The 56,890-nt window shown below is 74.2% G+C and carries 49 protein-coding genes and 2 tRNA genes (1 of these 51 only partly in view); 19 read left to right on the plus strand and 32 right to left on the minus strand.

Annotated elements, in window-relative coordinates:
• Positions 1-21: 21 nt before the first annotated feature.
• On the minus strand, positions 22-855 hold the full coding sequence (locus V6U89_RS03515) for a phosphoribosylaminoimidazolesuccinocarboxamide synthase (protein ID WP_334569133.1): 834 nt from the start codon (positions 853-855) through the stop codon (positions 22-24).
• Between the two features lie 208 nt (positions 856-1,063).
• Between V6U89_RS03515 and V6U89_RS03520 the strand changes: the two genes are divergently transcribed.
• Entirely contained in the window at positions 1,064-2,395 is a 1,332-nt protein-coding gene (locus V6U89_RS03520) for an ABC transporter substrate-binding protein (protein WP_334569134.1), read from the plus strand.
• Positions 2,396-2,430: 35 nt separating this feature from the next.
• Here the strand turns inward: V6U89_RS03520 and V6U89_RS03525 are convergent, their stop codons facing one another.
• The 7 genes from V6U89_RS03525 to V6U89_RS03555 form a co-directional block, all read right to left on the minus strand.
• Complete coding sequence (locus V6U89_RS03525) at positions 2,431-2,679, minus strand: hypothetical protein (protein ID WP_334449136.1); 249 nt, start codon at positions 2,677-2,679, stop codon at positions 2,431-2,433.
• 111 nt (positions 2,680-2,790) lie between these two features.
• Positions 2,791-2,864, minus strand: a tRNA-Met gene (locus tag V6U89_RS03530).
• A 115-nt stretch (positions 2,865-2,979) separates the two neighbouring features.
• Positions 2,980-3,056: transfer RNA gene (locus V6U89_RS03535), tRNA-Met, on the minus strand.
• A gap of 59 nt (positions 3,057-3,115) precedes the next feature.
• Positions 3,116-4,033 carry a hypothetical protein gene (locus V6U89_RS03540; protein WP_334569136.1) on the minus strand — a complete coding sequence of 306 codons (918 nt, stop codon included), beginning with the start codon at positions 4,031-4,033 and terminating at the stop codon, positions 3,116-3,118.
• Positions 4,023-4,532 (minus strand): SigE family RNA polymerase sigma factor, encoded by a 510-nt coding sequence (locus tag V6U89_RS03545; RefSeq protein WP_334569137.1) that lies wholly within the window; start codon positions 4,530-4,532, stop codon positions 4,023-4,025. The genes V6U89_RS03540 and V6U89_RS03545 overlap by 11 nt, the downstream gene beginning before the upstream one ends.
• A gap of 155 nt (positions 4,533-4,687) precedes the next feature.
• Positions 4,688-7,642: a UPF0182 family membrane protein gene (locus V6U89_RS03550; RefSeq protein ID WP_334569138.1), complete on the minus strand. Its 2,955-nt coding sequence runs from the start codon at positions 7,640-7,642 to the stop codon at positions 4,688-4,690.
• A gap of 115 nt (positions 7,643-7,757) precedes the next feature.
• On the minus strand, positions 7,758-8,771 hold the full coding sequence (locus V6U89_RS03555; RefSeq protein ID WP_334569139.1) for a YlbL family protein: 1,014 nt from the start codon (positions 8,769-8,771) through the stop codon (positions 7,758-7,760).
• Between the two features lie 182 nt (positions 8,772-8,953).
• On the opposite strand from V6U89_RS03555, the gene V6U89_RS03560 reads away from it, so the two are divergent.
• Positions 8,954-10,189 carry a zinc-dependent metalloprotease gene (locus V6U89_RS03560; protein WP_334569417.1) on the plus strand — a complete coding sequence of 412 codons (1,236 nt, stop codon included), beginning with the start codon at positions 8,954-8,956 and terminating at the stop codon, positions 10,187-10,189.
• A 96-nt stretch (positions 10,190-10,285) separates the two neighbouring features.
• Here V6U89_RS03560 and V6U89_RS03565 read toward each other — a convergent pair whose 3' ends face one another.
• Both V6U89_RS03565 and V6U89_RS03570 read right to left on the minus strand, forming a co-directional pair.
• Positions 10,286-10,894: a hypothetical protein gene (locus tag V6U89_RS03565; protein WP_334569140.1), complete on the minus strand. Its 609-nt coding sequence runs from the start codon at positions 10,892-10,894 to the stop codon at positions 10,286-10,288.
• A 132-nt stretch (positions 10,895-11,026) separates the two neighbouring features.
• A complete protein-coding gene (locus tag V6U89_RS03570; protein ID WP_334569141.1) occupies positions 11,027-11,557 on the minus strand; it encodes a M48 metallopeptidase family protein in 531 nt (176 codons plus the stop codon).
• Positions 11,558-12,071: 514 nt separating this feature from the next.
• Between V6U89_RS03570 and V6U89_RS03575 the strand changes: the two genes are divergently transcribed.
• The 3 genes from V6U89_RS03575 (at position 12,072) to V6U89_RS03585 (ending at position 15,035) form a co-directional block, all read left to right on the plus strand.
• Positions 12,072-12,239: a DUF5679 domain-containing protein gene (locus tag V6U89_RS03575; protein ID WP_165945332.1), complete on the plus strand. Its 168-nt coding sequence runs from the start codon at positions 12,072-12,074 to the stop codon at positions 12,237-12,239.
• Positions 12,240-12,400: 161 nt separating this feature from the next.
• The gene (locus tag V6U89_RS03580; RefSeq protein WP_334569142.1) at positions 12,401-13,486 is read left to right on the plus strand and encodes a hypothetical protein; all 1,086 of its coding nucleotides are present in this window, start codon (positions 12,401-12,403) and stop codon (positions 13,484-13,486) included.
• A 217-nt stretch (positions 13,487-13,703) separates the two neighbouring features.
• A complete protein-coding gene (locus V6U89_RS03585; RefSeq protein ID WP_334569143.1) occupies positions 13,704-15,035 on the plus strand; it encodes an ABC1 kinase family protein in 1,332 nt (443 codons plus the stop codon).
• Positions 15,036-15,340: 305 nt separating this feature from the next.
• Here the strand turns inward: V6U89_RS03585 and V6U89_RS03590 are convergent, their stop codons facing one another.
• From V6U89_RS03590 to V6U89_RS03600, 3 genes are all read right to left on the minus strand, one after another.
• On the minus strand, positions 15,341-15,706 hold the full coding sequence (locus V6U89_RS03590; RefSeq protein WP_179801717.1) for a WhiB family transcriptional regulator: 366 nt from the start codon (positions 15,704-15,706) through the stop codon (positions 15,341-15,343).
• A 128-nt stretch (positions 15,707-15,834) separates the two neighbouring features.
• Entirely contained in the window at positions 15,835-16,089 is a 255-nt protein-coding gene (locus V6U89_RS03595) for a hypothetical protein (RefSeq protein ID WP_088964418.1), read from the minus strand.
• A gap of 124 nt (positions 16,090-16,213) precedes the next feature.
• The gene (locus V6U89_RS03600; protein WP_334569144.1) at positions 16,214-18,379 is read right to left on the minus strand and encodes an ATP-dependent DNA helicase UvrD2; all 2,166 of its coding nucleotides are present in this window, start codon (positions 18,377-18,379) and stop codon (positions 16,214-16,216) included.
• Positions 18,380-18,472: 93 nt separating this feature from the next.
• On the opposite strand from V6U89_RS03600, the gene V6U89_RS03605 reads away from it, so the two are divergent.
• Entirely contained in the window at positions 18,473-18,715 is a 243-nt protein-coding gene (locus V6U89_RS03605) for a mycoredoxin (RefSeq protein WP_334569145.1), read from the plus strand.
• A 107-nt stretch (positions 18,716-18,822) separates the two neighbouring features.
• Here the strand turns inward: V6U89_RS03605 and V6U89_RS03610 are convergent, their stop codons facing one another.
• Positions 18,823-20,073 carry an MFS transporter gene (locus tag V6U89_RS03610; RefSeq protein ID WP_334569146.1) on the minus strand — a complete coding sequence of 417 codons (1,251 nt, stop codon included), beginning with the start codon at positions 20,071-20,073 and terminating at the stop codon, positions 18,823-18,825.
• Positions 20,074-20,303: 230 nt separating this feature from the next.
• Here V6U89_RS03610 and V6U89_RS03615 point away from each other — a divergent pair, with 230 nt between their 5' ends.
• From V6U89_RS03615 to V6U89_RS03625, 3 genes are all read left to right on the plus strand, one after another.
• Complete coding sequence (locus tag V6U89_RS03615) at positions 20,304-21,281, plus strand: helix-turn-helix domain-containing protein (protein ID WP_334569147.1); 978 nt, start codon at positions 20,304-20,306, stop codon at positions 21,279-21,281.
• Between the two features lie 72 nt (positions 21,282-21,353).
• Positions 21,354-21,587: a DUF397 domain-containing protein gene (locus V6U89_RS03620; RefSeq protein ID WP_334569148.1), complete on the plus strand. Its 234-nt coding sequence runs from the start codon at positions 21,354-21,356 to the stop codon at positions 21,585-21,587.
• Between the two features lie 216 nt (positions 21,588-21,803).
• Positions 21,804-22,079, plus strand: coding sequence for a hypothetical protein (locus V6U89_RS03625; RefSeq protein ID WP_334569149.1), 276 nt, complete (start codon positions 21,804-21,806; stop codon positions 22,077-22,079).
• A gap of 200 nt (positions 22,080-22,279) precedes the next feature.
• Here V6U89_RS03625 and nudC read toward each other — a convergent pair whose 3' ends face one another.
• From nudC to V6U89_RS03640, 3 genes are read right to left on the minus strand one after another with little or no spacing between them, the layout of a single operon-like run.
• Entirely contained in the window at positions 22,280-23,227 is a 948-nt protein-coding gene (gene nudC / locus V6U89_RS03630) for an NAD(+) diphosphatase (protein WP_334569151.1), read from the minus strand.
• Positions 23,224-24,561 (minus strand): M16 family metallopeptidase, encoded by a 1,338-nt coding sequence (locus V6U89_RS03635; RefSeq protein WP_334569152.1) that lies wholly within the window; start codon positions 24,559-24,561, stop codon positions 23,224-23,226. Before V6U89_RS03635 ends, nudC begins: the two co-directional genes overlap by 4 nt.
• Positions 24,558-25,868: a M16 family metallopeptidase gene (locus tag V6U89_RS03640; protein WP_334569153.1), complete on the minus strand. Its 1,311-nt coding sequence runs from the start codon at positions 25,866-25,868 to the stop codon at positions 24,558-24,560. Before V6U89_RS03640 ends, V6U89_RS03635 begins: the two co-directional genes overlap by 4 nt.
• Positions 25,869-26,143: 275 nt before the next feature.
• Between V6U89_RS03640 and V6U89_RS03645 the strand changes: the two genes are divergently transcribed.
• Genes V6U89_RS03645 through V6U89_RS03660 form a run of 4 tightly spaced genes read left to right on the plus strand, consistent with a single transcriptional unit; the run spans position 26,144 to position 29,366 of the window.
• On the plus strand, positions 26,144-27,208 hold the full coding sequence (locus tag V6U89_RS03645) for an ABC transporter substrate-binding protein (protein ID WP_334569154.1): 1,065 nt from the start codon (positions 26,144-26,146) through the stop codon (positions 27,206-27,208).
• Positions 27,205-27,984 (plus strand): ABC transporter ATP-binding protein, encoded by a 780-nt coding sequence (locus V6U89_RS03650; protein WP_334569155.1) that lies wholly within the window; start codon positions 27,205-27,207, stop codon positions 27,982-27,984. The genes V6U89_RS03645 and V6U89_RS03650 overlap by 4 nt, the downstream gene beginning before the upstream one ends.
• Positions 27,974-28,858, plus strand: coding sequence for an ABC transporter permease (locus tag V6U89_RS03655; RefSeq protein ID WP_334569156.1), 885 nt, complete (start codon positions 27,974-27,976; stop codon positions 28,856-28,858). Before V6U89_RS03650 ends, V6U89_RS03655 begins: the two co-directional genes overlap by 11 nt.
• A 1-nt stretch (position 28,859) precedes the next feature.
• Positions 28,860-29,366 carry an RrF2 family transcriptional regulator gene (locus V6U89_RS03660; protein ID WP_334569157.1) on the plus strand — a complete coding sequence of 169 codons (507 nt, stop codon included), beginning with the start codon at positions 28,860-28,862 and terminating at the stop codon, positions 29,364-29,366.
• Positions 29,367-29,517: 151 nt separating this feature from the next.
• Here the strand turns inward: V6U89_RS03660 and V6U89_RS03665 are convergent, their stop codons facing one another.
• The 7 genes from V6U89_RS03665 to V6U89_RS03695 form a co-directional block, all read right to left on the minus strand.
• A complete protein-coding gene (locus V6U89_RS03665; protein ID WP_154942138.1) occupies positions 29,518-29,718 on the minus strand; it encodes a hypothetical protein in 201 nt (66 codons plus the stop codon).
• Between the two features lie 279 nt (positions 29,719-29,997).
• A complete protein-coding gene (locus V6U89_RS03670; RefSeq protein WP_334569158.1) occupies positions 29,998-31,302 on the minus strand; it encodes a DEAD/DEAH box helicase in 1,305 nt (434 codons plus the stop codon).
• A 249-nt stretch (positions 31,303-31,551) separates the two neighbouring features.
• Entirely contained in the window at positions 31,552-31,755 is a 204-nt protein-coding gene (gene cspE / locus V6U89_RS03675) for a transcription antiterminator/RNA stability regulator CspE (RefSeq protein ID WP_007464836.1), read from the minus strand.
• Between the two features lie 204 nt (positions 31,756-31,959).
• On the minus strand, positions 31,960-35,415 hold the full coding sequence (locus V6U89_RS03680) for an ATP-dependent helicase (protein WP_334569159.1): 3,456 nt from the start codon (positions 35,413-35,415) through the stop codon (positions 31,960-31,962).
• A 100-nt stretch (positions 35,416-35,515) separates the two neighbouring features.
• Positions 35,516-39,319, minus strand: coding sequence for an ATP-dependent helicase (locus tag V6U89_RS03685; RefSeq protein WP_334569160.1), 3,804 nt, complete (start codon positions 39,317-39,319; stop codon positions 35,516-35,518).
• A 133-nt stretch (positions 39,320-39,452) separates the two neighbouring features.
• On the minus strand, positions 39,453-39,998 hold the full coding sequence (locus V6U89_RS03690) for a TIGR00730 family Rossman fold protein (protein WP_334569161.1): 546 nt from the start codon (positions 39,996-39,998) through the stop codon (positions 39,453-39,455).
• Between the two features lie 3 nt (positions 39,999-40,001).
• Entirely contained in the window at positions 40,002-40,901 is a 900-nt protein-coding gene (locus tag V6U89_RS03695) for a TIGR00730 family Rossman fold protein (RefSeq protein WP_334569162.1), read from the minus strand.
• A gap of 156 nt (positions 40,902-41,057) precedes the next feature.
• Here V6U89_RS03695 and V6U89_RS03700 point away from each other — a divergent pair, with 156 nt between their 5' ends.
• Positions 41,058-41,216, plus strand: a complete 159-nt coding sequence (locus V6U89_RS03700) for a hypothetical protein (protein WP_334569164.1) — start codon at positions 41,058-41,060, stop codon at positions 41,214-41,216.
• 206 nt (positions 41,217-41,422) lie between these two features.
• Here V6U89_RS03700 and dapE read toward each other — a convergent pair whose 3' ends face one another.
• Positions 41,423-42,496 carry a succinyl-diaminopimelate desuccinylase gene (gene dapE / locus V6U89_RS03705; RefSeq protein ID WP_334569165.1) on the minus strand — a complete coding sequence of 358 codons (1,074 nt, stop codon included), beginning with the start codon at positions 42,494-42,496 and terminating at the stop codon, positions 41,423-41,425.
• Positions 42,497-42,576: 80 nt separating this feature from the next.
• Between dapE and dapD the strand changes: the two genes are divergently transcribed.
• Positions 42,577-43,536: a 2,3,4,5-tetrahydropyridine-2,6-dicarboxylate N-succinyltransferase gene (gene dapD / locus V6U89_RS03710; RefSeq protein WP_334569166.1), complete on the plus strand. Its 960-nt coding sequence runs from the start codon at positions 42,577-42,579 to the stop codon at positions 43,534-43,536.
• Between the two features lie 84 nt (positions 43,537-43,620).
• Here the strand turns inward: dapD and V6U89_RS03715 are convergent, their stop codons facing one another.
• Entirely contained in the window at positions 43,621-46,983 is a 3,363-nt protein-coding gene (locus V6U89_RS03715) for a S8 family serine peptidase (protein WP_334569167.1), read from the minus strand.
• A gap of 140 nt (positions 46,984-47,123) precedes the next feature.
• Here V6U89_RS03715 and V6U89_RS03720 point away from each other — a divergent pair, with 140 nt between their 5' ends.
• Both V6U89_RS03720 and V6U89_RS03725 read left to right on the plus strand, forming a co-directional pair.
• On the plus strand, positions 47,124-47,681 hold the full coding sequence (locus V6U89_RS03720; RefSeq protein WP_334569168.1) for a sugar O-acetyltransferase: 558 nt from the start codon (positions 47,124-47,126) through the stop codon (positions 47,679-47,681).
• A gap of 94 nt (positions 47,682-47,775) precedes the next feature.
• A complete protein-coding gene (locus tag V6U89_RS03725) occupies positions 47,776-50,358 on the plus strand; it encodes a hypothetical protein (RefSeq protein WP_334569169.1) in 2,583 nt (860 codons plus the stop codon).
• Here V6U89_RS03725 and V6U89_RS03730 read toward each other — a convergent pair.
• From V6U89_RS03730 to fdxA, 5 genes are read right to left on the minus strand one after another with little or no spacing between them, the layout of a single operon-like run.
• A complete protein-coding gene (locus V6U89_RS03730; RefSeq protein WP_334569170.1) occupies positions 50,335-50,982 on the minus strand; it encodes a nucleoside/nucleotide kinase family protein in 648 nt (215 codons plus the stop codon). The two genes, V6U89_RS03725 and V6U89_RS03730, sit on opposite strands and share 24 nt — an antisense overlap.
• Positions 50,982-51,623: an SIMPL domain-containing protein gene (locus V6U89_RS03735; protein WP_334569171.1), complete on the minus strand. Its 642-nt coding sequence runs from the start codon at positions 51,621-51,623 to the stop codon at positions 50,982-50,984. Before V6U89_RS03735 ends, V6U89_RS03730 begins: the two co-directional genes overlap by 1 nt.
• 4 nt (positions 51,624-51,627) lie before the next feature.
• Positions 51,628-52,674 carry a prephenate dehydrogenase gene (locus V6U89_RS03740; protein WP_334569172.1) on the minus strand — a complete coding sequence of 349 codons (1,047 nt, stop codon included), beginning with the start codon at positions 52,672-52,674 and terminating at the stop codon, positions 51,628-51,630.
• Between the two features lie 7 nt (positions 52,675-52,681).
• The gene (dapC, locus tag V6U89_RS03745; protein ID WP_334569418.1) at positions 52,682-53,797 is read right to left on the minus strand and encodes a succinyldiaminopimelate transaminase; all 1,116 of its coding nucleotides are present in this window, start codon (positions 53,795-53,797) and stop codon (positions 52,682-52,684) included.
• Positions 53,794-54,120, minus strand: coding sequence for a ferredoxin (fdxA, locus tag V6U89_RS03750; RefSeq protein WP_007464872.1), 327 nt, complete (start codon positions 54,118-54,120; stop codon positions 53,794-53,796). Before fdxA ends, dapC begins: the two co-directional genes overlap by 4 nt.
• A 79-nt stretch (positions 54,121-54,199) precedes the next feature.
• Between fdxA and V6U89_RS03755 the strand changes: the two genes are divergently transcribed.
• A complete protein-coding gene (locus tag V6U89_RS03755; RefSeq protein ID WP_334569173.1) occupies positions 54,200-55,159 on the plus strand; it encodes a GNAT family N-acetyltransferase in 960 nt (319 codons plus the stop codon).
• Positions 55,160-55,260: 101 nt separating this feature from the next.
• A complete protein-coding gene (locus tag V6U89_RS03760; protein WP_334569174.1) occupies positions 55,261-56,508 on the plus strand; it encodes a hypothetical protein in 1,248 nt (415 codons plus the stop codon).
• 235 nt (positions 56,509-56,743) lie between these two features.
• On the opposite strand, the gene V6U89_RS03765 is transcribed toward V6U89_RS03760, so the two are convergent.
• A protein-coding gene (locus V6U89_RS03765; RefSeq protein ID WP_334569175.1) for a hypothetical protein crosses the window boundary here: on the minus strand, positions 56,744-56,890 show its end. Its footprint extends 318 nt past the window's final position; 147 of the gene's 465 nt are visible here — the last part of the coding sequence; its start codon lies beyond the right edge, outside the window — the gene reads right to left on this strand; the stop codon is at positions 56,744-56,746.

Raw genomic sequence — 56,890 nt, forward strand, 5'->3', positions numbered from 1 at the left:
ACCCTCGACCGGGTCGAGTGACTACGTCCAGCGGTTGCCGGTGAGCCTCTCGTAGACGTCGACGTAGCGGGCCCGGGTCGCCTCGACCACCTCGGCCGGCACCTCGGGGGCCGGGCCCTGCTTGTCCCAGCCGCTGTCGGTCGCCCAGTCCCGGACGTACTGCTTGTCGTAGGAGAACTGCACGCGGCCCGGCTGGTACGACTCGGCGGGCCAGAACCGGGACGAGTCGGAGGTCAGCAGCTCGTCGCCGAGCATCAGGGTGCCGTCCGGCGTCCAGCCCAGTTCGAGCTTGGTGTCGGCGACCAGGATGCCCCGGTCGGCGGCCAGCTCGGCGCCGCGCCGGTAGACGTCGATGGTGATCCGGCGCAGCCGCTCGGCGGTCTCCGCGCCGACCTTGTCCACCACCTCGGCGAAGGTGATCGGCTCGTCGTGCTCCCCCACCGGCGCCTTGGTCGACGGGGTGAAGATCGGCTCGGGCAGGATCGACGCCTCGACCAGGCCGCGCGGCAGCGCCACGCCGGAGACGGCGCCGGTGCGCTGGTACTCCTTCAGGCCGCCGCCGGTCAGGAAGCCGCGGGCGACGCACTCCACCGGGACCATCTCCAGCCGCCGGCAGCGGATCGCCCGGCCGGCGAACTCGGCGGGCACGTCGGTGGTCGAGATGACGTGGTTCGGTACCAGGTCGGCGAGCTGCTCGAACCACCAGACGGAGAGGGCGGTGAGCAGTCGACCCTTGTCCGGGATCGGCGTCGGCAGCACCACGTCGTAGATCGAGATGCGGTCGGAGGCGACCAGGATCAGGTCGTCGCCGTCGGCGTAGACGTCCCTGACCTTGCCCGAGTGCAGAAGTTCCACGCGCCCTAGTACATCAGACGACGTCGGGACGCCCGGTGCGGCCACCGGCCGTCCCGCAGCCGGCGGACCCGGGTCGGCTCGGCGCGGATCGATGTCGGTCAGCGCCCGAGCGACCGTCGTCGCCGCCACCGGCCGCCCGCCGTTGACACCCGGGCGCACCGCCTGCGTGAATGGTCCGGCCCGCACCGCCGCGCACCAGGAGTCCCCCGTGCCCGCTGCCCGCCCTCCGCGCCCCCGGCCCGGTGCCGACCCGGACCGGCGGCGGCTGCTCGGCGCGCTGCTGGCGGTGCCGGCGCTCGCCACCGGCGGCCTCGCCGGGTGCAGCGACGGCCCGGCCGCCCCGGTCGACGAGAACGGGCCGATCGAGCTGTCGGTCTTCTGGTGGGGCAACACCCGGCGCGCGCAGGCCACCGAGCGGGCGCTGCGGCTCTACTCCTCGCGCAACCCCCGGGTCACCTTCCGGATCACCTGGCAGGCCGCCGGCGGCTACTACGACCGGCTCGCCACCCAGGCCGGCGGCGGCAACGTGCCGGACCTGTTCCAGATCGACGACACCGTGCTGACCGAGTACGCGCAGCGCGGCATCGCCCTGGACCTCAGCCCGTACGCCGCGGACGGCCGGCTCGACCTCGGGCGTCTGCCGCGCGGATTGGCCGACTACGGCCAGGTGGACGGCCGGCTGTACGGCGTCCCCGCCGCGCAGACGCACGCCGCCGTGGTCTACAACAAGGATCTGCTGCGCCGGCTCGGGGTGCCCGCCCCGACGATCATGCCGTGGGCCGACTACCTGACCTGGGCCGCCCGGGTCACCCGGGCCAGCGGCGGGCGGGTGGCCGGCACCATGGACCCGTCCGGCGACCACCGGGCGCTCTGGCTCTGGCTGCGCGGCCAGGGCGGCAAGTTCTACCAGGGGCGGCAACTCGGCTTCGGTTCGGCGGCCCTGGTCGACTGGTTCGAGCTCTGGCAGCGGGCCCGCAACGACCGGGCGACCCCGGCCGCCGCGCTGGTGGACCGGGCCGACGGCGGCGAACCGGCGCGACAGCTCGTGGTGACCGGCCACACCGCCGCCTCGTTCGCCTGGTCGCACCAGCTGCCCGAACTCCAGCGGAACACCGACGACGAGTTGGGGCTGGCCGCCTTCCCCGGGCCGCCGGCGGCCCAGTGGGACCGAGCCTCGATGTACTGGGCCGGCTTCCACGGCACCCGGCACCCCGGCGTGGTGGCCGACGTCGTCAACTTCCTCACCACCAACATCGAGGTGGGCCGGATCCTCGGCACCGACCGCGGGCTGCCCGCCGACCTGGCCGTGCGGCAGGCCGTCACCCAGGCGTCCGACGATCCGGTGGTCAAGCGCGTCGCCACCCTCGGCACCACCCTGAACGACCTGCTCGGTCCCGCCCCGGCCCCACCGCCCCGGGGGCACGACCGGGTGCGCGCGCTGCTCACGGCGGCGGCCCAGGACGTCCGGTCGGGTCGGGCGGGAGCGCGGGCCACGACGTCGAAGTTCATGGCGCAGGCGCAGGGGGCGCTGGCCGAGTGACCCCGGCCGGCGTCCGCCGGCCGGGGCCAACGGGATCAACTCGGCGGACGGTTGCGGCGGTTGCGCATCAGCCGCAGCACCAGGAACACGATCAACCCCACCACGACGAGGCAGCAGAGCAGGCCCAGGATGCCGCCACCGCCCCGACCCCTGCGCCGTGCCGCCTCCACCACCAGCTCGCCCTGGCTCGTGGACGCCCAGGCCGCGACCGGTACGAAGACCGAGAGCACGACCGCACCGAGGACCGCGCTCAGCCGGCCCCACCACCTGTTCCAAGATGACATGACCCCATCCTGACCGAGGCGGGCAAGCGGGGCACGCCGGACGGATGGGAAACCCCCGGCGGGCGGAAACGGCGAAGGCCCCGGAGCTGGGCTCCGGGGCCTTCGAACGAGTAGCGGGGACAGGATTTGAACCTGCGACCTCTGGGTTATGAGCCCAGCGAGCTACCGAGCTGCTCCACCCCGCGTCGGCTCCATCAGCCTAGCGCATCCCCGGGACCGAGATCAGCCGGGTCCCGGATCAGCCACCCGGGCCCGGAAAAGGCGAACGGCCCGAGGATCAGATCCTCGGGCCGTTCGTCGTGGTAGCGGGGACAGGATTTGAACCTGCGACCTCTGGGTTATGAGCCCAGCGAGCTACCGAGCTGCTCCACCCCGCGTCGACTCGTTAACCGTAGCGTACGAGGCCCCGGACCCGCAAAACGGGCCCGGGACGCAGTCAGCGCAACCAGTCCCGGATCGCCGCCACCGCCCGCCGGCTGTCCGCGTCGAACTGCGACCTCGTGGTGGAACTACCCTCCCAGCCCTGGTCCCAGAGCACCGTCACCACGGAGCCGATCCGGATGGCCCGGACCAGGTTGACCACTTCGCCGGTCGGACCGCCGTCGGGGACCTGGTAGGGCCCGCGCACCTCGAACAGCACCGACTCCTCCCCGTAGCCGCTGCTGGGCAGGAGCTTCTGTCGGCGGATCACGTCGCCGAGCTGCTGCTGGGGGCATTCGCGCACCGCGGCACGCAGGTCGTCGAGGGTGGCGGCCGCTCCGCCGTCTCGGTAGATGGTGATGCTGTGTCGGTAGTAGAGATCCGGGACGACGTAGTCGTCCGGCGTACCGGTCAGCTTGACCGGGAACGACCGGGTCCGCTGCCGCACGATCCCCGACGCGCCCGGCTCCGCCCCGCAGAGGGCGGGCAGCACCCGTCCCTCGTCGAACTGCGCCCCCGCCCCGGTGTCGTTCGCCGCCGCCAGGGCGAAGAACGCCGAGTCGGGGATCGAGGTCGGGGTGCGGGCGGGCGGCGGGACGCGGGTCGCCGACGGCGGCTGCCGGGACGCCGAGCCGCTCGGGCCGGGCGAGGACGTCGACGGGGAGGGCGTGGGCTGCGACGGCACCGGCGTGGGCGAGGGCGGGGCCGGGGTGTCGGCGGGCGGCCCGACCCGGGTGTCCGGAGCGGCGGAGAGAACGGTCTGGGCGCCGACGGCGGTCCCGCCGACCAGCGCCGCCACGGCCAGCACGCCCAGCGCCGCCCGGGTCCGCGCCCGACGGTCGGCGTACCGACGCACCAGGTCGGGCGCCGCCAGGCCGCGTGGGTCGGTGTCCTCGGCGAGCGAGCGGTAGAACCCGGTCAGTTCACGCGACATCGTTGACCTCCAGCTCCTGCGACGAGACCCCGGGCAGCAGCTCGGCGAGCTTTGCCCTGCCCCGGGACAGCCAGGACTTCACGGTGCCGGTGGGCACCCGCGTCTCGCGGGCGATCTCCTCCACCGGCATGTCGAACAGGTAGTGCAGGGCCAGCGCCTGCCGTTGGTTCGCCGGCAACTGCCGCAGGGCGCGGACCAGTAGGACGGTGTCCTCGCCCGGTGGTCGTACGTCCTCGGGTGGGCCGGTGCGGCTCACCGCCGAGCGCCAGCCGCGCAGTCGGCGGAACCGGTCGGTGGCCAGCCGGCTGACCACCAGCCGCAGCCACGCCTCCGGTGCCGGGTGGGTGGCGAGCATGCCCCACTGCCGCCACGCCCGGGCGTACGCCTCCTGCACCAGGTCCTGCGCCTCGCCGTGGTCACCCGCCACCGCATGGCCGTACCTGAGCGTCCGCGCGGACGTGCTCCGGTAGAACTCGTCGAAGCTCTGCGCGTCCCGCATGCCGACACCACCTCCCCGTTTCCCCCACCTGCTGACAAGACGGTCGACGGAACCGCTCGGTTGCGCCCCCCCGAGTCGGAAAGGCGACGAGCCCGCAACCGGAGGACCGTGGGTCCCCGGGTCGCGGGCTCGTCGGAGAGTCCCCGCTCGGCGGCTCAGCCGCTCGGCGTCGGTGCCGGCGCGGACGGGCTGCCACTCGGCGTCGGTGCCGGCCCGGCGGCCTGCTGCGCCTGCTGGAACGCGGTCATCGCCTCGTCCAGCGCCTTGAGCGCCCGGCCGTACCGCTCGAAGTCGCCGGACGTCTGCGCGGCCTTGACCTCGACGATCGCCGTCTGCACCCGCTCCGCCGCGGCGGCCAGCTCACCGGTCAGCGGCGGCGGGTTGGCCCCGCCCGGGGGCGGCGGCGGAGTGCCGCCGGGCGGCGGCGTCGTGCCCTGCCCGGCCCGTTTGCCCAGGTCGACGAGCTGCTTGATCCCGTCGGTGAGGTTGTCGGCCAGCGCCACGTAGGAACCGCCGTCGCCGTACGAGAGCAGCACCTTCTGCAGCAGCGGGTACGCGTCCTGCTGGTTGCTCTTCACGTAGACCGGCTCGACGTAGAGCATCCCGTCGCCGAACGGCAGCGACAGCAGGTTGCCGTACTGCACCTGGGCCTGGTTGGAGGAGAGCAGGTTGAGCTGCTGCCGGATGTTGGCGTTGTTGGTCATCTGCTGGTGCACCTGCACCGGCCCGGAGACCCGGGTCTGGTCCGGCAGCTCCCACACCTCCAGCTTGGGCTGACCGTCGATGTACGACCCGGAGATCAGCGCGGCGAGGTTCTGCCGCCCGTTGGGAGTCACCGCCGCGGTGATCTGGAAGCGCGGCTCCGCCTGCCCGGGGAACTGGGTGAACAGGTAGTACGGCGGCTGCTTCTGCCCGCTGTCCGGCGCGTCCGGCACGTTCGGCACCTGCCAGAAGTCCTGGCCGGAGTAGAAGTCGCCGGGGTCGGTCACGTGGAACTTGGTGAGCAGGTTCCGCTGCACCTTGAACATGTCAGCCGGGTAGCGGAAGTGCTCGGCCAGCTCCGTCGGGATGGCGTTCTTCGGCAGCACCAGGTCCCCGCCGAACGCCTTGTTCCAGGCCTTGAGCACCGGGTCGGTCTCGTCGAACTCGTAGAGCCGCACCGTGCCGTCGTACGCGTCGACGGTGGCCTTCACCGAGTTGCGCATGTAGTTGACGTTCTCCCGGGCCAGCTGGAACGTGCCCCGGTTGGTCAGCTCGTCGGCGGTCTCGGTCTGCAGGTTGACCCGCTCGGCGTACGGGTAGGTCGCCGCGGTGGTGTAGCCGTCGACGATCCACTGGATCCGGCCGCCCACCACCGCCGGGTACGGGTCGCCGTCGAGGGTGAGGAAGGGGGCGACCTTCTCCACCCGGTCCCGCGGGTTGCGCACGTACAGCAGCCGCGAGTTGTCGTTGACCGCCTCGGAGAGCAGGAAGTTCGACTCCTGCTCCTTGATGGCGTAGAGCAGCCGGCGGGCGAACGAACCGATCTCGACGCCGCCCTCACCGGTGTAGGTGTAGTACTGCTCGCCGCCGGTGGTCGGGGTGGGCCGGTCGAACTCGGCGTTGCGGCTCTTGTCGGACTGTCCGACGATCGCGTAGTCGTCCTCCTCCATCCGCTCGCCGTAGTAGATCCGCGGCTGGGTGGCCGGGATCTGCTCGGCCTGCGAGGAGCACGCCTCCTGCGCCTTCTCCCCGAGGAAGCCGGAGACGAAGTACGGCTGGCCGCCGCAGACCACCTGGTTGGCCGGGGCCGCGACGAGCCCGTACCCGTGGGTGAAGACGGTGTGCCGGTTGATCCAGTTGTTCTGGGTCAGCTCGCCGTAGTTGATCTCACGGACGCCGACCACGTAGTCGGAGGTCTTGTTCGCCACCGAGTACCGGTCGATGTCGAGCTTGGGCCCGAAGTCGTAGAAGCCGCGGACCTGCTGGAGCTGCGTGTAGGTCTCGGAGACCAGCTGCGGGTCGAGCAGCCGGACGTTGGGCACCACCGAGGTGTCGGTGGCCAGGCTCGCCGGTGGGGTGAGGTTGTTCGCCGCGTACCCGGTGGTCTTCGTGTCGCCCAGCCCGAACGCGGCCCGGGTGGCCCCGATGCTGCGTTCGATGTACGGCGCCTCCTTGTCCCGGGCGCTCGGCTTGACCTCGAAGGTCTGCACCGCCCACGGGTAGATGCCGCCGATCGCGACGGCGGAGACGCCGAGCAGGGCCAGCGCGATGCCCGGCCAGACCAGGTTCCGCATCACCGCGTTGGAGAAGACGATGATGGCGATCGCCACCACCACCGAGATGTACGCCAGGATCTCCTTGGCCGGCAGCAGCGCGTTGACGTCGGCGTAGCCGGCGCCGTAGAGCTTGGCGCCCTCGTTGTACTCCAGCAGCATCGCCCGCCGGTCCAGCACGTACGCGATGGCCTTGAGCAGCACGAAGACAGCGACCAGCGTGCTGAGGTGGGCCCGCGCGGCGTTGGTCATCCGGTCACCGACGCCCTGCAGCCGCACCCCGCCGAAGATGTAGTGCACGGCCAGCGCGCCGAGCAGCGCCAGCACCACCGCGGTGAAGCCGACGCCGAGCAGGTACCGCCAGAAGGGCAGCTGGAAGACGTAGAAGCCGACGTCGACACCGAACTCGGGGTCCTTGACGCCGAAGTCGCCGCCGTTGCGGAAGAGCAGCCACTGGTTCCACCGGCTCTGCCCGGAGAGCCCGGCGAAGAGCCCGAGCACGGCCGCGGTCAGGCTGATCCAGGTGCCGATCCGGGGCGTGAGCAGCATCCGGTAGCGCTCCAGGGTGGCCTGCTCCAGCGAGTGCGGCCGCAGCGCCGGCCGCAGCCGGTAGGCCAGCCAGAGGTTGCCGCCCACGAAGAGCGCCAACCCCACGCCGATGGTGAGGAAGAGCAGCAGCCGGGTGACCAGCACCCCGGTGAAGACCTGGGTGTAGCGGACCTCTTCGAACCAGAGCCAGTCCGTCCAGGCCTGGACACCCCAGCCGAGCAGGGTGAAGAGCACGAACACCCCGACCAGGACCCCGATGGTGACGCGTCCGCGCCGGCTCATCCTCGGCAGGGGACTGCTACGCATGACCACTGTTGGCTCCGCACGCTCGATGTGATCGGCTCCGGACAGGCACCCAGAGTACGGGTTGTTCCTGAACGTGTCGGTCCAAGGTCACGCCGGGCTGTCGCGGTGCCCGGGCTCAGCAGCGGATCGGCTGCCCGCCCGACCGCAACGTCTCCAGCGCCGTCAATGCCTCGTCCAGCGAGCCGACCCTGATCAGGGGCAGGTCGGGCTGCGGATTGCGGACCGCCTCGGCGCAGTTGTCCGCCGGCACCAGGAAGACCTTCGCGCCGGCCTTCTTCGCCCCGACGAGTTTCTGCGCGATCCCGCCGATCGGACCGACCCGGCCCTCGTCGTCGATGGTGCCGGTGCCGGCGATGATCTTCCCGCCGGTCAGGTCGGCCGGTTCGAGCTTGTCCACGATGCCGAGGGCGAACATCAGCCCGGCGCTCGGCCCGCCGATGTTGGCCAGGTCGATCTTCAGCGTGAACGGGTGCGGCTGCCGCTGCTCCGGCACCAGCCCGACGCGCGGGCGGCCGTCCTGCTCCCGGCTGGTCACCGTGGCCGTGCCGGCCACGCCGTCGCGGGTGTAGCCGATCCGCAGCGCGGTGCCGGCCGGCTTGGCCCGGACCAGCTCCACCAGCTTGGTCGCCGTGGTCACCTTGACCCCGTCGACCGTGGTGATCACGTCGCCGGCCTTGAGCACGCCCGCCGAGGGACCGTCGGAGGCGACCTCCTTGGCCACCACCTGCACCGGGTAACCGAGTTCCACCAGCGCGGCGGTCTCGGCGCTGGTCTGCGAGTTCTGGAAGTCCTCGGCGTTGCGCTTCTCCACCTCCTCCTGGCTCTCGTTCGGCGGGTAGACCAGCTCGCGCGGCACCACCGCCTCGTCGGCCGAGAGCCAGCCGGCGATCGCCGCGCGCAGCTTGACCGTGGGCTGCACCCCCACCGTGGTCATCCGCAGCTGGCCGGCGGAGTGGGACGTCGACCGGCCGGTGACCTGGATGACCTCCTTGCCGTCGGAGGTGCCGAGGGTGTTCACCGTCGGCCCCGGGCCGAGCACCACGTACGGGATGGGCGCGCCGAGCACGCCGATGCTGAGCAGAGTGGTGAGCAGAGCACCGAGGAGGACGGTCACGCCGCGACGTCTCATGCGGCAGAGCGTACCGATTCAGGTGGTGCCGCCCGGGCGGCCGAGGCCGACTTCGCCCTCAGCGCAACGACAGCGAGGGCGACCTGGGGCGCGGCGCGCGTACCGTAGACGTCGTGCCTGATATTCCGTTCGGTTTCGCGCTCCCGGGTGGGCAACCACCAGACCCCAACGATCCCGCGCAGATGCAGCAGTTCATGTCGCAGTTGCAGCACCTGCTCTCCGCGTCGGGCAGCGGGCCGGTCAACTGGGACCTGGCCCGCCAGGTGGCCGCCAGCCAGCTCGCCGCCGCGGGCGACCCGGCGGTGTCGCCGTACGAGCGGCACGCGGTGGAGGAGGCGCTGCGCATCGCCGACCTCTGGCTGGAGCCGGCCTCCGCGCTGCCGTCCGGCATCCGCACCTCGGTGGCGTGGAACCGCAACGAGTGGATCTACAAGACCCTCGACGTCTGGCGCAAGCTCTGCGACCCGGTGGCCAGCCGGATGGTCGGCGCGATGGGCGACCTGGTGCCGCCGGAGGCGCGGGCCCAGCTCGGCCCGATGCAGTCGATGGTGGCGACCCTGGGCGGGGCACTCTTCGGCGGGCAACTCGGCCAGGCGCTCGGCTCACTCGCCGCCGAGGTGCTCTCGGCCGGCGACATCGGCCTGCCGCTGGGCCCGGCCGGCACCGCCGCGCTCGTCCCGGCCAACATCCGGGCGTACGGCGAGGGCCTGGAGCTGCCCGAGGACGAGGTACGCCTCTACGTCGCCCTGCGCGAGGCCGCCCACCAGCGGCTCTTCGAGCACGTCCCGTGGCTGCGCGGGCACGTGCTGACCGCGGTGGAGAACTACGCCTCCGGCATCCGGGTCAACCGGGAAGCGATCGAGGAGGCGATGGGCCGGGTCGACCCGACCGACCCGGAGTCGATGCAGGCCATCGCCCTGGAGGGCATCTTCACGCCGGAGGACACCCCGGCGCAGAAGGCGTCCCTGGCCCGCCTGGAGACGGTGCTCGCGCTGGTCGAGGGCTGGGTCTGCCACGTGGTCGACAACGCCGCCGGCGAGCGACTGCCCAACGTGGTCCGCCTCGGCGAGGCGTTCCGCCGCCGCCGGGCCGCCGGCGGGCCGGCCGAGCAGACCTTCGCCGCGCTGGTCGGGCTGGAGCTGCGGCCGCGCCGGCTGCGCGAGGCGTCGGCGCTCTGGGCCGCGCTCACCACGCATCGCGGCATCTCCGGCCGGGACGCGGTCTGGGGCCACCCTGACCTGCTCCCCTCCGACGACGACTTCGCCGACCCGGTGGCCTTCGCGACCGCCCAGCTCGACCTCGACGACGAGCTGGCGAACTTCGACTTCACCGCGCCGGGCGGCCCGGAGGAGCAGGCGCCGGGCGGCGGCACCCCGCCGCGCTCCGACGAATCCGGGGACGACACCGACAAGTCCTGATCCGCACCACACCGGCCGGGCCGGGTCCCACGCCCGCCCGGCCGGCGGCGTCTGCACGCCCGCCCGGACGGCGGCATCCCGGACAGCCGGGGTCGGTCAGCTTCGGCGGGCGGGGCCGGAGAGCAGGGCCCGGGTGGCCTCCCAGCCCTCGACCGCCGGGTTCAGGGCGGCCAGGTCGGCCGGGCCGCGCAGCCGCCGCCAGGCGGGAGTGACCGCCACGTCGCCCGGGGCCGGTGCCGCGCGGCGCACGTCCGCCGGCACCGCCGCGTCGAGGTCCAGCGCCGGCAACCATCCGGGTACGGGCAGCCGGGTCGCCACCCCGAGCAGGCCGGGCCCCTCCCCCTCGACCGGGGCGAGCGCCACGGGCCGGCTGGTGAGCGGCCGGAGCAGCTTGCCCAGGGTCAGGCCGGGCAGGTCCGGGGCGTCGGCGGCAACCACGGCCGCCTGGTCGTACCCGGTCAGGGCGGCCAGTACGGCGTTCACCGTGGGCTCGGCCACCTCGTGCACGGCGGTACCCGGCCAGATCACGGCGTCGGCGAGCCAGCGGTCCGCCGGAGTGACCGCCACCGCGGTCTCCACCTCGCTGAGCGTGGCGAGCAGGTCGACGGTGTCCTCCGCCAGCGCGGTACGCCAGTCCACCGGATCGACTCCCGGCGGCGACCAGGTCACCGGGCCGAGCAACGCCACCACCACACGTCGGGTCACCCTCCGACCCTAACGTCCGGGGTGATCGACTCCGGGTCGCCGCAATGGCGGTGTCCGAGGCGGACGGATGCCGCCACGTCCCCGACACGGAGTCGATCATGCGCTGGCGGGAGCGGGCCGGAGCGGTGCGGGTCAGCCGGGGACGGGTACGGCGGAGGCGGCGGCGACGCCTTCCAGGTAGCCGCGGGCCCGCTCGGTCTTCGGGTACCGGCCGACGAGCTCCCAGAACCGGGCGTTGTGGCTGGGCACGATGAGGTGCGCCAGCTCGTGCAGCAGCACGTAGTCGAGGACCCAGTCCGGCATGTCCTGCAGGCGGTGCGAGATCCGGATGGTCCGGTCGGCCGGGGTGCAGGACCCCCACCGGCCGTTCTGGTTGGTGACCCAGCGGACGCTGGCGGGCAGGGCGTCGCTGCCGTGGTCGGGGAGGTAGAGGTTGATCAGGCGCAGCGCCCGGTCGAGCAGTTCGGTGTCGGAGCGGGCGAGCCGGCCCTCACGGGCGGCGAGCCGGGCGAGCATCCGGTCGACCCACTCGCTCTCCTCGGCGCGGGAGAACTGGTCGGGGATCAGCACCACGACCCGCTCCCCGTCGCGGTAGGCGGACACCGTGCGTCGCCGGCGCTGACTGCGCCGTACCTCGACGACCGGCTTCCGCGCCCCAGCCATCAGTGGGCCGCGCAGCCGTGCATTCCTGCCACGAGGGAAAGCTAATGCGTACTGACCAGGGGTCCGCAAGGGTCAACACCGCGACACGCGCCCGGAAAATGGTGGTTGGTCGCGAGGAGTCCCGAAAAAAACTGTGGATGACCATGTCGGGCCGCCCCGATCACCCTTCGTGGCGGCCAGGGAGGCACTCGACGCTCGCGTCCCACCCACCGTAGGTGATCACCCTCCGCAGCGCCGCTCGGGCCCCGTGCGGGCGTTTTTGCGGGTCCCCGACCGGCGTGTCCCCGGCAAACTCACTAATCCGGCCCATTCCGGCATGCACACTCTCGACGTCGACTTCCTCACAGTGTCGATGCACAGCTGACATGGATTCGCCCAGATCTGGGTAGGGTCCGCCAACCAGCGGTCACGAAGGTGTCCGCGGAGAAAGACCCAGCGCCTGGGCCCCGCGTGGCCCCGCCGCCGGGAGACCCGCCGGGCCGGCTCGCCCGGCGGACGAGACGAGGAGGCTACCGTGGCCGACCAGGCCCAGACCTACAACGGTTACTGCGTCAAGTGCAAGGAGAAGCGGGACTTCGAGGGGCGCATCGAGGTTTCGAAGACCGGGATGAACATGGCCAAGGGCAAGTGTCCGGTGTGCGGCACAACAGTGAACCGCATCCTGGGCAAGGCCAAGGTCTGACCCGTACGCGTTCCGCGGGGGACGACGCTGTCGGGAGGTCGACAGAGTTACCCGCCGGTTGTGGATATCCCGCCGCTTCCTGTGGACAGTGCTGGACAGAGCGCCGCACACCTGTGGACAACGATCGACGGACAGCGCTGATTCGGTCACGATCCGTCGTCATGAGCCCGCAGACCCGCCCGGCCCACCCGCCCCTCTCCCGCCCGTCCCTGCCCCGCCCGACGCTGCTGCCCGGCCTGACCCGGCTCTGGCGCGACCGGCACACCCTGCAACTCGGGCTCGACCCGGGGCGCGCCGTCCTGCTGGAGGTCGCCGACCCGCGCGCCGCTCGCCTGCTCGACCTGCTCGACGGCAACCGCAGCGAGCGCGCGATCCTGGCCGACGCCGTGGCCGCCCGGATCGCCCCGGACGAGGCCCGCGAACTGCTGAACGCGCTCTGCGCCGCCGGTCTGGTCGTACCCGCGCACACGCTGCTCCCCCGGGACCTGGCCGGCCCGGCACGCAGCCGTCTCGCCGCGGAGGCCGGGGCGCTCGCGCTGGCCGCGCCCACCCTGCCCGGCACCCCGGCGCAGCTGCTACGCCGGCGGCGGGCCGCTCGGGTGGTGGTCACCGGCGCCGGCCGGCTCGGCGGCCCGGTCGCCGTCGCGTTGGCGCAGGCCGGAGTGGGTCACGTGGCACCCGAGCTCACCGGCACGGTCGGCCCCGCCGACCTGGTCGGCACCGGGCTGGCCGGGTCCGACGTCGGGCGCCCGCTGGCCGCCGCGCTCCGCTCGGCGATCGGCCGGACCGCCCCCGGCACGCAGACCCGCCCGTTGCGCCGCGGCCGGGTCGAGCTGGTGGTCCACCTCGGCGCCGACCGGCCGGCCGCCCTGCTCGCCGCCGGGTACGCCCAGCGTCGCCAGCCGCACCTGCTGCTCGGCCTGCGCGAGGGCGTACCCGTGGTCGGGCCGCTGGTGCGACCGCCGGTCGGCCCCTGCCTGCACTGCCTGGACCTGCACCGGGCCGACCGGGATCCGGGCTGGCCCGGGCTCGCCGCCCAGCTCGCGGCGGACCCGGCCGACCAGGCGTGCGCCGCCGCGACCCTGCTGGCCGCCGTCGGGTACGCCGTCGCCGAGGCGCTGGCCCACCTCGACGGCGGCGCTCCGGAGACGCTCGGTTGTGCCGTGGAGATCGGCGCGGCGGGCCGGTTCCGGCGCCGGGTCTGGCCGCCGCACCCCTCCTGCGGGTGCGCCGGCCGCCGGCGCTGACCGGCCGCCCGCGGCAGCGGAGGGACGGCCGGCGGCGAGCCGGACGGCGCGTCGGCCCACTCGGGCAGCAGAGGGACGGCCGGCGGCGAGGCCGGGCGCGCGTCGGCCCACTCGGGCAGCGGGGCGGGTGGGGCCGGTGGGGCGCGGAGGAGGGAAGCCGGGGCCGAGCCGAGCTTCGGAGCAGCAGCGGGCCCACCGAGTCGGTAACAATGACCAAGTGACCGACATCCCGCGCCGGGCCGTGTCCCGGACCGCCAAGCTCGCCGCTCTGCCGCTCGGCTTCGCCGGGCGGACCGTCCTCGGCATGGGTAAGCGCGTCACCGGGCTCGCCTCCGACGTCATCTCCGCCGAGATCCAGCAGCGCACCGCCGAGCAGCTCTTCAGCGTCCTCGGGCAGCTCAAGGGCGGGGCGATGAAGTTCGGTCAGGCGCTGTCGGTCTTCGAGGCGGCGCTGCCGGAGGAGATCGCCGCCCCCTACCGGCAGGCGTTGACCAAGCTCCAGGAGGCGGCCCCGCCGCTGCCGGTGGCAAGCGTGCACAAGGTGCTCGCCGAGCAGCTCGGGCCGGACTGGCGGGACCGGTTCGTCGAGTTCGACGACACTCCGGCCGCCGCGGCCAGCATCGGGCAGGTGCACAAGGCGATCTGGCGGAACCCGGAGACCGGCGAGGCGCGGACCGCGGCCGTCAAGATCCAGTACCCGGGCGCCGGCGACGCGCTGCTCGCCGACCTCAAGCAGCTCTCCCGGCTGGGCGGGATGTTCCGGGCCATCCAGCCAGGTCTGGACGTCAAGCCGCTGCTGGTCGAGCTGCGGGAGCGGGTCACCGAGGAGCTGGACTACGAGCTGGAGGCCGAGTCGCAACGGGCCTTCGCCGCCGCGTACGCCGACGACCCAAAGATCTTCATCCCGGCCGTGCTCTCCAGCTCGCCCCGGGTGCTGGTCACCGAGTGGATCGAGGGGACGCCGCTGGCGGACATCATCCGCGAGGGGACCGAGGAGCAGCGGGACGAGGCGGGCCGGCTGATGGCGACGCTGCACCTGTCCGCGCCGCCCCGGGCCGGTCTGCTGCACGCCGACCCGCACCCCGGCAACTTCCGGCTGCTGCCCGACGGCCGGCTCGGCGTGATCGACTTCGGGGCGGTGGCGCGGATGCCGGAGGGCACCCCGGAGCCGATCGGCCGGATCGCCGGGCTGGCGTTGCGCGGCGACGCGGACGGTGTGGTGGACGGCCTGCGGAAGGAGGGCTTCGTCAGCTCCACGGAGCCGATCGACGCCCACGCGGTGCTCGATTTCCTGCGGCCGATGCTGGAACCGATCGCCGCCGAGGAATTCCGGTTCACCCGGGCCTGGCTGCGGTCCGAGGCGGCCCGCCTGGCCAGCCCGAAGTCGCCGACCTACCAGCTCAGCCGGCAGCTCAACCTGCCCCCGTCGTACCTGATGATCCACCGTGTGACGCTGGGTTCGATCGGGGTGCTGTGCCAGTTGGAGGCCAAGGCGCCGTACCGGGGGATCCTGGAACGCTGGCTGCCCGGCTTCGCGCCGGTGGCCTGACCGGGCCACGTGACGACGCGGGGGCGGTGACCGGAATCCGGTCACCGCCCCCGCGTACTCGGTAGGGATCTAGAGAGCGCCCAGGTCGCGAGCCGACTGGCTCCGGCTCTTCATCGCGACGGTACGGGCGGAACGGGTTGCCTCAGTGCTCGTGGTGGTACGACCGGCCTGAGGCCGGCGCATTCGGGCACGGGACAACGCTTCGTGGAGTAGTTGCATCTCGGTTCCGTTCGGGTAGTGCAGCATTGGTTTCGGCTTTCTCGCGGCCGGTGTCGGACACCGGCGGGGGTTGGAACGGGAAGTTGTCAGGCCGCCAGCCGGACCGCGTTGCGCGACGTGGCCACACCACTGGCCACCAGTCGCGCCTCGGCCTCGACCCGGAGCGCCGCGTCGCGGGCGAGGTCCTCCTTGCGCGGACGGCCACGGGGCCGCTTGCGCGGGACGACCGCGCCACGCTCGAAGATCTCGCCGCCCCAGACGCCCCACGGCTCCGCCCGCTCCACCGCACCGGCGAGGCACTCGACGCGCAGCGGGCAGTCCCCGCAGAGCGACTTGGCCAACTCCAGCTCGGCGGGCTGGTCGGAGAACCACAGGTCAGGGTCGAACTTCCGGCAGGGCAGGTTCGCCTCCAACTCGACGCTCACGTCGAGCGGGGCCAACGCCAGACTCATCGCCCGGTCACCTCTCTCTCACTTCGATCTCGTGGATCGCATTTCCGACATACGGCGGGGCAAAAAACTGAGGCCGCGGATCCCGGTGAGCGGGTTCCGCGGCCTCGAGGTGAGCCGGTGGTCTGGATTCAGACCGGTCTACCTCGAGGTGGAACGCCGCGGACATCCGTGCGCTTCTTGGCGACACCGATGCCCATGCCCGTGAAGCCACTGGTCCCCTCGACTCCGATCGGTGCGACGGTCAGGGTCAGCTCGGCCTGAGCCTGGACCTGGTGCACCTGCGGAACCGACGGTCGCGTGGCGGCAAGGGCCACCCGGACAGTTGACAGCGGAGCGCAGGCAGCTGGCATCGCCGCCGGACGCTCATAGGTGAAGATCTCCACGGGTGCCACCTCCCTCACGTTCCTCGTGCCGACTTGGTCTCCCACCCCGTGAGCAGCCGGAATGGCGCCGCTCCCAAGGTGTGCCATGAGGCTATTCCTCGCCCGGGGGCGAGGGCAAACGAATTTACGACGAGATTTCGAAAGTTTTTTGCGGCGCGATGTCGTCCACCGCCGCACCGTCCACCAGCGCCAGCACCGCCTCGCCGTAGAGGCCGAGCTTGCGGGGCCCGATCCCGGCGATGGCGATCAGCTCCTCGATGCGCCCGGGACGCCGCTCGGCCAGCGCGGTCAGGGTGGCGTCGGTGAAGACGACGTACGCCGGGACCTTCTGCGCGCCGGCCACCCGGGCCCGCCAGTCCCGCAGCCGCTCGTACAGGTCCTCGTCGATGTCGGACGGGCAGGTCGGGCAGCGGCCCAGCTTGCGGTCCGGGCCGGCGAGCAGGGTCGCGCCGCAGATCCGGCAGGAGACGATCTGGGTGGCGGGCCGGCGCGCGGCGGTGCGCTTCGCCACGCCGCCGCCGGCCCGCTCGCCGCCGCCGGAGCGGTCCAGCTGCGGCAGGAACCTCGACGGCCGCCGGGCCCGTCCACCGGGCGAGCGGGCCGAGGCGTACGACAGCCAGAGCCACTGCCGGGCGCGGGTGATGCCGACGTAGAGCAGCCGGCGCTCCTCCTCGACCTGCTCCGGGGTACGGGCGTACGTGGTGGGCAGCGTGCCCTCGGAGAGCCCGACCAGGAAGACCGCGTCCCACTCCAGCCCCTTGGCCGAGTGCAGCGACGCCAGCGTCACCCCGTCCACGGTCGGCACGTGCTGCTGGGCGGCGCGGCGGGCCAGCTCCTGGTTGAAGTCGCTCAGGGTCACCGGCCGCTCCACCGCGGCGGCCTCGCCGATCGGCAGCACCTCCGGCGTCGCCGCGTACTCCTCGGCGAGCTGGACCAGCGCGGCCAGCGCCTCCCACCGTTCCCGCGCGGCGCCGCCGGCCGGGGGCGCGTCGGGGGCCCAGCCCACCGCGGCGAGCGCCTCGACCACGGCGGTCGGCAGCGGGGTCTCCCCCGGGATCGAGCGGGTGGCAGCCCGCAGCGCGACCATCGCCTGGCGCACCTCGACCCGCTCGAAGAACCGCTCCGCCCCCTGCACCACGTACGGCACGCCGGCCTCGGTCAGCGCCTTCTCGTACGCCTCGGACTGCGCGTTGGTCCGGAACAGCACGGCGATCTCCTTGGCCGGGGTGCCCCCGTCGACCAGGGCCCGGCAGCGGGCGGCGACGGCGTTCGCCTCGGCCGGCTCGTCGGTGAAGATCCGCAGCTCCGGCTCGGGGCCCGGCGGGCGCTGCCCGTGCAGCTCCAGCCGCAGCCGCGCCTCGGCGCCCCGGGCCTGCGAGATCACCGCGTTGGCCAGCCCGACCACCTGCGGGGTGGAGCGGTAGTCGCGGACCAGCCGGACGACCGTGGCGCCCCGGTGCCGGCGCGGAAAGTCGACCAGGTACGCCGAGGTGGCCCCGGTGAACGAGTAGATCGTCTGGCTGGCGTCGCCCACCACGGTCAGGTCGTCCCGGCCGCCGAGCCAGGCGTCCAGCAGCCGCTGCTGCAACGGGTTGACGTCCTGGTACTCGTCGACGACGAAGTGCCGGTACTGGCCGCGCACCTGCTCGGCGACGTCCCGGTGCTCCTCGATCCCCCAGACCGCGGCGCGCAGCATGTCCTCGAAGTCGATCACGCCGTTGGAGCGCTTGAGCCGCTCGTACGCGGCGAAGACCTCGGCCACCTTCGCCGGCTCGTACGGCGTCTCGCGCAGCGCCTTGGCCGCGGCGACCACGTACTCACCCGGCTCGACCAGCGACGACTTGGCCCACTCGATCTCGCCGGCGAGGTCGCGCGCGGCGGCCCGGTCGGCGCGCAGGCCGACCTTGGCGGCGGCCAGGGTGACCACCCGCACCTTGCTGTCCAGCAGCTCGGGCATGGCGCGCCCCTCCAGCAGCCGGGGCGCGAAGTAGCGCACCTGGCGCAGCGCCGCCGCGTGGAAGGTCCGCGCCTGCACACCCGGCACCCCGAGAACGGCGAGACGGCTTCGCATCTCGGCGGCGGCCCGGGCGGTGAAGGTGACCGCCAGCACGTGCCGGGGGGAGATCTCGCCGGTCAGCGCGCGATGGGCGATCCGGGAGGTCACCGCGCGGGTCTTGCCGGTGCCCGCGCCGGCCAGGATGCAGACCGGGCCGGCCGGGGCGGTCACCGCCGAGCGCTGCTCCGGGTCGAGCCCGGCGAGCACGACGTCCGCCGCTGAGTGAACCCCCACAGCGAGGAATCATCTCAGCTCCCGCTGATGTTGCAGCGGTTAGCCTGACCTGAACGACAGGCCGGGCGAGGCGATCACTTGGAGGACCTGACCATGTTGACGATGTATTCCACCTCGTGGTGCGGCTACTGCCACCGGCTCAAGTCGCAGCTGGACCGGGAGGGCATCGGGTACGAGGTGGTCGACATCGAGCAGGACACGAAGGCGGCCGAGTTCGTGATGAGCGTCAACGGCGGCAACCAGACCGTCCCCACGCTCCGCTTCGCCGACGGCAGTGCCCTGACCAACCCCTCCATCACCCAGGTCAAGAAGCACCTGGACAGCCTCGCCGGCTGACCCCCACCGCCGCTGCGGCGCAGTTTCCGGGAAAGAGGGCCCATTCCGTGCGGAATGGGCCCTCTTTCCCGGTAAGCGGCGTGAGGGACGCCGGGCGGCGGGGCCGGTCAGAGGCGGGTGGGGTCGGGGGTGAGGTGTTCCGTGGGGTGGGGGCGACGGGGCGTGGGGAGCGGGGCGGGCGGCGGGGAGAGCCGGCGGCCGCGCCAGAGCCAGGCGCCGGCGGCGGTGGTGATCACCCCGACCAGGACGAACAGCAGCCGGTAGTCGAACACCCCGACGAGCAGCGCGCCCGCGCCGATGGAGCACGCCTGCGGGCCACTGACCAGCGCCTCGGACGCCGCGGCGACCCGGCCCAGCAGCCGGGGCGGGGTGCGCCGCTGGATCAGCGTGGCGAGCCCCACCATGGTCAGCGGCAACGAGACCCCGGCCAGCAGCAGCGCCAGCACCCCGAGCCGGAGGTCCGGCCAGGCCAGCGCCAACGCGGCCGGGCCGAAGAAGGTCACCCCGGCGGCGAGCGCCCCGACCTCGCCGATACGGCGTACCACGGCGGGTGAGAGCAGGCCGCCCACCAGCCCACCCACCCCCTGCACGGTGACCAGCACCCCGACGAACGCGGCGTCGCGGCCCAACCCCTGGTCGACGTACGCGAAGATCAGCGACTCGCTGAAGCCCATCACCAGCGAGCCCAGGCCGTAGCCGAGCAGGGCCCGGCGCAGCGCCGGCTCTCCGGCCAGGTGCCGCAGCCCGGCGCCCAGCTCGGCCGGCCAGCGCAGGGTGGCCGCCGCCGGTTCGGTCTCGGCCACCCGGAGCAGCCCCACCACCGCGGCGGCGGTGACGAACCCGACCATCGCCAGGGTGGCGAGCAGCCAGCCACCGACGGCCGCGTAGAGGACCGCCCCGGCCAGCGGGCCGCCGAGCCGCAACCCCTGCCGCACGGTCTGCAGCGCCCCGTTCGCGTCGGCGAGCAGTTCGCTCGGCACCAGCTGCCGGATCAGGCCGCTGAGCGTCGCGCTGAGCGTGAGATACGACAAGCCGTACAGCGCGGCCACCACGTAGATGATCCAGACATCGGCACGGTCCCGGACCGCGAAGAGCGGGGTGAGCAGCATGGCGGTACCCAGGTTCGCGGCGACGAAGAACGGCCGCCGGCGGTAGCGGTCGACCACCCAGCCGACCAGCGGCGCCAGCGTCATCGGGGCGATGATCGCGAAGATGGTGGCACCGGCCAGCCCGTCGGAGCCGGTCAGATCCTTGACCCAGATGGCGAGCGCGAGCAGCAGGATCGACTCGGCGGCCATGCTGGCCAGCAGCGCGCCGAAGAGCAGTCGGAAGTCGGGGCGGCGCAGGACGGTGCGCATGAGGGTTCCCTCCGCGGGGCATGGCGCCGGTCGGGCGCGTCAGGGGAGGTGCAACCGGCCCGGTCATCGTCGCCCGGACGGCCGACACCTTCCACGGTCCTCTTTTTGTCTCGTGACACGCCCTCGCCGGAACCTCCGGCACCGGCCACGCCGTCCATACTGACCGTGGGGGGCGAATTTCATACAGTTACCGTCGCGTCCGCGGCGGTCGACGCGAAACGAGGACACCCGTGCCTCCTGCCGTACCCAGTCCGATCCTGCGACGACGCAGGCTCGGCACCGAACTGCGCCGCCTGCGCGAGGCGGCGGGACTCACCGGCGACCAGGTCATCGAGCGGATCGGCTGGGCGTCGGCGTCCAAGCTGTCCCGGCTGGAGAACGGGCGCAGCCGCCCGGACCCGGACGACGTACGCCTCCTGCTGGACCTCTACGGCGCCGAGCCGGAGCTGCGTGACGACCTGATCGGCATCACCCACGAGGCCGGCGACATGCGCGGTTGGCGCAAGTCGTACCCGGTGATGACACAGCAGCAACTCGGCTGGGCGGAGATCGAGGCCGGCTGCGCGGAGATCCGCGAGTACAACCCGGTGCTGGTGCCCGGGCTGCTCCAGACCCCCGGCTACGCCCGGCTGCGGATCGTCTCGGCCGACCGGGCGGCCAGCGCGACCGGCGACCCCGAGGCCGGCGAGGACCCGGAGACGGAGGTACGCGCCCGGCTCGCCCGCCAGTCGCTGCTGGACCGGGTCGACGGCCCGCGCTACACGGCGGTGCTGGAGGAGGCCGCGCTGGGCCGCCGGGCCGGGCCGCCGGAGGTGCTGCACGAGCAGTTGGTGAAGCTCTGTGAGCTGGCCATCCTTCCCAACGTCACGCTGCACCTGCTGCAACGCGACACGGTGATCGGCGATTTCTACCTGCCGCCGACCGCCTTCTCGCTCTACCGGTTCGCCGATCCCCAGGATCCGGAGACCCTGGCGATCGAAGGCGGCTTCATCGACGTCATGTCACACGAGGCAAACCCGGTAAATCGCTATAAAGTGGCCTTCGAGTGGCTGTGCTCGGCGGCGCTCTCCGCATCGGACACCCTCTCCTGGCTCTTCGAGGCGACGGGGCGGCTGACCGACTCGGCAGCCCCGTCCACGTCGGCCCACGGGTCGGCAGCAGCGCCGGTCCAGCGCCGGCGAAACTCCGGGCGCCTGACGGAACGGTGATCCACACCGGACCCCGTCGGGGCCGGGCAGGTCACTCGTCCCCATCGGAGTCCCAGGAGCAGGAGCAGAACCATGAACGACATCCGCAACACCGTCTCCGCCCGGCAGCTCGCCGACGCCCCGTGGCGCAAGAGCACCCGCAGCCAGACCTCGAACTGCGTGGAGGTGGCGCCGCTGGGAGCCGGTCCGGCCGTGATCGCGCTGCGGGACAGCAAGGACCCGAGCGGACCCGTGCTGCTGTTCAACCGGGCCGGCTGGCTCGGCTTCGTCGGCGGCGCGAAGAACGGGCAGTTCGATCGGAACTGATCCGGTGACGCAACGAGGGGCCGTCGGCACACCGCCGGCGGCCTCTCGTCGTCTCCGCCGACGCGAACGTCCTGACCAGACCTCAGATGATCGGACGAGACCGGACGGATGGCGGCGTTTCACTTGCTGGGACGGCGCGCGGGCGTAACATGACGAAAGAGTGACGTGGAACTTCCACAGCGTGCTCGCCCCGTCGCGGTCCATCCGGAGACAGCCATGCGTTTCCTGATCGTTCGTACCGACATCCGCACCGCCGCCGACAACGACATCGCCGCCGCCTGGGCCGGTGGTGGCCTGCTGCGGGACGAGACGACCGCGCCCGAACCGCGCCGCCAGATCGTGCACGCCGAGGACCGTGACGCCGCGCTGCTGCTCGCCCGCGCGCTGTCCACCGTCGGCGCCGTCCGGTCCGGCCGGCAACGGGTCAAGGTGCTCCCACTCGACGAGCCCGGCGTCGTCCACCAGGAGTGGTGGGAGGCCCGCAGCACCTGAGAACCACCTGACGTCCGCCGTGGTCGGACCGGCTCCCCCGCCGTGTTCTTCGCCTCATCCGCCACGACGGTCCGTGTTCCCGGCCCGGGATCGTCGCGGCAACGACGGTCCCGGGCCGGGACCGCGTCCGGGCCCGGATCCGGGGCCCGGGCCGTCAGCCGGTCACTTTTCAGGCCCGGGTGCCCCGGGTCCGCAACCGGTCAGCAGTGCCCGTCCAGCCAGCGGTGGATGAGGAAGAGGGCGATCGAGGAGGGCGGCGGCAGGATCACCCGATCCCCGTCGCCGGCGTCCACGACCCGCCCGGCCAGCACCGCGCCGACCTCCCGGCGGGTGAACCAGCGGGCGTACGCGATCTCGGTCGGGTCGACCAGGACCGGCGCCTTCGGGTCCGCCTCGGCCAGGAAGCCGAGCATCAGCGAGCCGGGGAACGGCCAGGCCTGGCTGCCCGCGTACCCGATCCGCTCGACCGCGACCCCGACCTCCTCGTGCACCTCGCGCAGCACGGCCGCCTCGGCCGACTCCCCCGGCTCGACGTAGCCGGCCAGGCAGGAGAAGCGGCGCTCGCCCGCCGTCCGCGGCCAGGTCGCGTTGTTGCCGAGCAGGCAGCGCCCGTCCGGGCCGTCCACCCCGTCGTGCACCAGCACGATCATGGCCGGGTCGGTCCGCGGCCAGGCCCGCTGGCCCTGCGCGTCCACCCGGGACCAGCCGCCCTCGTCGATTTCCGTCCGGCGCCCCGTCCGCGGCGACCAGCCGTGCCCGAGGTGCCAGTTGACCAGCGCCAGCGCGGTGGTGAAGATGCCCGCGTCCCGGTCGCTGAGCAGGTGCCCGACGTCCCGCAGGTGCAACGCCCGGGTGTTCGGCAGGTCGGGCAGCGGCGCGTCCACCGCGAAGACCGGCGCGCCGTCCGGCTCCAGGCCGAGAAAGAGCGGCGCGGCGTCGGCGATCCCGTCCAGCTCGGCCGGCTCGCGCAGCACGAGCGCCGGCGGGTTGGCATCGGTACGGGCCAGCGCCATCCCCTCCCGCGACGAGTCGAGCACCAGCACCCGGGACCGCTGCCAGGCCTGCGCCAGCCAGTCCGGGTCGGTACGCCGGTGCGCCGCCCGGTCCAGGGTGGTGCGGGCCAGCGGCGGGACGGGCTCCCCGCTCACGCCGACTCCCGGCGCACCGGGGTCAGCGCGGCCAACTGTCCCTCGATCCGGTCGGCGTCGCCCAGCACCACGGTGACCGCCTTCGCCGGGGCGAGATAGCGGGCCGCGACCTCCGCGACGTCCTCGGGGGTCGCCTTGGCCAGCCGGGCGGCGTGCTCGGCCAGGAAGTCCAGCCGCAGCCCGTTGCCGGCGTACGCGCTGGTCAGCGAGGCGAGACCGGCCTGCGTGGACATGCCGAGCTGGAGGGTGCCCAGGGCGTACTGGCGGGCCTGCTCCAGCTCGTCCGGCTTCGGCGGCAGCGAGGCGAGCCGGCCCAGCTCGTACGTCGTCTCCAGCAGCGCGGGGCCGGTCACCTCGGTGGCCACCTCGGCGGCGGCGACCAGCACCGACCCGGCGACCGAGTGCTCGACCGACGAGTGCGGCCCGTACGTGTAGCCCTTGTCCTCGCGGATGTTCTCCACCCAGCGGGAGGAGAAGTAGCCGCCGAAAACCAGGTTGGCCAGTTGCAGCGCGGCGTGGTCCGGGTGGGTGCGCGGCACCGCCGGCAGCGCGATGCGCAGCGAGGACTGCACCGAGCCGGGCCGGTCGACCAGCAGCAGCGGACCGGGCTCCAGCGGCGGGGTCGGCGGCAGGTCGACGCCACGGGTGTCGCCGCGCCAGCCGCTCAGCGCCTGCTCGGCGGCGTCCAGCGCCCGCTCCGGCCGCACGTCGCCGACCAGCACCAGCACCGCCTCGGCCGGGTGCACCCGCTCGGCGTGCAGCTTGCGCAGCGCCGGCGGCTTCACCGCGCGAACCTGCTCGGGCTCCGGGGTCTGCACCGCGTACGGGTGGCTGCCGTAGATCCGCTTGAGCAGGGCCGTCCGGGCCAGGTGCGAAGGCTGGCTCTGCGCCACCTGGATCCGGTCGATCAGCCGGTCCCGCTCGGTGCCGACCCAGTCGGCCGGGTACGTCGCGTCGGTCAGCACGTCGGCCGCCAGCTCCAGCATCCGGTCCAGGCCGGTGACCAGGGCGGCCCCGGAGAGCATGAGCCGGTCCGGGTCGATGCCGGCCGACAGCCCGCCGCCGACCTTCTGCAACTCCGCGGCGATCTGGGTGGCGGTGTGCGTCTGCGTGCCGGAGAGGATGGTCTGCGAGAGCACCGCGCCGCGGGCCAGGTGGGTACGGCCGAACGGCATCCACAGCCGCAGCTCGACCAGGGGCACGGCGGGACGGCGTACCGCGATCACGGTGAGCCCGTTGGCGAGCCGCCGCTCGCCCTGCTTCGGCACCTTGAGCTTGCGGGTGGGGCCGAGCGGCGGCAGCGCGCGCGGCGTGGCGGGAGCGGTCGTACTCATCGGGCACCTCCGGGGATGACCTCGACGGCGGCGCGACGCTCCGGCCGCAGGGTGGCCGCGGCGGCCCGGACCTGCTCCTCGGTGACCTCGCCGACCAGCCGGGGCAGCTCGTTGAGCAGGCCCGGCTCGCCGCGTTGCTGTTCCAGCACGGCCATCCGCAGCGCCCGGCCGAGCACCGCGTCGGTGTCCCGCAGCAGGTGGGTGGCCATCCTGGCCTGGGTACGCGCCAGCTCGCCCTCGATCAGCCCGTCGGTGGCCAGCCGGTCCAGCTCCTCGTCGATGGTGCGCAGCACCTTGTCCACGTCCCCGCCCGGTGGCAGGTGCGCCTGGAGCAGCAGCGCGGTGGGGTCGCGCACGTCGAACGGGTCGCCCATGAAGCCGAGGTAGCCGCCGAGGCCGGTGACCGACCGGTCCCGCTGGACCAGCCGCTCGACCAGCCGGGAGGCGTCGCCGTCGGTGAGCACCTCGGCCAGCACCACGTAGGGCAGGTAGCCGGCGAAGTCGTCGATCGGGTCGGGCACCCGCCAGGCCCCGGCGACCGCCGGCAGCGGCGCCAGCGTGTCGGTGTACGTGCTGCGCCGCTCGACGGTCAGGTCCGGCTCGGTGAAGTCGGGCCGCCGCGGCGCGGGTCGGGCCGGCACGTCGGAGAAGTGCCGCTCGATCAGGGCCGTCGCCTCGGCGACGTCGATGTCGCCGCTGACCGCCAGCACCGCGTTGCCGCTGGCGTAGTAGCGGCGGAAGAAGTCGGCGGCGTCGGCCACGGTGGCCGACTCCAGGTCGACGAAGGAGCCGTAGCCGTCGTGCGCGTTGGGGAAGGTGTCGAACATGACCGGCGGCAGGGTCAGCCACGGGAAGCCGCCGTACGGGCGGTTCAGCACGTTGACCCGGATCTCCTCCTTGACCACGTCCACCTGGTTGCGCAGGTTCTCCTCGGTCAGCCGGGGACCGCGCATCCGGTCGGCCTCCAGGAACAGCGCCCGTTCCAGGGCGTTGCTCGGCAGCGTCTCGAAGTAGTCGGTGTAGTCCAGGTGGGTGGAGCCGTTGAACGTGCCGCCGGCACCCTGGACGTGCCGGAAGTGGGCCAGCTTCTCCAGGTTCTCCGAGCCCTGGAACATCAGGTGCTCGAAGAGGTGGGCGAAGCCGGTACGCCCCTCGGGCTCGGACCGGATGCCGACGTCGTAGACGACCGCGACCCCGATGACCGGGGCGCTGCGATCGGGGGTGAGGACCACCCGCAGGCCGTTGTCGAGGGTGTACCGCTCGACCGGATATTTCGTCGCGGGGATTTTGAGTCTGCGCGTCGGCACGAGATCGACCCTAACGCGTCGGCACCTCCGGCACCGGCGACCTTCCCGCAGTCGCCGACGCCGCCGCGGGACGCGCCGGTCCCGCCGGATCGGGCGGCACCCCGGACGGCTGTCCCGCAGCCGACCGACGAGCACCGGCAACCCCACCGAACAGGTGGGAATTGCCGAGATCCTCCACCCCGCCCGTCCCGGATCGTGGATGGGTCTTGACGCCGGCCGGCCACTGGCCCAGTCTTCCTACCAACTAAGTAGGAATACTGCGGATTGGATGGACGATGAGACGGCTCCCCTTCCGTCGGTTGGTCTCCCTCGCCACCCTCGCCGTCATCGGCGTGGCGACGGCGGGGACCACCGCGGCGTGCGGCGACGACGACGGCGCCAAGACCGGCGGCTCCGGCCCGGTCACCCTGCGGCTGGGCTACTTCCCCAACATCACCCACGCCCCGGCCGTGGTCGGCGTGGAGAAGGGCGTCTTCGCCGAGAAGCTCGGCAGCGACGTCAAGCTGGAGACCAAGACCTTCAACGCTGGCCCGGCCGCGATCGAGGCGATCTTCTCCGGCGCGCTCGACGCGACCTACATCGGTCCGAACCCCACCGTGAACGCCTTCTCCAAGTCCAACGGGGAGGCGGTCCGGGTGGTCTCCGGCGCCGCCTCCGGCGGCGTGGCCCTGGTGGTCAAGCCGGGCATCACCTCGGTGGAGCAGCTGCGCGGCAAGAAGATCGCCACCCCGCAGCTCGGCAACACCCAGGACGTGGCGCTGCGCTACTGGCTCAAGGAGAAGGGCCTGAAGACCACCAAGGAGGGCGGCGGCGACGTCAAGGTCGTCCCGCAGGAGAACTCCCAGACGGTGGAGACCTTCGGCAGCGGCGCGATCGACGGCGCCTGGGTGCCCGAGCCGTTCGTCTCCCGGCTGGTGAACGCCGGCGGCAAGGTGCTCGTCGACGAGCGCGACCTCTGGCCGGACCGGAAGTTCGTCATCACCAACCTGATCGTCAGCACGAAGTTCCTCAAGGCGCACCCGGACGTGGTGCAGAAGCTGGTCGAGGGGCAGGTCGCCGCGAACGAGTTCGTCAACAGCAAGCCGGACGAGTCCCAGCAGGCGATCTCCGACGCCATCGGCAAGATCACCGGCAAGCCGCTCGACCTCAAGCTGATCAAGCAGGCCTGGCCGACGTTGGAGTTCACCAACGACCCGATCGCCGCCTCGCTCAAGACCGGGCTCGACCACGCGGTCGCGGTCGAGCTGACCAAGCCGACCAGCCTCGACGGTCTCTACGACCTCAAGTACCTCAACGAGGCCCTCAAGGCGAGCGGCAAGCCCGAGGTCGTCCAACCATGACGTCGGCCACGACGACCCCGCGCAGCGCGACCGGCCAGGTCGCGCTGCGCGGCGTGACCAAGGTGTACGGGCGGGGCGAGAACGCCGTCCTCGCCCTGGAGGGGGTCTCCCTCGACGTGGCGCCCGGCGAGTTCGTCTGCCTGGTCGGCGCCTCCGGCTGCGGCAAGAGCACCCTGCTGAACCTGGTCGCCGGCCTGGACCGGCCCAGCGGCGGGCAGATCGACGTCGGCGCGGACGTCGAGCCGGGGCTGATGTTCCAGGAGTCCGCGCTATTTCCCTGGCTGACCGTCGAGGGCAACGTCGAGCTGCCGCTCAAGCTGCGCGGGCTGCCCCGGGCGGCGCGCCGGGAACGCGTCGCGGAGCTGCTCCGTACGGTGCATCTGGCCGACTTCGGCCGCAAGCGCCCGCACGAGCTCTCCGGCGGCATGCGCCAGCGCGTCGCCCTGGCCCGCACCCTCGCGCTCGAGACGCCGGTCCTGCTGATGGACGAGCCGTTCGGCGCCCTGGACGCGATGACCCGCGACATCCTGCACGACGAGCTGGAACGGATCTGGTCCGAACGCCGGCTGACCGTGCTCTTCGTGACGCACAACGTCCGGGAGGCGGCCCGGCTCGCCGACCGGATCATCCTGCTCTCCAGCCGGCCGGGCCGGATCATCTACTCCACCGAGGTCGACGTGCCCCGGCCGCGCCGCATCGACTCCCCCGAGATCGCCGCGATCGCCGCCGAGGTGACCGACCGGCTCCGTACGGAGGTGGGCCGCCATGGCCAGTGAAACGCTCGCCGCACCGCAGCGCACCGACGCGGAGATCTCCGGGCTGGACGCGCTGGAGATCGCCGGGCGGGAGAAGGTCGGCAGCCGCGCCGGCCGGCTCTGGGCCGCCACCTGGCCGAAGCTCGCCGCGCTCGGCCTGGCCGTCGGGCTCTGGCAGGTGGTGGTCTGGACGGGCTGGAAGGACCCGTGGGCGCTGCCCGGTCCCGCCGTCGTGTTCGGCGATCTCGGGAACTACCTGGTCAGCCCCGCGCTCTGGGACGGGCTGGCGACCACCGCCCGACGCGCCGTGGTGGGCTTCGCCGCCGCGGTCGCGGTCGGACTGGTGCTGGGCCTGGGCGTGGCCCGGTCACGGGTGCTCCGCGCGGCCCTCGGTTCGATGATCACCGCGCTGCAGACGATGCCGTCGATCGCCTGGTTCCCGCTGGCCATCCTGCTGTTCCAGCTCAGCGAGCAGGCGATCTTCTTCGTGGTGGTGCTCGGCGCGGCGCCGTCGGTGGCCAACGGCGTGATCCACGGCGTCGACTACGTGCCGCCGCTGCTGGTCCGGGCCGGCCGCAACCTCGGCGCCCGGGGGATCAGCCTCTACCGGCACGTCATCGCCCCCGCCGCCCTCCCGGCCATCGTCGCCGGGCTCAAGCAGGGCTGGGCGTTCGCCTGGCGCAGCCTGATGGCCGGGGAGCTGCTGGTGGTGATCGCCGAGAAGACGTCGATCGGCGCCCAGCTCACCTACGCCCGGGACTTCTCCGACGCACCCCGACTGATGGCCATCATGATCATCATCCTGGTGGTGGGTCTGCTGGTCGACGCGGCCTTCGGCGCGGCGGACGAGGCGATCCGGCGCCGCTGGGGCGTACTGGACCAGGCTGGTCAGTGACGTGTACGTCTCCGCGCGCAGCGACTACGCGCTCCGGGCGATGCTCGCCGTCGCCGCCGCCTCGACCGGCGGCGACGGCGGGCCGACGGGCTCGGAACCGTCCGACGGGTCGGGGCCGGCCGGCGGGCCGACAGCGCCCGGCGGGGCCGGTGGCGAGCTGGTGAAGGCGGCGGCGCTGGCGGAGAGCCAGGGCATCCCGCTCAGCTTCCTCCAGGGCATCCTGCTGGACCTGCGCCGGGCCGGGCTGCTGCACAGCCACCGCGGCACCGAGGGCGGGTACGCGCTGACCCGGCCCGCCCGGGAGATCAGCGTCGGGGACGTGCTGCGCGCCGTCGGCGGCTCGCTGACCACGGTGCGCGGACTGCCGGCGGAGGACGCCGGCTACCACGGGGTGGCGACCGGGCTGCGGGACGTCTGGCTCGCCGTGCACGGCGCGATCGCCGTGGTGGTCGACCGGACCACGCTGGCCGACCTGCTGGTCCGCCGCGAGCGTTCCGCCATCGGGTGACGGCCGGTCGGTCCTCCCCCCGGAGCCCGACCGGCCACCCCGCGTGCCGGCCCCTCGCCGGCCGCAGTCCCGCGACCGCCTCCGGCCAGCCGGAGGTCGACCCCCCGCGCGCCGGCCCCTCGTCGACCGCGGTCCCGGGACCATCCCCCGGCTAGCCGGAGGTCAACTCCACCGCCGGGCCGGCCGAGCCGGCCGGGCTGCGCAGTTCCACCAGCCCGGCCGGGGCGGCGCGCCCCGGCCTCGGGTGCCAGGGCGCGAACGCCGCGACCATGGCGAGCACCAACCCCGCGCCAGCCACCGCGAACACCACCAGCAGCTCGCGCACCGCCCCCGAATCGGCGTCGCCCGCCATGGTCACCCCTCCCGTGCCCGGCCGCCCCCGGCCGGATCTTCCCCCCGGTACAAGCTTCGATCAGGCAGGGACCTCGGGACAGTCGCCGATCAGACCCAACCTCGCCTGTTTGCCGACTCAGCCGGCCGAACGTTCACCCAGCGTGGCCGTCCGGCCCCGCCACGTCGACGATCTTCAGCGATGCCGGGCCGGACGGGATGTGCCGCCCGGGGCGGGAAACGGAAACAGCGGCCGCGCGACCGCCGTCGGGCGGTGCGCGGCCGCTGCGGGCCGGAAAGGTCAGGCGGTACGCGGACGGCGCGGGCGCCGGGAGCGGCCCGAGGTGCGGTGCGCGGAGCGCGCGCCCTCCCCGCCACCGTGGGCGGTACGCGCGGCCGGCGCCGGCTGCGGGACGGCGATGGTCACCGGCACGCCGGACGGCTCCCGGGCACCGGTCACCCGGGCCAGCGACCCGTCGTTGAGGCGGACCTGGGTCGACTGCGGCTTGATCCCGGCCACGCTCATCAGCCGGGAGACGTCCCGGCGCTGCTCGGGCAGGACCAGCGTGACCACGGTGCCGGACTCGCCCGCCCGGGCGGTACGACCGCCCCGGTGCAGGTAGTCCTTCGCCTCGGTCGGCGGGTCCACGTTGACCACCATGTCCAGCCCGTCCACGTGGATGCCCCGCGCCGCCACGTCCGTGGCGACCAGGGCGGTCACCTGGCCGGTGCGGAACTGCTCCAGGATCCGGGTGCGCTGCGGCTGGGACTTGCCGCCGTGCAGGGCGGCGGCGCGTACCCCCTTGGCCAACAGCTGGCGGGCCATCCGGTCGGCGCGGTGCTTGGTGGCCATGAACATGATGGTGCGGCCGTCACGGGCGGCGATCTGGGTGAGCGCGGCCGGCTTGTCGGCCGCGTCGACGTGCAGCACGTGGTGCGTCATCGCGGTCACCGTGGCGGTGCCCGGGTCGACCGAGTGCGAGACCGGGTTGCTCAGGAAGCGGCGGACCAGCTTGTCCACGCCGCCGTCCAGGGTGGCGGAGAAGAGCATCCGCTGGCCGTCCGGGGCGACCTGCTCCAGCAGCTTGGTGACCTGCGGCAGGAAGCCCATGTCGGCCATCTGGTCGGCCTCGTCCAGCACGGTGATGGCGACCTGGTCGAGGCGGGCGTCGCCCCGGTTGATCAGGTCGTGCAGCCGGCCGGGGGTGGCCACCACCACCTCGGCGCCGGAGCGCAGCGCGTCCGCCTGCCGCTGCAACGACAGCCCGCCCACCACGGTGGCGCAGCGCAGCCCGACGGCGCGGGCGTACGGGGCGAGCGCGGTGGTGACCTGCTGGGCCAGCTCACGGGTCGGCACCAGCACCAGCACCAGCGGGCGACCGGGGCGGGCCCGGCGGCCGGCGGTACGCGACAGCAGCGGGAGCCCGAAGGCGAGCGTCTTGCCCGAGCCGGTACGGCCCCGGCCGAGCACGTCGCGGCCGGCGAGCGAGTCCGGCAGGGTGGCCGTCTGGATCGGGAACGGCTCGGTGATGCCCTGCGCCGTGAGCTCGGTGAGCAGTGCCGGCGCCAGGCCGGTCGCGGCGAAGGTGGGAATGGTCATGGTCATGCGGAAATGCCTTCCTCGACGCGGCACGTGTCGAGGGAGGGCGCCGTGAATCGGCGCTGTCGCCGGCGGAGCAGATCCGCCGCGACTCACAAGCACGAACCGAAGGGGTACAGGCCGGTCCGCCGCAGCACGCCACTCCCGCCGGAGCGGGGGGCGGCGCGGCGGACCGGTCCCGTCACCGCGCCCGGAGGGCGCGGAGGGTGTTACGGGTCGATCCGAAGATCAGGGTGTTACGGGTTGATCCGAGGATCAGAGCGGGCGGATGTTCTCCGCCTGCGGGCCCTTCTGGCCCTGGGTCACCTCGAACTCGACCCGCTGGTTCTCGTCCAGGCTCCGGTAGCCGGAGGACTGGATCGCCGAGAAGTGGGCGAAGACGTCGGCGCCGCCGCCGTCCGGGGTGATGAAGCCGAAGCCCTTGTCAGCGTTGAACCACTTGACGGTGCCAATAGCCATGTGTTCTGTCTCCTTGACGGAACGTCGAACCCGCACCTGTTGCGGGCTCGAAGAGGAGCGCTCCGCGCGGGAATGCGCGAATCGCTTGTCGCTTCTGGTCGCCCCGCCCGGAGAACTCCGGACACAACAAAGAGCGCCTGGGGCCACAATCCGCCAGGCGCACACAGAGTCTCTGGAAACCAAAACTGCAACAGGACGAACCTATCACGGATTGCCCGCCGCGCCACCCCCGGGCGGAAATTCCGGTACGCCGCCGATCAACGCGGTGAGCCCGTCGGCGTCGAGCAGGTCCGTCGGCCGCACCGTCACGCCCTCCCGGACGTAGTGGAAGGCCGCGCCGACCCGGTCGACCGGCACCCCGGCCAGTTCGGCCCAGGCCAGCCGGTAGACGGCCAGCTGCACCGCCGCCACCTCGGCCTCCCGGGCGGTGGGCCGGCGGCCGGTCTTCCAGTCGACCACGTCGTAGCGGCCACCGGGGCGGGCGAAGACGGCGTCCATCCGGCCCCGGACCACCACCCCGGCGAGCACTGTGGCGAACGGCACCTCCACCTCCACCGGCACCCGCTCGGCCCACTCGCTGGCCAGGAAGCGCTCCTGCAACTCGGCCAGCGCCTCGTCCGGCGCGGCGTCCGCGTCGGCCGCGCCGGGCAGCTCGTCCACGTCGAGCAGCCGGTCGGCGCCGAAGCGCTGCTCCAGCCAGGTGTGGAAGGCGGTGCCCCGCCGCGCGTACGGGTTGGGCTCGGTCGGCATCGGCCGGCGCAGCGTCCGGGCCAGCGCCTCCGGGTCGCGGCGCAGCGCCACCAGCTGGGTCACCGACAGGTGCCCGGGCAGCGCCACCTCCACGGCTTCGGCCTGCCGCAGCAGCTCGGCCCGCTCGGCGAGGAGCAGGTCGGCCTCCCGCCGCCAGCGCGCCACCTCCGGATCGTCCACCTCGGTCGGCCGCACCTCGCCCGGGGCCGGCTCGGCCTGATCCTCGCCCGAGGCCGACTCGGCCCGGCCCTCGGCCGGGGCCGAATCGCGGCGGGCCGCCTCGGGGTCGGCGAGGAACCGGCGGACCAGCGCGGCGGCCTCGGCCAGCGCCGGCCGGCGGGCGCCCAGCGGGTCCGCCGGCCACTCCGCCCGCAGCACCATCTCGGTGGTCGGGTTGACCGCGTCCCCGGCCGGCTCGGGCGCCCAGGCGTCGACCAGGTGCCCGGTCGCGCCGTCGAGGCAGGCGTCGTGCACCTCGCGGAGGAAGACCGACGGGCCACGGAAGCGTTTGGTCCCCTCCCCCCACCAGTAGCCGGAGCAGAGCAGCAGCCGACGCGGCCGGGTCACCGCCACGTACGCCAGCCGGCGCTCCTCCCGCTCGTCATGCGCCCGCCAGGCGTCGGTGAAGTCCTCCACCGCCCGGGCCACCCCGCGCTGGTCCTCCGCCCCGGCCAGGCCCAGCTCTGGCAGTCCGTCGGCATCGCCGCGCAGCGGGAACGGCAGCACGCCGAGCCCGCCCAGCCAGTGGTCGGAGCTGCGCACCGGCCCCGGCCAGACTCCCCGGGTCAGCCCGGCGACCGCCACCACGTCCCATTCCAGACCCTTGGCGGCGTGCGCGGTGAGCACCTGCACGGCGCCCTCGACCACCTCCACCTCGCCGGGGGCCAGGCCGCGCTCCTCGTCCTCGGCGGCGGCCAGGTAGGCCAGGAACCCGGCGAGGGTGGCGCCCGGGGTCTCGCCGCTGAACCGGGCGGCCACGTCGCCCAGGGCGTCCAGGTGGCCCCGGGCCAGCCCGGCGTCGCCGGCGCCGTCCCGGCCGGCGCGGACCGCCACCTCCACGTCCAGGCCGATGGTCCGCTCGATGTCGGCGATCAGCTCCGGCAGGGTCTGGTCCAGCCGGTAGCGCAGCAGCGCCAGTTCCATCCCGTACGCGCGCAGCCGCGCGTAGCCCTCGGCCGAGTACGCCTGCGCCGGCCCGAGGTCGGCCAGCGCCTCGACCAGCGTCGCCTCGTCCAGCACGTCCACCGCGATCTCCGGCCCGTCGTCGCCGGTGAGCCGGTGCCGCGCCCGCGCGATCGCCCGGGCCCGCCGGTGCAGCGCCACCAGGTCACGCGGCCCGATCCGCCAGCGCGCGCCGGTGAGCAGCCGCAGCAGCGCCGCCCCGTCGGTCGGGTCGGCGAGTACCCGCAGGGTGCAGACCACGTCGCGGACCTCGGGAGTGTCCAGCAGGCCACCCAGGCCGACCACCTCGACCGGCAGGCCGCGGGCCCGCAGCGCCGCCTCGATCGCCGGGATCTGGCTGCGCAGCCGGACCAGCACGGCGGTGGTGGGGCGCTGCGGCACCGGGATGTGCTCGGGCAGCGCCCCGGGCAGCCGGGCGGCACCCCGCCAGGCGGCGAGCACGCTGTCGGCGATCCAGTCCGCCTCGTCGGCGTACGTCTCCAGCAGCGCGCAGTGGACGGTGCCGGCGGCGTGGCCGCCCGGGCTGCGGTGCGGGATCGGGTCCCGAACGCTCATCGCCGCGCGCAGCTCGGGCACCTGTGCGCCGGCGGCGCGCAGCGGCAGGGAGAGCGCGTTGGCCACGCCGAGGATCTCCGGCCGGTTGCGCCAGCTCGTGGTGAGGCTCAGCACCTCGGCCGGGGTGCCGTCGGCGCGGGCGAACTCCGTCGGGAACCGCTCCAGGGTGCCGGCGCTGGCCCCGCGCCAGCCGTAGATGGACTGGCAGGGGTCGCCGACCGCGGTGACCGGGTGGCCGCCGCCGAACAGCGCGTTGAGCAGCACCACCTGGGCGTGGCTGGTGTCCTGGTACTCGTCGAGCAGCACCACCCGGAAGCGGTCCCGCTCGACCGCGCCCACCGCCGGGTGGTCGCGGGCCACCCGCGCGGCCCGGGCGAGCTGGTCGGCGAAGTCCATCGCCTCGAAGTCGTCCTTGCGCCGCGCGTACGCCCGCACCAGCGGGAGCAGCTTCAGCCGGGTCTGCTGGAGCTGCAACGCCTTACGCACGTCGGCGTAGACCCGGCCGGGGCGGGACTGCACGTCGGCGAAGAAGCGGCCGGTCCAGGCGGCCAGCTGGTCCGGGTCGACCAGGTGCTCGTCCAGCTCCCCGGCCAGCGCCAGCACCGCGTCGGTGATGGTGCTGGGCATCCGGTCGACCTCGGACATGTCGCCGTCGTAGTTGCGCACCAGCAGGTCGACCAGCTGCCAGCGGGACGCCTCGGTGAGCAGCCGGGTGGTCGGCTCGTACCCGGCGCGCAGCCCGTGCTCGGTGACGATCCGGCCGGCGTACGAGTGGTAGGTCGAGACGGTCGGCTCCCCGGCGAGCGGGTCGTCCAGCGGGTCGCGCCCGCGCCGGCCCAGCCGCCGGACCAGCTGGTCGAGCCGGGTACGCACCCGGTGTGCCAGCTCACCGGCGGCCTTGCGGGTGAAGGTGAGGCCGAGGATCTGCTCGGGCCGGACGTACGAGTTGGCGACCAGCCAGACCACCCGGGCGGCCATCGTCTCGGTCTTGCCCGAGCCGGCGCCCGCCACCACCAGCAGCGGTTCCACCGGCGCGGCGATGATCGCCGCCTGCTCCCGGGTCGGGGCCGGCAGCCGGAGCAGCTTCGCCAGCTCGACCGGGGTGTAGCGGGGCCCGGCGTCGGCGGCCCGGGGCGCCGGGGCGGCGGTGCTGAACAGGGTGGGCTGGGTCACTGTTCCGCCTCGCTTCGCGACTGCGGGGCTCGCAAGCTCACTCCTCGCGCTCCCGGTTCCGCCTCGGTTCGCGACTGCGGGGCTCGCTCAGTGCGCGCGGTCACGGCTCCTCCGGGGTGCGGGTCGCTGGGGGCTCGACGACCTGGCGCCCCTGCCCGGAGACCGGGCAGCTGGTGCGCACCGGGCAGACCCGGCACTTCGAGTTGGCGACCGCCGCGAAGGTGGCGGCGGCCATCGTATCGGCGGTGCGCCGGACCAGGGCGGTGGCCCAGCCGGCCTCCGGACCCTCCCCGGCGGCGGCCTGGGCCTGCTCCTTGGCGTCCTTCGCCCCCGTGCCGAGCTGCACCAGCGCGGCACCGCCGGACTCCTCGCCGAACTCGGCGAACGCCCCCGCCTCCACCGCCGCCTGGTACGCCCCGAGCTGCGGGTGCTCGGCGACCTCCCGCTCGGTGACCGCCGTCGACTTGCCGGTCTTCAGGTCGATCACCACGAGCCGGCCGTCGGCGTCGACCTCCAGCCGGTCGACCCGGCCGGTCAGCTCGACCGGGCGGCTCGGGTCGTCGAGGCGGACGGCGAACTCGTGCTCGATGGCGAGCAGCCGGCGCGGGTTGCCGGCAAGCCAGCGCAGCAGCTTGTCCACCATGGCCTCGGCGCGGGAGCGTTCCGGGCCGACCATCCACCGGGCGGCCAGCTCGATCGCGTCGAACCGGGCGGCGACGTACTCCAGCAGGGCGGTGCGGTCCGCGCTCGCGTCCTCGGCGAGCATCGCGGCGGCGTGCACCAGGTTGCCGACGCCCTGCGCGGCGCTGGCCGGGCCGCTGCCGCCGTGCCGTTCCAGCAGCCAGCGCAGGCTGCACCGCAGCGCGCTCTCCATCGCCGACGGGGTGACCCGGACCGGCTCGCCCTCGTCGACCAACGGCCGGTCGTCGGAGAGGCCGCGCAGGCCCCACCAGTCGTCCGGGTGGGCGCCGGGGATGCCGGCGGCGGCCAGGCGGGCCAGCTCGGCCGCCGCCGCGCGCCGCCGGGCGGGCGGCGCGGCCGGTTCGGTGACCGCGGTACGCAGCTCCGCGACCAGCGCGGACAGGGTGAGCGCCCGGGGCGGACGCCCGACCGGCAGCTCCCCGGGTTGGTGGGGCTCTTCGTCGTCCACAGCCGACGACACGGTGGCGCCGGGCCGGGCCGTTGCCGCCGGGGCGGTCAGGGCGGCGCCATCGCCCGGTCGGTCGGCGGCGACCCGGCCGGTGACTGCGGGACGCTCGCCGGGCCGGTCCGGGGCGATCGTTGCGGCGCCATCGCCCGGTCGGTCGGCGACTGGGCCCGTCACCGCGGCACGGTCCCCCGGCCGATCCGATGCCGGGACGGACGCTGCGGCACCGTCGCCCGGTCGATCCGCCGTCCGGCCGGTCGCCTTCGATCCGGTCGGCGTCAAGTCGGTCGGCTTCGACCCGGGCGCCGGGCCGGCCGGCGTCGGGCCGGGCGCCGGGTCGGTCGGCGCGGGGCCGCCCGCCCCGGTTGCGGGCGGCTCGGTGGTGCCCAGCTCGTGCAGGAAACGGCTCGGCTGCTCCTCGTGGTCGTCGCCGCCGACCGCCGCCGAGGCGACCGCGGTGACCAGCAGCCGGCGCCGGGCCCGGGTCACCGCGACGTGGAAGAGCCGGCGCTCCTCGTCGAGCAGGGCCGAGGTCTGGCCGACCAGGCTGGCCCGGGTGCCGGCGCCGTCGGCCCGGCCGGCGAGCACGTCGACCAGTCGCTCGGAGCCGAGCAGGCTGCCGCGCAGCCGCAGGTCGGGCCAGATTCCCTCCTGGACCCCGGCGACGGCGACCAGGTCCCATTCCAGGCCCTTGGCCGCGTGGGCGGTGAGCAGCCGGACCGCCTCGCCCCGGTCCGCGCTGGCGGCCAGGGTGTCGGCCGGCAGGTCCTGGCCGAGGACGTGGTCGAGGAAGACCTCGGTACGCGCGCCGGGCAGCCGGTCGGTGAAGCGGGCGGCGGCGTCGAAGAGCACCATCACCGCGTCGAGGTCGCGGTCGGCGGCCTCGGCCCGCCAGCGCTGGGCGGTCTCGTGCTCGCCGGTGGCGGCCCGGCCCCGGTTGATCGCCCCGGCCCAGCGCTCGGCGAGGCCGCTGGCCCGCCACACCGCCCAGAGCACCTCCTCGGCGGTGGCACCGGGGGTGGCGGCCGCCGTCCGCGCGGTGGCGAGCAGCTCGGCCACCGTCCGGGCCGGCTCCACCCAGCGCCGGTCGATCGCGGCCAGCTCCGCCGGGTCGCGCAGCGCCTCGACGATCAGCTCGCCGGAGGGGCGGCGGTCGCCGGCGGCCAGCGCGAGCGCCCGCAGCCCCTGGCGCAGCCGTCGCTCGGCGAGCGGGTCGGCGCCGCCCAGCGGCGAGTGGAGCAGGGCGACGGCGGTCTCCTCGTCCAGCCGATCCGGCTCCAGCGCGCAGCGCAGCAGGAGCAGCAGCGGCGCCACCGCGGGTTGCAGGTGCAGCGGCAGGTCCTCGCCGTGCACCACGGTCGGCACCCCGGCGGTGTGCAGGGCGCGGCGCAGTGAGGGCAGGTGCAGGTTGGTCGAGCGGACCAGCACCGCCATCCGCGACCAGGGCACCCCGTCGAGCAGGTGCGCCGACCGCAGCGCGTGCGCGAGCCAGGCCGACTCGCTGGTGCCGGAACGGAACGTGCGCACCTGCACCGTGCCGGGCGGCGCGTCGGGCAGCGGGTGCAGGGCCCGGTGCGCGGCCGGGCCGCGCAGCCGCCGGGCCAGCCGCCCGGTGGCGGCGACTAGCCCCGCCCCGGCCCGGTACGACGTGGTCAGCACGACGTGCGCGGCCGGTGCGCCGGAGGCTGTCCGGAACCGGTGCGGGAAGGTGTGCACCACGGCCGGGTCGGCGCCCCGGAAGGCGTACGTGGAGGAGTCCGGGTCGGCGAAGGCGACCAGCGGCTTGCCGCCGCCGGCGATGACGGCGAGCAGCTCCTGCTGGGCGGGGTCGGTGTCGGCCAGCTCGTCGACGTAGACGTGGGCCAGCCGGCGCCGCTCGGCCGCCAGCAGCTCGGGGTCGTCCAGCAGCATCCCGGTGGCGGCGCGCACCAGCTCCGCCGGGTCGTACGCGATCGAGCCGCGGTTGGCGACGTCCCGCAGGGCGAGCACGGCGACGTACTCGCGGAGGAAGCGGGCGGCGGCCGGCCAGTCGGCGCGCCCGAGCTTCTCGCCGAGCCGGGCCAGCTCGACCGGCCCGACGCCGCGCTCGGCGGCCCGCATCAGCAGGTCGCGCAGCTGGCCGGCGAAGGCCCGGGTACGCAGCGCGGGGCGCAGGTCCTCCGGCCAGCCGACCGGGTCGTCGCCGGGCTCCTCGCCCACCACGTCGAGCAGCTCGCGAATGATCAGATCCTGCTCCGGACCGGTGAGCAGCCGGGGCGACGGCTCGCCCCGCTCGGCGGCGGCGCGGCGGAGCAGCCCGAACGCGTACGCGGGGAAGGTGCGCACCAGCGGCTCGCGGACCACCCGGTGACCATCCCCGGCGATTCGCGCCTCGATCCGGTGGCGCAGGTCGGTGGCCTGCCGCCGGGCGAAGGTGAGCACCAGGATCCGCTCGGGGTCGACCCCCTCGGCCACCCGGGCGGCGACCGCCTCGACCAGGGTGCTGGTCTTACCGGTGCCCGGGCCGCCGACGACCAGCATCGGCCCGTCGGTGTGGCCGACGATCTCCGCCTGGAGCGGGTCGGTCAGCCGGGCACCGGGATGCGCGCCATCGACCGCCGACCCCTCGGACCGCGGCTCCCCCTCGACGCCCGCGCCCGCCCGGCCGTGTCCCTGCAGCGCCCCGCCGGCTCCACGGTCCCCCCGAACCGTCGCGGCGGACCGCTCCGCCCCCGGGCCCGGTCCGGCAGGCCGGCGCACCAGCCGGTACCCCTGCACCCCCACATCCCACCACGCCCCTCCGACACCCACCCCGCCCCCACCCCGCCGGACATTTGTCGATCATGAAGTTGTCGCCACGACCCGCCGACATCGAGGGCGACAACTTCATGATCAACGGGCGGACCCAGGGTCAGGTGAGGCGGGATTCGAGAAGGTCGAGGGCGGCGGGGACGGTGTCGGCGATCAGGAGGAGATCGAGGCCGGCGGGCTTGAGGAAGGTCTGCTCTGCCAGGGCGGCGAGCCAGTCCAGCAGGGGGCGGTAGAAGCCGTCGGTGTCTACCAGCACCATCGGCTTGGCGTGCAGGGCCAGCGTGGCGGTGGTCCAGACCTCGAAGAGCTCGTCCAGGGTGCCCAGCCCGCCCGGCAGGGTGAGGAAGGCGTCCGACTTGTCGACCATCAGCGTCTTGCGGCTGGCCATGCCGTCGGTGACCAGCAGCTCGTCGGAGGCCAGGTCGGCGACCTCCAGGTCGACCAGCGCCTGCGGGATCACCCCGAGGGTGCGCCCGCCGGCCGCCCGCGCGCCGTCGGCCAGGGCGCCCATCATCCCGACGCAGCCACCGCCGCTGACCACGGTGTGTCCGCGCCGGGCGAGCTCCGCACCCGTCTCGGCCGCCAACTCCAGCCAGCGCCGGTCGAGGGTACGGGAGGAGGCGCAGAAGACGCAGATCGCCGCCACGGCTCAGCCCCGCCGGCCCGCGCCCGACCCGGTCGGGCCGGCCGGCCCGCCGCCCGGTGCACGGTTGCCCCCGCTGTCCGCGGCGGCCTGCTGGTCGGCGGCGGTCCGCGCGACGGCCTCCTCGCGGACGGCCTCCTGCTCGGCGGAGAGGGCGGCCTCGGCCTCGACGATGTGCCGGACGGCGGCGTCCACGTCGTCGGTGAGGCAGATCAGGTCCAGGTCGACCGGCCCGATCTTGCCCTCGGCGGCCATGCTGTCCCGCAGCCAGTCGAGCAGCCCCCGCCAGTACGCGGTGCCCATCAGCACCACCGGGAACCGGGTGACCTTGCCGGTCTGCACCAGGGTGAGCGCCTCGAAGAGCTCGTCCATGGTGCCGAAGCCGCCGGGCAGCACCACGAACGCCTGGGCGTACTTGACGAACATGGTCTTGCGGGCGAAGAAGTACCGGAAGTCGATGGCCAGGTCGACCCAGTCGTTGAGCCCCTGCTCGAAGGGGAGTTCGATGCCGAGCCCGACGGAGAGTCCGCCGGCGTCGCTGGCCCCCCGGTTGGCCGCCTCCATCACACCGGGCCCGCCACCGGTGATGACGGCGTACCCGGCCCGGGCCAGGGCGGCCCCGAGTTCCCGCGCCAGCCCGTACTCGGGGCTGTCCGGGGTGCTGCGGGCGGAGCCGAAGACGCTGACGGCGGGCGGCAGGTCGGCCAGGGTGTCGAAGCCCTCCACGAACTCGGAAAGGATCCGCAGGGCGCGCCAGGCGTCCTTGGTCTTCCAGTCGCCCCGGCCCCGGGAGTCGAGCAGCCGCTGGTCGGCGGTGCTCGTCGGGATCGCGCCGCGGCGCAGCGTGACCGCGCCCCGGTGCCGCTCCGGGTCGCGGCCCGGCTGCCGCCCGTTGCTCTGGCTCATGGGAGCAACCGTAGTGGAGCGACACCGGCCGGGGGTGGCGCCCGGCGAGCCGGAGAAATAGTTCGCGATCTTGGGCAACTAATTCTGTCGCCCGTACGTCTTACTATTCACATACCGGGTATGCCCCGGTCGCGCGCCTTCGGGGGAGGAGCAAGCGTGATCAACAACAACGAGCGGATCCGGATCCGCCGGCAGATGCAGCGCCGCATCCGTGACGTGGTGGCCGAGCGCCGCCGCGCCCGACAGCTGGAGTCCCCGGCGGCACCGACCGCCGATCCCGAGTCCACCGACTCCCCTGCCCTCACCACCGCCTGACACCCACCCCACTCCAAACCCCGCGACCCGCACCCCGCCGGCCCCGCCGGCGCTCTGGGTGATCAAGAGGTTTGCGTCACCCGAAGGGCCTCTCCTGACGCAAACCTCTTGATCACCGAGCCGGGCCGGAACCGGGCCGAGCGGAACCGGGCCGAGCGGAACCGGGCCGGGGCGCGGGTGAGCGGGGCCGGGCGCGCGGGGTGGGGTCAGGCGGAGGCGAGCCAGCGGTGCAGGGTGGCGGCGCCGTCGCGGATCTTGGTGATCTCGACGTGCTCGTCCTTGTGGTGGGCGAGGTTGGGGTCGCCGGGGCCGAAGTTCAGCGCCGGGATGCCCATCGCCGCGAACCGGGCCACGTCCGTCCAGCCCAGCTTGCCGATCGGCGCGGCGCCGACGGCGGCGAGGAACTCCTGCGCCGCGGGCGACTCCAGGCCGGGGGCCGCGCCCGCCGCCGCGTCGGTCACCGTCAGGTCGAAGCCGGCGAAGACCTCCCGCAGGTGCGCCTCGGCGGCCGCCGGGTCACGGTCCGGGGCGTACCGGTAGTTGATCTCAATCTCACAGTGGTCCGGGACGACGTTGCCGGCCACCCCGCCGGTGATCCGGACGGCGTTCAGCCCCTCCCGGTAGTCGCAGCCCTCGATGGTGACCCGCCGGCCCTCGTACGCCCCCAGCCGGCGCAGCACCTCGCCCGCGCCGTGGATGGCGTTCACCCCGTGCCAGGAGCGGGCGGCGTGAGCGCGCTCGCCGTGCGTGGTGACGACCGCCCGCATGGTGCCCTGGCAGCCGGCCTCGACGATCCCGTACGTCGGCTCCAGCAGCACCGCGAAGTCGGCCTCCAGCCACTCCGGGTGCGCCTGCGAGACCAGGGTGAGCCCGTTGTACCTCGACTCGATCTCCTCGGCCTCGTAGAAGAAGTACGTCACGTCGTAGCGCGGGTCGGGCAGGGTCACCGCCAGGTGCAGCGCGAACGCCACGCCGGACTTCATGTCCGAGGTGCCGCAGCCGTACATCAGGTCGCCGCGCATCGTCGACGGGAAGTTGTCGTTCAGCGGCACCGTGTCCAGGTGGCCGGCGAGCACCACCCGCGACGCCCGGCCCAGGTCGGTACGGGCCATCACCGTGTTGTTGTGTCGGAACGTGGTCAGGTGCGGCACGCCCCGCAGCACCTCCTCGACGCAGTCGGCGATGGCCTTCTCGTTGAGGGAGACGGACTCTATGTCGACCAGGGCACGCGTCAGCGCCACCGGATCAGCCAAGACCTCGGGGGTCAGCGGGTTCTCCATGCTGGGCACGGTACCGTCAAATTCGGTGCGCGCGGGCAGTGAGCCCGCCTGCCCAGCAGCCGCGAACGAGAGGTGTAACAGTGACGTCCGCAGTACCCGCCTGGGGCATCGGCCTGGCCACCGTCACCGCTGACGACCAGGTGCTCGACACCTGGTACCCGACCGGCAAGCTCGGACTCGGCGAGCTGCCGCTGGTACCCGGCGAGGACCAGGGCGACGTCCTCGACCTGCCGCCGGGCGCGATCGGCGAGCGGGCGCTGCCGGGTCTGCGTACCGTCGAGGTCACCACCGTGCTCGGCTCGCTGGACGACCCGATCAAGGACGCCGCCGACGCGTACCTCCGGTTGCACCTGCTCTCCCACCGCCTGGTGCGGCCCAACGAGGTCAACCTGGACGGCATCTTCGGCAAGCTGGCGAACGTGGCCTGGACGTCGGCCGGGCCGTGCCCGCCGGAGCGGGTCGACGAGCTGCGGGTGATCGAGCGGGCCGCCGGCCGGTACCTGGCGGTGTACGGAGTGGACAAGTTCCCCCGGATGACCGACTACGTGGTCCCCTCCGGCGTGCGGATCGCCGACGCGGACCGGGTCCGGCTCGGCGCGCACCTGGCGGCCGGCACCACCGTGATGCACGAGGGCTTCGTCAACTTCAACGCCGGCACGCTGGGCACCTCGATGGTCGAGGGGCGGATCGTGCAGGGCGTCCTGGTCGGTGACGGCTCCGACATCGGCGGCGGGGCGTCGATCATGGGCACCCTCTCCGGCGGCGGCACCGAGAAGGTCAGCATCGGCGAGCGGAGCCTGATCGGCGCGAACGCCGGCGTCGGCATCTCGCTCGGCGACGACTGCGTGGTCGAGGCGGGCTGCTACATCACCGCCGCGTCGAAGATCACTCTGCCGGACGGCCGGGTGGTCAAGGCCCGCGAACTCTCCGGGGTGGACGGCCTGCTCTTCTGGCGCAACTCGGTCACCGGCGCGCTGGAGGCGAAGCAGCGCACCGGCAAGGGCATCGAGCTGAACGCCGCCCTGCACGCCAACGACTGACGGACCGGCCGGGGCCGGGGCGAACCGCCCCGACCCCGACCGGCGTCCGGGCCCACGGCGGTGAGACCGCGGGCCCGGCGTCGCTCACCGCAGGCGGTACGCCTGGACGATCCGCTCGGTCACCGTGTTGCCGGCGGTGTCCCGGGCGGTGGCCCGCAGGGACACGTGACCGGGGCCGGCCGGGTGCCGCAGCAGCGCGACCCAGCCCTTCCCGGGCACCCGCAGCACGGCGGCCTTGCGCCAGGTCTCACCGCCGTCGTACGAGGCGTCGACGGTCAGCTTCTCCACCCCGGCGGCCGGCGCCCCGGGCTGCCGCTGCACCTGCACCGGCACGGCGAAGAGGCGGCCGGCCGGCGCGCTGTTGTCGACCCGCAGCGGCGGGGCGAAGCGCACCGCCATCAGCGGCAGCCGGGCCGGGGTGTCACCGGCGACGTGACCGGACCGGAAGGTCCACGTCGACTCCACCTCGGTGCTGAGGTCGGTGAAGCTCCGGGTGGCCGACACCGTCAGCTTGTAGTCGGCCGCCGCGGCCGGCACGGTGAACTCGCCGTAGCCGGCGTACTCGCTCTCGCCGACCAGCTTCCCGTTGCGCCACAGGGCGGTCCGGGCGGTGTCGGTGACCGACCCGCCGGGGTGCCCGGCCGCGTCGCTGTGCACCGGCAGGCCGACGAAGATGAGGTCCCCGGTACGGCTGACGCTCTCCTCCGGCCAGCGCGGGGCCGGGAACGACGGCCCGTACGGGGCCTGGTTCCAGGTCTCGTGGACCGTCCGCCCCGCCTGGTACGCGGTCGGCACGGAGAACAGCGCCGCCTTCGGGTTCAGCCAGCCCTCCTCGTCGATCACCCCGAAGTCGATCTCGGACTCCCACCGCACGCCCCTGGTGTTGTAGTGCTCCACCCGCTCGCCGGGTACCTCGGTGGGCAGGACGATCGCCGAGGCCCCGGTGTTGTACTCCAACTCCGCGATGACGATCCGCTCGGCGACCATCCCCGGGTACCCGCCCCGGAACCGGTGCACCACGGTGGCCAGGTCGCCGGCCCGGTAGTGCCGGACGAAACCGGTCGGCATCCGGCCGGGGACCGCCTCGCTCAGCGCGTACAGGTAGGGGCTGCTGGCGGCCTCCCGGTCGGCCCACTGGCTGCTGATCGTCGAGACGAACCGGTCCGCGGAGACCGGGCTGCCGAGCTGCGCGGTGGTCAGGCCGGCGAAGCTGTCGGCCCAGAGCCCGAAGCCGTAGCTGCTGCCGTCGTCGCCGAAGAAGACCGCGCTGACGTCGATCAGCAGCGGAGTCGCGTCCCGCTTCGGGATCGTGGTCAGGACCGGCTTGCCCCGCCGGGCGTCCACGGTGAGCGAGAGGTCCCGGTCGACGGTCAGCTCCGGCTGGGCCAGCATGGTGAGCCCGCCGGCTTCGCCCTCACCTGCGGCCTCGAAGATGAGCGTGCTCAGGCCGTAGCGCCCCTTGGGCAGTCGTACCTGGGCCACCCCGTCGGGGTCGTAGGCGTCCCGGATGTCGAAGCGGTCCAGCCCGGCCAGGCTGGTGTAGTAGCCCCCGGTCGTCCCGCCGGACCGGTCCAGGTGGGTCAGCGTCAGGGTGTAGCTCTCCACCTCCCGGTTGACCGCCACCGGGGTGACCGCGACGGTGGCGCCGGAGCGGGCGACGACCCGGCCGGTCCAGTAGCCGTCGGCGGCACCGAGCCGGGTGTCGGCGGTGACGGTGGTCTCCGCCCGGCCGCCCGCGGGCACGGTCACCCGGGTCGCGCCGAGGCGGAACATCCCGGCCGGCGCCGGCTGGCCACCCGGACCGGTGATCTCGGTGCTCAGGTCGAGCGTGACGGCGGTCGGGCCGGCGTTGCGCCAGGCCACCGTGCGCGTGATCGGCGCGTCGTCGCCGTGCGGCCAGAGCGCGCGGCCGAAGGACACGCTGACCGGGTCGCTGGTCACCTGCTGGCCGATCGCGCGGGTCAGGTCGACCCGGCCGGCCCCCTGCTCGTACGCGGTCTGCGCCGGGTGCGGCTTCGCGGCGGCCATCAGGGTCGCCTTGAACTGGCCGGCCTTCCAGTCCGGGTGCTGCTGGGCCAGCAGCGCCACCGAGCCGGCCACGTGCGGGGTGGCCATCGAGGTGCCGGAGAGCGCGACGTACTTCTCCCCCACCGGGTCGCCGATGCTGCCGGTGGCCGACCGGGCGGCGACGATGTCGACGCCGGGCGCGGTGATGTCGGGCTTGATCGCGTCGTCGCCCACCCGGGGGCCCCGGCTGGAGAACTCGGCGAGCTGGTCGTCGCGGTCCACCGCGCCGACGGCGAGCGCGGCGTCGGCGCTGGCCGGGGAGCCGACGGAGGCGTCCGACCCGGCGTTGCCGGCGGCGGTGACGAAGAGGGCGCCGGTCTGTGCGGTCAGCGTCTGCACCGCCTCCTCCAGCGGGTCGACCTCGGGGAAGTCCCAGCCGCTGAGGCTCATGTTGACCACGGTGGCCCGCTTGTCGACGGCGGCCCACTGCATCCCGGCCAGGATGGCCGAGTCGGTGCACCCGATGTCCTCGCAGACCTTGCCGTTGAGCAGCGTGGCATCCGGCGCGACGCCCTTGTACCGCCCACCCGACGCGGCGCCGCTGCCCGCGATGGTGGAGGCGACGTGGGTGCCGTGGCCGACCGTGTCCCGGTCGTCGGTGACCTCGGTGAAGTTGCGCGACTCGGCCACCTTGCCGGCCAGGTCGGGGTGGGTCGTGTCGACGCCGGTGTCCAGCACCGCGACGCTGACGCCCTTGCCGGTGAAGCCGGCCGACCAGGCGGTGGGCGCCCCGATCTGCGGGACGCTGTGGTCCAGGGTGACCCGACGCCGGCCGTCGAGCCAGATCCGCTCGACGCCCCCCGCCGCGCCGAGTCGGGTGCCGGTGGAGCCGGTCGTGACCGCCGACCACACCTGACCGGCGGTGGACTTGCCGGCGGTGAGTGCGGCGCCGCGGATCGCCGGCAGGTCCCGGGTCACCCGGGCGCCGGGCAGCGCGGCCACGCCGCGTCGGGCCTCCCCCGAGGCGTACGACACCAGTAGCGGCAGGTCGTCACGGCGGGCGTCGTCGTAGCCGGCGGAGATCAGCTCGGTGACGTCGAAGAGTCGCCGGTCGACCCGGCCGGCACGGATCAGCGCCAGCGCGTCCTGCGGCACCACGGTGAGGTGCCCGCGCTCCCGGCGTACCAGGAATCGCACCTCACTCCGGCCGGCGGCGGGCCGGACGGCGGCGTCGCCGGAGCCGGTGACGGTGACCCGGTCCCCGGTGACCAGGGTGACGGTGGTCGACGCGCCGGTCGGGCTGGACGGCTTCCCGGCCGGTCGGGACGCCTCGGCGCCCGCCGGTGCGGTCGGTGCGGCGGCCGAGGCGGCGGCCGGGGTGCCGAGCGCCAGGCCGAGCACCAGCCCGAGTGCGGCGGTCTTCCTTCTGGTTCTGTGCAACGGATCCTCCTCGTGAAGCGTCTTCATAGACGGGAGTCGCATTGACGGAGACCAGAATTACATACCGAGTATGCACAGGGAAAGTCCGGAATATGACGGTCCCCGCCCCTGGCGGGGGCCCGACCGGCGATGATCGCCCGGTGGCGTCCATGCGGGAACGAATGCTGGCCGGCGAGCCCTACATCGCCAACGAGCCCGAGATCGTCGCCGACCTCGACCGCGCCGCCCAGCTGATGGAACGCTTCAACACCACCGCCGCCACCGACCCGCAGGGGCGCCTGGCCGCGCTGCGCGAGCTGCTCGGCTCGGTCGGCGAGGACACCTGGATCCGTCCGCCCTTCCACTGCGACTACGGCTGGCAGATTCACCTCGGCCCGCGCTGCTTCGTGAACTTCAACGCGGTCTTCCTCGACGTCGCCCGGATCACCATCGGCGCCGACGTCCAGATCGGACCGAACGTCCAGCTGCTCACCCCCACCCACCCGATCGAGCCGGGCCCGCGCCGGGAGAAGTGGGAGGCGGCGAAGCCGATCACCATCGGCGACAACGTCTGGCTCGGTGGCGGGGCCATCGTGCTCGCCGGAGTGACCGTCGGCGCGAACACCGTGGTCGGCGCCGGCGCCGTCGTGACCAAGGACCTGCCACCGAACGTGGTCGCCGTCGGCAATCCCGCCCGCCTGGTGCGCACCCTCGAATAGCCGCTTGAGCTGCTGAAACAAGCAGACACACGGGTGGCCGGAACCGCGCACCAGGGTGCACTCTGGGTAGTGAGCGCGACACCAGGGGGCACGGATGGGCGATCGGGTGCTCGAACTACGGGTGCACGGGGTGTCCAACACCCCGCCCGACCAGCTCCTCGGGCTGCGGCCCGAACCCGCCGGAGCCGGCCCGCAACCCGCCCTGGTGGCCGGCGGCAAGGTCACCGGCTGCTACCGGTCCACCTCCGCCGGCCCGGACGACCCGATCACCGTCGAGGCGTACAGCTGGGGGCAGCTCACCTCCGGCGCGCGGACCGCGCGGGACGTCGAGCAGGCCCTGTGGACGGTGCTGCTCCCGTTCACCCTGGCCAACGTGGCCCTGCACGCCCGCCCCGACATCCCGCCGGACCCGCGAACGGAACACTGGGCCAGCCGCTCCGGCATCGCCGCCTGGCTGATCCGCCTCTTCTGCCTCAGCCTCACCGCCACCCTGGCGATCACCCTGACCGGCGTCGGCGTGGACCTGATCGCCTGGCAGTGCGTGGACCAGGACTGCCTGGGGCGCGTGCCCGGCCCGTGGGAGTTCCTCGGCCGCGGCTGGTGGCGGGCCGACGCCCACGCGCTCGCCGTCGGACTGCTGCTGCCGCTGGCCGTGCTGGCCGTGCTCGGCATGGTCGCCTGGCGCACCTACCAGTACGAGGCCGAGATGCCCGCCGAGCCGCGTCCCGCCCGCCGACCCGCCGCCGCCGGACCGGAGGTCGTCCCGCCCGCCGACCCGCCGCCGGCGGCGAACCCGTTGCAGGACCCGACCTTCTGGTGCGGCGAGGGGCAGCTGCGCCGGGCCGCCGTGCTGCACCTCTGCACCGGAGCGGCGATCGCCGCGTCGGTGCCGATCGCGGCGGTGCTCGTGATGGACCCGCCCCGGGGTACCCGGGCGATGGTCGCCTGGCCCACCGTCGCCGCCCTCGCCGCGGTGGTCGGGACGGCCGTCGTCGCGATCGGCCGGCCCTACCTGACCCGACGCCGCGGGGACACCCCGTTGGGCCGGTGGAGCACCGCCGTCGGGTCGCTGCTCGGCCTGGGGCTGGCCGGAACCTTCGTGCTCCTGGTCCTGCCCGACGGGCCCGCCGGGCGACCGCTGTCGCAGTTCCGGCTGCCGGCCGGCTGCACCGCGGCCCCCGACACGCCGGGCTGCCTGGCCGACCGGTCGCTGCCCGGGTACGACACGGCCGTCGCCTGGCTGGCCGCGTACCAGGTGCTGCTGCTGATCGCCATCGGCGCGGTCACCCGGTCGGGGCGACGCGCGCTGCTCGCCCCGGTCCTCGGCGCCGCGCTGCTGCCGCTCGGGGTGGGCTGGATCGAGGGCGGGCTGCCCGGGCTGCCGGCCGCCCCGCGGGGACTGAGCAGCTGGATGCTCGCCGTACCGGCGATCGCGGTCGCCGCGACCGGCCTGCTGCTGCCCCGGACCCGCGGCGACGCCGACCGGCAGCCCCCCGGCCCGTACACCGACCTGGCCTGGGGTGGTCGGGGCCCGGCCCTGATCGCCGGCGCCGGCTGGATGATGGCCATCGCCTACGGCGCCGGGCTGCTGCACCGGGTCGCCGAGCGGCTCAACGGCGACGCCGGGCCCGAACGGGTGATGCCGCCGCCGGCGGTGTTCTGGGCCGGGCTGGCCTTCGCCGTGGCGGTCGCCGCCCTCGTCGGCACCGGGATCCGCGCCGGCCTGCTCTTCAGCCGGCTGCGCCGCCAGGAGTACGCCGCGCTGACCCGGCCCGGGACCGTCCACTCCGCCCATGACCGGCGGCGCTGCCGCGACGTCAGCGGCTACCGGGCCCTGCACCGGCTGGTCGGCGAACACGCCGTCCGGCTGGTCGGCTGCTACACGGCAGTGGCGATGGTACTTGCCGCCCTCTGCTGCGCGGCGGCGCTGTCCCGCAGCCGTCCCGGCCCGGGGTCCGCCGTCGGCTGGCAGGCGGTGATCCACACCGTCGCGGACGTCGGCGACACGATGCTGGGCTGGCTGCCGGTGGTGGTCGCCGGGGTGGGGCTGCTGGTCTACCGCAACGACACCGTCCGCCGCTCGGTCGGCGTCGTCTGGGACGTCGGCACCTTCTGGCCCCGCGCCGCGCACCCACTGGCCCCGCCGAGCTACGCCGAGCGGGCGGTGCCCGAACTCCAGACCCGGGTCGCCGGGATCCTCGCGCTGTCCGAGCACGACCCGCGCCGGATGGACGGGGTGATCCTCTCCGGGCACAGCCAGGGGACCGTCATCTGCGTCTCGGTGCTGCTCCAACTGCCGGCCCGCTGGCACCGGCGGATCTGGTTCTTCTCCTACGGCTGCCAGCTCACCCGGCTCTACGGCCGGGTCTTCCCGGCGTACTTCGGGCCGGACCGGCTCCGGGTGCTCGCCGGCGCCCTCACCCGGCCCGACGGGTGCGTCGCCTGGACCAACTTCTGGCGCCCCACCGACCCGCTCGGCTGGCAGGTCACCGCCGGGGAGCGGGAGGTGCCGGTCGTCGACCCGGAGGCGCTGCATCCCAGCGGCGGGGAGATCGCCGACCCGCCCATCCGCAACCACAGCGGATATCCGGAGGCGGTGGAGTTCCAGCGGGAGCGGGCCATGGCCGCCCGGCTGCTGCGGCGCGGCGTCCCGTCACCCCGGCGGGGGGTCGGTTAGGCGTACCACCAGGTCGGCGTGGTTCGCGGTGTCGCGGACCAGGGCCGCGTTGGTCTCGTCGCTGCCGTACGCCCAGGCCGCCGCCTGCTCCGGCGTCCGCCCGTACGCCTCGTGCCGGGCGACGAGCCGGCGCAGCCGCGACTCCGCGTCCAGGTCGACGAACCACGCCTCGTGCAGCAACGCCCGCACGTCGTCCCACGGCGGGTCGCTGAGCAGCAGGTAGTTACCCTCGGTCACCACCAGCCGGACCGAGGGCGGCACCTCGATCGCCCCCGCCACCGGCTCCTCCAGGTCCCGGCGGAACAACGGGGCGTAGACCGCGGTCGGCTCCAGCCGTCGCAGTCGGCGCAGCAGCGAGACGTACCCGTTGGCGTCGAAGGTGTCCGCCGCGCCCTTGCGCGCGGCGCGGCCCAGCCGCTCCAACTCGGCCTGGGCCAGGTGGAAGCCGTCCATCGGCACCAGCCGGGCGGCCGGGCCGATCGCCGCGACGATCCGCTCGGCGAGAGTGGACTTGCCCGCCCCGGGCGCCCCGGCGATGCCGAGCAACTGCCGGGGCCCCGCCTCGGCCAGGGCACGGGCCCGGGCCACCAGGTCGTCGAGCGGGAGCGGGATGGCCTCGGGCATCAGGGCAGTACCGGGTCGCTGACGGTGAACCGGGCCCGCACCACGGCGTGCACGGTCTGCGGCTGCGGGTCGAGTTCCAGCTCCGGCGGCGCGCCCTTCGCCATCCGGTGGGAGAACGCCGCGCCGGCCATCGGGGCGAACCCCTCCTCCGCGTCGGCCAGCTCCAGCAGGGCGGTGACCCGGGCGCCCAACGCCTCGGCGTACTCCCGGGCGCGGCGCAGCGCGTCGGCGATGGCGGCGTGCCGGGCCTCCCGGTGGGCCGGGCTGTCCGGCCGCAGCGACCACCACGGGCCGGCCACCTCGACCTGCTCCTGGTCGGCCAGGCGGAGCATCAGTTCGGCGAGGACGGCGAAGTCGGTGACGGTGACGCTGGTGGTGACGCTGCCGTGGTAGCCGACCACCCGCTCGCCGGAGCGGTTGGTCTCGGGGCGTACCCGCAGGTCGCCGGCCTCCCGGCGGTCGAGCGCGGCGGCGTGCTCGTCGAGCAGCACCCGCACCGCGGCGGCCCGCTCGGCGAGCCGGGTCAGGGTGACCTCCCGGTCCCGCTCGCGGGCCGTCGCGGTCACCTGGAAGCGGGCCAGCTCGGGCGCGACCTCGCGGTACGCCTCACCGCGCACCGCCACGACCGGTCCGTCCGTCACGCCCTCACCCTAGCGGCGGGCCCGGTGGGCCGCCCGGTTCCACGGCCAACCGGCGGGCCACGTACTCGACCTGGTCACCGGTCGTCCGGCACCCGTCGAGGTACCCGCCGGCCGCGCCCAGCTCGAGCAGGAAGCGCAGCTCCGCGTCCCCGCTGCCGGCCAGCGGGAAGGCCCGCCGCAGCTCGACCGTCGGCCGGTCGGCCAGCGCGGCCCGGGCGTCGCGGCCCTCGCCGTGCCGGGCGGTGAGCGCGGCTCGGTCGTCGTCGCGCAGCGCGGCCGCCAGTTCGTCCAGGAAGACCGTGACCGAGGTCAGCGCAGCCAGCACCTCCGCCCGGTTGGCGAGCAGCATGTTCGCCGTCCGCTCCGGCGGCGTGCCGGCGACCCGGGTGCCGTCGCGGAAGCTGCCGGCGGCGAGGCCGAGGACGGCGTCGCGCAGCGGGGAGCGCTCGGCCGCGCCGGCGAGGGCGCCGGCGAGCAGGTGCGGCACGTGCGAGGCGAGCGCGACGACCGCGTCGTGCCGGTCGGCCGCCATCGGCACCACCCGGGCGGCGAACACCTCCATCACCAGCGCGGCGAGCCGGCGGAAGGCGGCCAGGCCGGGGCCGGGCGCGGGGCAGAGCACCCAGGCCGCGTCGTCGAAGAGGCCCGGCACGGCAGCGGTCAGGCCGGCCCGGTCGGTGCCCGCCATCGGGTGGCCGGGGACGAAGCGGTGGGTCAGCCCCTGCGCGGCCGCGAACGCGGCCAGCTCGGCCTTGGTGCTCCCGACGTCGGTGAGCAGGCAGTCCTCGCCGGTCGCCGCGGCCACCTCGACCAGGGTCCGCGGCAGGGTGGGCAGCGGCCCGCAGAGGAAGACCACGTCCCGGTCGGCCACCGCGTCGACCAGACGCTCCGGTGCCGGTACGCCGACCCGCCGGGCCTGCCGCCGGGTGGCCTCGTCCGGGTCCCAGCCGGCCACGTCCAGCCCGGCGGCGTGCAGCCGGAGCAGCACCGACCCGCCGATCAGCCCGGTGCCGACCACCGCCGCCCGGACCACGCCGCCGGCCCCGCCCATCGGCCCGTCAGGCCTGTGCGAGCCGCGCGGCGACCGCCGCGACGTGCACGTCGGACTCGGTCAGCGCGGCCCGGACGTGCTGCGCCCCGCCGGGGCCGTAGAAGACGCCCGCGGCGACCAGGATGCCGCGGCGGGCCAGCCAGTCCACCGTGGCCCAGCAGTCCTCGCCCCGGGTCATCCACAGGTAGAGCCCGGCCTCGGAGTGCTCCACGGCGAAGCCCGCCCCGGTGAACGCGGCGAGCAGCGTCTCCCGCCGGGCCCGGTAGCGTTCCCGCTGCTCGTCGGCGTGCGCCTGGTCGGCGAGCGCGGCCACCATGGCGGCCTGCACCGGCGCGGGCACGATCATGCCGGCGTGCTTGCGGATCTTGAGCAGCTCGGCCACCAGCGCCGGGTCGCCGGCGACGAAACCGGCCCGGTAGCCGGCCAGGTTGGAGCGCTTGGAGAGCGAGTGCACCGCCAGCACCGACTCGTACGACCCGCCGCAGACCTCGGGCGAGAGCACCGAGACCGGCTCGGCGTCGGCCGTCCAGCCCAGTGGCAGGTAGCACTCGTCGCTGGCCACCACGGCGCCCCGCTCGCGGGCCCAGTCGACCACCTTGCGCAGGTGGGCGGCGGGCAGCACCCGACCGGTCGGGTTGCCGGGCGAGTTGACCCAGACCAGGCGTACCCGGGAGGTCGGGCCGACCGCGGTCAGCGAGTCGGCGCGGACGGTGGTGGCGCCGGCGAGCCGGGCCCCGTCCTCGTACGTCGGGTAGGCGATCGACGGCACCACGACCACGTCACCGGGGCCGATCCCGAGCAGGGTGGGCAGCCAGGCGACCAGTTCCTTGGAGCCGATCGTGGGCAGGACGCCGAGCCCGTCGACCCCGGCCCGGCAGGCCCGGGCCACCCAGCCGGCGATGGCGTCGCGCAGCGCCGGGGTGCCCGCGGTCAGCGGGTACCCCGGGGCGTCGGACGCGTCCGCCAGCGCCTGCCGGATCACCGAGGGAACCGGGTCGACCGGCGTACCCATCGAGAGGTTGATCAGACCGTCCGGGTGCGCCGCGGCCACGGTCGCCGCGGCGTCCAGCGTGTCCCAGGTGAACTCGGGCAGCCGCGACGAGACCGGCGCGGGCCGGTTCAGTGGCCCTCTCCGCGCGGCGGCTGGGCGGCGACGAACGTCGCGTCCTTCTCCACCTTGCCGATCTTCGACGCGCCGCCCGGCGAGCCGAGGTCCTCGAAGAACTCGTAGTTGGCCCCGGTGTAGTCCTTCCACTGCTCCGGGACGTCGTCCTCGTAGAAGATCGCTTCCACCGGGCAGACCGGCTCACAGGCACCACAGTCGACGCACTCGTCGGGGTGGATGTAGAGCATCCGATTGCCCTCGTAAATGCAGTCGACCGGGCACTCCTCGATGCATGCCTTGTCGAGCACATCCACGCACGGCTCGGCGATGATGTAGGTCACCGGTCTTCTCCTCCGCAAGACTCGCCGCGATCACCCGCGACGGTAAGAGCCTAGTATCTCGCCGGGGAGGAGGTCGATCGTGCTCCGACAGCAGGACGTGGGCCACCGGATCGTGGTGCGCCGCATTGTGGGGATTCGTGAGGGCCGCCCCCTCTTCTCGGACGCTCTCGGCGAGCTGGTCGAGCTGACCGAGACCCATCTCACTCTCGCCACCGGGCAGGGCCGGCTGCGGGTGCCGGTGACCGAGGTGCACCGGGCCAAGCGGGTACCGCCGACCCGCCGGCCGACCGCCTCCGCCGTGATCGAGCTGGAGCTGGCCTCCGACGAGGCGTGGCCCGCCGCCGTCCGGGACCGGCTGGGCGACTGGCTGCTGCGCTCCGCCGCCGGCTGGTCCGGCCGGGCCAACTCGGCGCTGCCGGTGGGCGACCCGGACCGGCCGCTGCCGGCCGCGCTGGACGCGGTGGAACGCTGGTACGCCGACCAGGGGCAGCCGGCCATGGTGAACACCCCGCTCCCGCTGGCCGCGCCGGTCGGCGCGGAGCTGGACGCCCGGGGCTGGGGCAGCCGGCCGCCGGTGCTCGTGCAGACCGTCGCCCTCGCCGCGCTGCCGCCGGCCGCGCCGGCCCCGGCCGGCTCGCCGCCGGTCGAGCTGGCCGCCGCGCCGTCGGACGACTGGCTCGCGATCGCCGCCGGCCGCAAGGGCGGCCTCCCGGACGCCGCCCGGCACGTGCTCACCGCCGTGGACCGGGTCCGCTTCGCCCACCTGTACGCCGACGGCACGCTGGTCGCGGTCGGCCGGGGCACCGTCACCGGGCGGGGACGCTGGCTCGGGCTCAGCCTGATCGAGGTGGTGCCCGAGGCCCGGCGGCGCGGGCTGGCCGGCCGGGTGGTCCGGGCCCTGGTCGACTGGGGCGTGGCGGAGGGGGCGACGCACGCCTTCCTCCAGGTGGAGCAGCGCAACTCCGCCGCGGTGACCCTCTACCGGGGACTCGGCTTCACCACCCACCACACCTACCTGACCCGGGTCGCCCCGGGCTGAGCAAGATTCCCGCAGGTCGTTCGGGGTACCGGAGGAACTGGACGCGGCACGACGCACGTCGCGCCGCCTCCTTCGACCCCGGACCAGGAAGGACCTGCTCGATGGCCACGCGCAGCGGATCGGGACGCGCCAGCGCCTCGACGGCGACGAAGAACGTCCCCGGCAACCAGACCCCGAACACCCCCGACGTCAACGAGAGCGAGATCGCCCGCCTCAAGGTCGACCAACTCCGCGACCGACTCCGCCGACGCGGCATCACCGGCACCACCGACATGCGCAAGGAGGAGCTCGTCGACGCCCTGATCAAGGCGCTCCGCGAGGGCCGCACGACCACCGGCTCAGGCACGGGCCGCAGCTCACGGACGAATTCGGGCTCCCGAGGCGGCTCGGGCTCGCGCAACACCTCCGGCTCGGCGTCGGGCCGCAGCTCGGGGTCGGGCGGCAGCTCGGCGTCGGGTGGCAGCTCGGCGTCGGGTGGCGGGTCCGGGTCGCGGGGCGGCGGAACCGGCGAGCAGCCGGGCAACCAGACCCCGAACACCCCCGACGTCAACGAGAGCGAGATCGCCCGCCTCAAGGTCGACCAGCTCCGCGACCGACTCCGCCGACGCGGCGTCACCGGCACCACCGACATGCGCAAGGACGAACTCGTCGACGCACTGATCAAGGCGCTCCGCGAGGGCCGCACGACCACCGGCTCGGGCTCCAAGAGCTCGGGCTCCAAGAGCTCGGCGACCGGCGGCCGGTCGGCCGCCACCGACCGCGCCAACCCGCGTCGCCCTCGTCCCGACTCCCCTGAGGCGGAGTCGCCGGAGGTGGAGCTGGCGGAGGTGGAGCGGCGCGCGGCGGAACTGGCGGACGTCACGCCGCTGGCGGCGGAAGTCGAGGAGGTCGAGCGGCGGGCGGCGGAGCTGGAGGAAGCGGTGGCCGAGTCGACCGCGCCGGTGGCCGCGCCCGCGGACTCGACCGCACCTGACACGGCAGCGGACACGACCGTGCCGCCGTCGGCCGCGCCCCACCGGGAGCTGGGCTCCACCGCGACCCGGCCGGCGCTCCCGGCGTCCCCGTCGGACCAGGGCTCGGGCACCCGGGTTCCCCAACCCCGCTCGGGTGGCGGCGACGCGGGCGGGAACGCCACGGACCGGCAGCCGGTACGGACGCGCGCGGCGGAGGCTGGCTCGGGAACGACCGCCGACCGGGTGCGCACCTCGATGGTGCCGGCCGAGATGGAGCCGGTCGACGAGGTCGTCACCCCGGAGGGCACCGTCCTCACCGCCGAAGACGGGACGGCGGCCACCCCGCCGCTGCCGGGGACGAACGGCAGGGGTACGGCTTCCTCCCCCGCCCGCTAGCCGAGCGGCACCCCCGGGTCGGGCCCGCCATTACCGGCGGCGCCCGGCCCGTGGCCGACCGGAGAACACGACCGAGGGCGACCCCGCCCACCTGACCGACCCCAGCGGCCGAACGCTGGTGATCCACTCCGTATCGCCGAAGTGGCGGTATCGGGGCGGGCGCGATACCGCCGCTCCGCCGACACGGAGTCGATCACGCGTCGGCCGCGGCCAGATCCCGCCCGAGCTGGCTACGTCAGCGGCGGACGACGCGGCGCGGCTTGGCCGACTTGATCTCGGCGTACCGCTTGAGCTGCTGCGAGCGGTGGTCGAGGCCGAGCGCGGTGAGCAGCAGGTAGCCGACCGCCACGCCGGCTCCGGCGGCCAGCAGGTAGAGCCAGAT

Origin of the sequence: Micromonospora sp. CPCC 206171 (genome assembly GCF_036906755.1) — a bacterium.
Classification (GTDB): Bacteria; Actinomycetota; Actinomycetes; order Mycobacteriales; family Micromonosporaceae; genus Micromonospora; species Micromonospora purpureochromogenes.

What these genes read in the sequence shown, in the direction of transcription:
- V6U89_RS03525 (WP_334449136.1), bottom strand. Translation starts at nt 2,679, where the DNA reads ATGTCATCTTGGAACAGGTGGTGGGGCCGGCTGAGCGCGGTCCTCGGT.
- V6U89_RS03540 (WP_334569136.1), bottom strand. Translation starts at nt 4,033, where the DNA reads ATGTCGCGTGAACTGACCGGGTTCTACCGCTCGCTCGCCGAGGACACC.
- V6U89_RS03545 (WP_334569137.1), bottom strand. Translation starts at nt 4,532, where the DNA reads ATGCGGGACGCGCAGAGCTTCGACGAGTTCTACCGGAGCACGTCCGCG.
- V6U89_RS03550 (WP_334569138.1), bottom strand. Translation starts at nt 7,642, where the DNA reads ATGCGTAGCAGTCCCCTGCCGAGGATGAGCCGGCGCGGACGCGTCACC.
- V6U89_RS03555 (WP_334569139.1), bottom strand. Translation starts at nt 8,771, where the DNA reads ATGAGACGTCGCGGCGTGACCGTCCTCCTCGGTGCTCTGCTCACCACT.
- V6U89_RS03560 (WP_334569417.1), top strand. Translation starts at nt 8,954, where the DNA reads ATGCAGCAGTTCATGTCGCAGTTGCAGCACCTGCTCTCCGCGTCGGGC.
- V6U89_RS03570 (WP_334569141.1), bottom strand. Translation starts at nt 11,557, where the DNA reads ATGGCTGGGGCGCGGAAGCCGGTCGTCGAGGTACGGCGCAGTCAGCGC.
- V6U89_RS03580 (WP_334569142.1), top strand. Translation starts at nt 12,401, where the DNA reads ATGAGCCCGCAGACCCGCCCGGCCCACCCGCCCCTCTCCCGCCCGTCC.
- V6U89_RS03590 (WP_179801717.1), bottom strand. Translation starts at nt 15,706, where the DNA reads ATGAGTCTGGCGTTGGCCCCGCTCGACGTGAGCGTCGAGTTGGAGGCG.
- V6U89_RS03605 (WP_334569145.1), top strand. Translation starts at nt 18,473, where the DNA reads ATGTTGACGATGTATTCCACCTCGTGGTGCGGCTACTGCCACCGGCTC.
- V6U89_RS03610 (WP_334569146.1), bottom strand. Translation starts at nt 20,073, where the DNA reads ATGCGCACCGTCCTGCGCCGCCCCGACTTCCGACTGCTCTTCGGCGCG.
- V6U89_RS03620 (WP_334569148.1), top strand. Translation starts at nt 21,354, where the DNA reads ATGAACGACATCCGCAACACCGTCTCCGCCCGGCAGCTCGCCGACGCC.
- V6U89_RS03625 (WP_334569149.1), top strand. Translation starts at nt 21,804, where the DNA reads ATGCGTTTCCTGATCGTTCGTACCGACATCCGCACCGCCGCCGACAAC.
- V6U89_RS03635 (WP_334569152.1), bottom strand. Translation starts at nt 24,561, where the DNA reads ATGAGTACGACCGCTCCCGCCACGCCGCGCGCGCTGCCGCCGCTCGGC.
- V6U89_RS03645 (WP_334569154.1), top strand. Translation starts at nt 26,144, where the DNA reads ATGAGACGGCTCCCCTTCCGTCGGTTGGTCTCCCTCGCCACCCTCGCC.
- V6U89_RS03650 (WP_334569155.1), top strand. Translation starts at nt 27,205, where the DNA reads ATGACGTCGGCCACGACGACCCCGCGCAGCGCGACCGGCCAGGTCGCG.
- V6U89_RS03655 (WP_334569156.1), top strand. Translation starts at nt 27,974, where the DNA reads ATGGCCAGTGAAACGCTCGCCGCACCGCAGCGCACCGACGCGGAGATC.
- V6U89_RS03665 (WP_154942138.1), bottom strand. Translation starts at nt 29,718, where the DNA reads ATGGCGGGCGACGCCGATTCGGGGGCGGTGCGCGAGCTGCTGGTGGTG.
- V6U89_RS03670 (WP_334569158.1), bottom strand. Translation starts at nt 31,302, where the DNA reads ATGACCATGACCATTCCCACCTTCGCCGCGACCGGCCTGGCGCCGGCA.
- cspE (WP_007464836.1), bottom strand. Translation starts at nt 31,755, where the DNA reads ATGGCTATTGGCACCGTCAAGTGGTTCAACGCTGACAAGGGCTTCGGC.
- V6U89_RS03695 (WP_334569162.1), bottom strand. Translation starts at nt 40,901, where the DNA reads ATGAGCCAGAGCAACGGGCGGCAGCCGGGCCGCGACCCGGAGCGGCAC.
- dapE (WP_334569165.1), bottom strand. Translation starts at nt 42,496, where the DNA reads ATGGAGAACCCGCTGACCCCCGAGGTCTTGGCTGATCCGGTGGCGCTG.
- V6U89_RS03725 (WP_334569169.1), top strand. Translation starts at nt 47,776, where the DNA reads ATGGGCGATCGGGTGCTCGAACTACGGGTGCACGGGGTGTCCAACACC.
- V6U89_RS03730 (WP_334569170.1), bottom strand. Translation starts at nt 50,982, where the DNA reads ATGCCCGAGGCCATCCCGCTCCCGCTCGACGACCTGGTGGCCCGGGCC.
- V6U89_RS03740 (WP_334569172.1), bottom strand. Translation starts at nt 52,674, where the DNA reads ATGGGCGGGGCCGGCGGCGTGGTCCGGGCGGCGGTGGTCGGCACCGGG.
- V6U89_RS03760 (WP_334569174.1), top strand. Translation starts at nt 55,261, where the DNA reads ATGGCCACGCGCAGCGGATCGGGACGCGCCAGCGCCTCGACGGCGACG.